This window comes from Mycolicibacterium chitae (genome assembly GCF_900637205.1).
In the GTDB taxonomy this organism is placed as follows: domain Bacteria; phylum Actinomycetota; class Actinomycetes; order Mycobacteriales; family Mycobacteriaceae; genus Mycobacterium; species Mycobacterium chitae.
The window spans coordinates 2,737,879-2,795,364 of record NZ_LR134355.1 but is presented as its reverse complement, the minus strand read 5'-3'; the positions used below and the strand labels follow the sequence as shown (position 1 = coordinate 2,795,364).

54 protein-coding genes (2 of these 54 cut by a window edge) are annotated in these 57,486 nt (G+C 68.7%); 35 read left to right on the top strand and 19 right to left on the bottom strand.

All coding sequences use genetic code 11. The features are described 5' to 3' along the window. The 3 genes from yvcK to EL338_RS13170 form a co-directional block, all read left to right on the top strand. Positions 1-520, top strand: partial view of a uridine diphosphate-N-acetylglucosamine-binding protein YvcK gene (yvcK, locus tag EL338_RS13180; RefSeq protein ID WP_126334165.1) — the 3' portion only. Its footprint begins 530 nt before the window's first position; 520 of the gene's 1,050 nt are visible here — the last part of the coding sequence; the start codon falls outside the window, past its left edge; the stop codon is at positions 518-520. Continuing rightward, positions 517-1,494 (top strand): DNA-binding protein WhiA, encoded by a 978-nt coding sequence (gene whiA, locus EL338_RS13175; RefSeq protein ID WP_126336843.1) that lies wholly within the window; start codon positions 517-519, stop codon positions 1,492-1,494. The genes yvcK and whiA overlap by 4 nt, the downstream gene beginning before the upstream one ends. A 193-nt stretch (positions 1,495-1,687) precedes the next feature. Continuing rightward, the gene (locus EL338_RS13170) at positions 1,688-2,098 is read left to right on the top strand and encodes an SRPBCC family protein (protein WP_309474061.1); all 411 of its coding nucleotides are present in this window, start codon (positions 1,688-1,690) and stop codon (positions 2,096-2,098) included. Here EL338_RS13170 and EL338_RS13165 read toward each other — a convergent pair. Then, positions 2,033-3,703, bottom strand: a complete 1,671-nt coding sequence (locus EL338_RS13165; RefSeq protein WP_309474051.1) for a DUF222 domain-containing protein — start codon at positions 3,701-3,703, stop codon at positions 2,033-2,035. The two genes, EL338_RS13170 and EL338_RS13165, sit on opposite strands and share 66 nt — an antisense overlap. 318 nt (positions 3,704-4,021) lie before the next feature. On the opposite strand from EL338_RS13165, the gene gap reads away from it, so the two are divergent. From gap to secG, 4 genes are read left to right on the top strand one after another with little or no spacing between them, the layout of a single operon-like run. Next, complete coding sequence (gene gap / locus EL338_RS13160; protein ID WP_126334163.1) at positions 4,022-5,044, top strand: type I glyceraldehyde-3-phosphate dehydrogenase; 1,023 nt, start codon at positions 4,022-4,024, stop codon at positions 5,042-5,044. 13 nt (positions 5,045-5,057) lie between these two features. Beyond that, positions 5,058-6,284 (top strand): phosphoglycerate kinase, encoded by a 1,227-nt coding sequence (locus EL338_RS26550; protein ID WP_126334162.1) that lies wholly within the window; start codon positions 5,058-5,060, stop codon positions 6,282-6,284. Positions 6,285-6,314: 30 nt separating this feature from the next. Then, a complete protein-coding gene (gene tpiA, locus EL338_RS26545; RefSeq protein WP_126334161.1) occupies positions 6,315-7,100 on the top strand; it encodes a triose-phosphate isomerase in 786 nt (261 codons plus the stop codon). Positions 7,101-7,125: 25 nt separating this feature from the next. Continuing rightward, a complete protein-coding gene (gene secG / locus EL338_RS13145; RefSeq protein WP_126334160.1) occupies positions 7,126-7,362 on the top strand; it encodes a preprotein translocase subunit SecG in 237 nt (78 codons plus the stop codon). Positions 7,363-7,365: 3 nt separating this feature from the next. Here the strand turns inward: secG and EL338_RS13140 are convergent, their stop codons facing one another. Continuing rightward, on the bottom strand, positions 7,366-7,764 hold the full coding sequence (locus EL338_RS13140; RefSeq protein ID WP_126334159.1) for a hypothetical protein: 399 nt from the start codon (positions 7,762-7,764) through the stop codon (positions 7,366-7,368). 98 nt (positions 7,765-7,862) lie between these two features. Here EL338_RS13140 and ppc point away from each other — a divergent pair, with 98 nt between their 5' ends. Continuing rightward, a complete protein-coding gene (gene ppc / locus EL338_RS13135; protein WP_126334158.1) occupies positions 7,863-10,652 on the top strand; it encodes a phosphoenolpyruvate carboxylase in 2,790 nt (929 codons plus the stop codon). Between the two features lie 26 nt (positions 10,653-10,678). After that, complete coding sequence (locus EL338_RS13130) at positions 10,679-11,272, top strand: TetR/AcrR family transcriptional regulator (RefSeq protein WP_126334157.1); 594 nt, start codon at positions 10,679-10,681, stop codon at positions 11,270-11,272. Here the strand turns inward: EL338_RS13130 and EL338_RS13125 are convergent. Then, complete coding sequence (locus tag EL338_RS13125) at positions 11,265-12,413, bottom strand: DUF1214 domain-containing protein (protein WP_126334156.1); 1,149 nt, start codon at positions 12,411-12,413, stop codon at positions 11,265-11,267. The two genes, EL338_RS13130 and EL338_RS13125, sit on opposite strands and share 8 nt — an antisense overlap. Positions 12,414-12,488: 75 nt before the next feature. Here EL338_RS13125 and EL338_RS13120 point away from each other — a divergent pair, with 75 nt between their 5' ends. Beyond that, entirely contained in the window at positions 12,489-13,754 is a 1,266-nt protein-coding gene (locus EL338_RS13120) for a sulfotransferase family protein (protein ID WP_235666130.1), read from the top strand. A 20-nt stretch (positions 13,755-13,774) separates the two neighbouring features. On the opposite strand, the gene EL338_RS13115 is transcribed toward EL338_RS13120, so the two are convergent. Then, on the bottom strand, positions 13,775-14,164 hold the full coding sequence (locus EL338_RS13115; protein ID WP_126334155.1) for an ATPase: 390 nt from the start codon (positions 14,162-14,164) through the stop codon (positions 13,775-13,777). Positions 14,165-14,308: 144 nt separating this feature from the next. On the opposite strand from EL338_RS13115, the gene EL338_RS13110 reads away from it, so the two are divergent. From EL338_RS13110 to EL338_RS13100, 3 genes are read left to right on the top strand one after another with little or no spacing between them, the layout of a single operon-like run. Next, entirely contained in the window at positions 14,309-15,010 is a 702-nt protein-coding gene (locus EL338_RS13110) for a (Fe-S)-binding protein (RefSeq protein WP_235666516.1), read from the top strand. Beyond that, complete coding sequence (locus tag EL338_RS13105) at positions 15,007-16,530, top strand: lactate utilization protein B (protein WP_126334153.1); 1,524 nt, start codon at positions 15,007-15,009, stop codon at positions 16,528-16,530. The genes EL338_RS13110 and EL338_RS13105 overlap by 4 nt, the downstream gene beginning before the upstream one ends. Continuing rightward, a complete protein-coding gene (locus tag EL338_RS13100; protein WP_126334152.1) occupies positions 16,527-17,174 on the top strand; it encodes a LutC/YkgG family protein in 648 nt (215 codons plus the stop codon). The genes EL338_RS13105 and EL338_RS13100 overlap by 4 nt, the downstream gene beginning before the upstream one ends. Here the strand turns inward: EL338_RS13100 and pgl are convergent. From pgl to tkt, 5 genes are read right to left on the bottom strand one after another with little or no spacing between them, the layout of a single operon-like run. Beyond that, a complete protein-coding gene (gene pgl, locus EL338_RS13095; RefSeq protein WP_126334151.1) occupies positions 17,171-17,923 on the bottom strand; it encodes a 6-phosphogluconolactonase in 753 nt (250 codons plus the stop codon). The two genes, EL338_RS13100 and pgl, sit on opposite strands and share 4 nt — an antisense overlap. Continuing rightward, positions 17,920-18,831, bottom strand: coding sequence for a glucose-6-phosphate dehydrogenase assembly protein OpcA (gene opcA, locus EL338_RS13090; protein WP_126334150.1), 912 nt, complete (start codon positions 18,829-18,831; stop codon positions 17,920-17,922). The genes pgl and opcA overlap by 4 nt, the downstream gene beginning before the upstream one ends. Next, positions 18,828-20,381: a glucose-6-phosphate dehydrogenase gene (gene zwf, locus EL338_RS13085; RefSeq protein WP_126334149.1), complete on the bottom strand. Its 1,554-nt coding sequence runs from the start codon at positions 20,379-20,381 to the stop codon at positions 18,828-18,830. Before zwf ends, opcA begins: the two co-directional genes overlap by 4 nt. Beyond that, complete coding sequence (tal, locus tag EL338_RS13080; RefSeq protein ID WP_126334148.1) at positions 20,378-21,517, bottom strand: transaldolase; 1,140 nt, start codon at positions 21,515-21,517, stop codon at positions 20,378-20,380. Before tal ends, zwf begins: the two co-directional genes overlap by 4 nt. Positions 21,518-21,527: 10 nt before the next feature. Next, on the bottom strand, positions 21,528-23,627 hold the full coding sequence (gene tkt / locus EL338_RS13075; RefSeq protein WP_126334147.1) for a transketolase: 2,100 nt from the start codon (positions 23,625-23,627) through the stop codon (positions 21,528-21,530). Positions 23,628-23,828: 201 nt separating this feature from the next. On the opposite strand from tkt, the gene EL338_RS13070 reads away from it, so the two are divergent. Beyond that, positions 23,829-24,749, top strand: coding sequence for a heme o synthase (locus EL338_RS13070; RefSeq protein ID WP_126334146.1), 921 nt, complete (start codon positions 23,829-23,831; stop codon positions 24,747-24,749). Between the two features lie 25 nt (positions 24,750-24,774). Here the strand turns inward: EL338_RS13070 and EL338_RS13065 are convergent, their stop codons facing one another. Further along, on the bottom strand, positions 24,775-25,749 hold the full coding sequence (locus tag EL338_RS13065; RefSeq protein WP_163792145.1) for a quinone oxidoreductase family protein: 975 nt from the start codon (positions 25,747-25,749) through the stop codon (positions 24,775-24,777). A 30-nt stretch (positions 25,750-25,779) separates the two neighbouring features. On the opposite strand from EL338_RS13065, the gene EL338_RS13060 reads away from it, so the two are divergent. Then, positions 25,780-26,715: an ATP-grasp domain-containing protein gene (locus tag EL338_RS13060; RefSeq protein WP_126334144.1), complete on the top strand. Its 936-nt coding sequence runs from the start codon at positions 25,780-25,782 to the stop codon at positions 26,713-26,715. On the opposite strand, the gene EL338_RS13055 is transcribed toward EL338_RS13060, so the two are convergent. From EL338_RS13055 to mptB, 4 genes are read right to left on the bottom strand one after another with little or no spacing between them, the layout of a single operon-like run. Further along, on the bottom strand, positions 26,665-27,609 hold the full coding sequence (locus EL338_RS13055) for a COX15/CtaA family protein (RefSeq protein ID WP_126334143.1): 945 nt from the start codon (positions 27,607-27,609) through the stop codon (positions 26,665-26,667). The two genes, EL338_RS13060 and EL338_RS13055, sit on opposite strands and share 51 nt — an antisense overlap. A 47-nt stretch (positions 27,610-27,656) precedes the next feature. Then, complete coding sequence (locus EL338_RS13050) at positions 27,657-28,433, bottom strand: ABC transporter permease (protein WP_126334142.1); 777 nt, start codon at positions 28,431-28,433, stop codon at positions 27,657-27,659. After that, positions 28,430-29,371: an ABC transporter ATP-binding protein gene (locus tag EL338_RS13045; protein ID WP_235666129.1), complete on the bottom strand. Its 942-nt coding sequence runs from the start codon at positions 29,369-29,371 to the stop codon at positions 28,430-28,432. Before EL338_RS13045 ends, EL338_RS13050 begins: the two co-directional genes overlap by 4 nt. Continuing rightward, on the bottom strand, positions 29,368-31,035 hold the full coding sequence (mptB, locus tag EL338_RS13040; protein ID WP_126334141.1) for a polyprenol phosphomannose-dependent alpha 1,6 mannosyltransferase MptB: 1,668 nt from the start codon (positions 31,033-31,035) through the stop codon (positions 29,368-29,370). Before mptB ends, EL338_RS13045 begins: the two co-directional genes overlap by 4 nt. A 153-nt stretch (positions 31,036-31,188) precedes the next feature. Between mptB and EL338_RS13035 the strand changes: the two genes are divergently transcribed. The 7 genes from EL338_RS13035 (at position 31,189) to EL338_RS13005 (ending at position 37,449) form a co-directional block, all read left to right on the top strand. Further along, entirely contained in the window at positions 31,189-31,893 is a 705-nt protein-coding gene (locus EL338_RS13035) for a helix-turn-helix transcriptional regulator (protein ID WP_435404904.1), read from the top strand. A gap of 73 nt (positions 31,894-31,966) precedes the next feature. Then, on the top strand, positions 31,967-33,412 hold the full coding sequence (sufB, locus tag EL338_RS13030; protein ID WP_126334139.1) for a Fe-S cluster assembly protein SufB: 1,446 nt from the start codon (positions 31,967-31,969) through the stop codon (positions 33,410-33,412). Next, entirely contained in the window at positions 33,412-34,605 is a 1,194-nt protein-coding gene (gene sufD / locus EL338_RS13025) for a Fe-S cluster assembly protein SufD (RefSeq protein ID WP_126334138.1), read from the top strand. The genes sufB and sufD overlap by 1 nt, the downstream gene beginning before the upstream one ends. Then, positions 34,602-35,375: a Fe-S cluster assembly ATPase SufC gene (sufC, locus tag EL338_RS13020; protein WP_126334137.1), complete on the top strand. Its 774-nt coding sequence runs from the start codon at positions 34,602-34,604 to the stop codon at positions 35,373-35,375. Before sufD ends, sufC begins: the two co-directional genes overlap by 4 nt. A 12-nt stretch (positions 35,376-35,387) precedes the next feature. After that, positions 35,388-36,659, top strand: a complete 1,272-nt coding sequence (locus tag EL338_RS13015) for a cysteine desulfurase (protein ID WP_126334136.1) — start codon at positions 35,388-35,390, stop codon at positions 36,657-36,659. Continuing rightward, on the top strand, positions 36,659-37,111 hold the full coding sequence (gene sufU, locus EL338_RS13010; protein WP_126334135.1) for a Fe-S cluster assembly sulfur transfer protein SufU: 453 nt from the start codon (positions 36,659-36,661) through the stop codon (positions 37,109-37,111). Before EL338_RS13015 ends, sufU begins: the two co-directional genes overlap by 1 nt. Beyond that, positions 37,108-37,449 (top strand): metal-sulfur cluster assembly factor, encoded by a 342-nt coding sequence (locus tag EL338_RS13005; protein ID WP_126334134.1) that lies wholly within the window; start codon positions 37,108-37,110, stop codon positions 37,447-37,449. Before sufU ends, EL338_RS13005 begins: the two co-directional genes overlap by 4 nt. Here EL338_RS13005 and EL338_RS13000 read toward each other — a convergent pair. Genes EL338_RS13000 through EL338_RS26535 form a run of 3 tightly spaced genes read right to left on the bottom strand, consistent with a single transcriptional unit; the run spans position 37,439 to position 39,263 of the window. Next, positions 37,439-37,996, bottom strand: a complete 558-nt coding sequence (locus EL338_RS13000) for a TetR/AcrR family transcriptional regulator (RefSeq protein ID WP_126334133.1) — start codon at positions 37,994-37,996, stop codon at positions 37,439-37,441. The two genes, EL338_RS13005 and EL338_RS13000, sit on opposite strands and share 11 nt — an antisense overlap. A gap of 11 nt (positions 37,997-38,007) precedes the next feature. Continuing rightward, complete coding sequence (locus tag EL338_RS26540) at positions 38,008-38,661, bottom strand: cytochrome P450 (protein WP_235666128.1); 654 nt, start codon at positions 38,659-38,661, stop codon at positions 38,008-38,010. Next, positions 38,634-39,263, bottom strand: a complete 630-nt coding sequence (locus EL338_RS26535) for a cytochrome P450 family protein (RefSeq protein ID WP_235666127.1) — start codon at positions 39,261-39,263, stop codon at positions 38,634-38,636. Before EL338_RS26535 ends, EL338_RS26540 begins: the two co-directional genes overlap by 28 nt. 144 nt (positions 39,264-39,407) lie before the next feature. On the opposite strand from EL338_RS26535, the gene EL338_RS12990 reads away from it, so the two are divergent. The 8 genes from EL338_RS12990 (at position 39,408) to EL338_RS12955 (ending at position 48,829) form a co-directional block, all read left to right on the top strand. Further along, positions 39,408-40,883 carry an aldehyde dehydrogenase gene (locus EL338_RS12990; RefSeq protein ID WP_126334132.1) on the top strand — a complete coding sequence of 492 codons (1,476 nt, stop codon included), beginning with the start codon at positions 39,408-39,410 and terminating at the stop codon, positions 40,881-40,883. Further along, complete coding sequence (locus tag EL338_RS12985) at positions 40,880-41,977, top strand: NAD(P)-dependent alcohol dehydrogenase (RefSeq protein ID WP_126334131.1); 1,098 nt, start codon at positions 40,880-40,882, stop codon at positions 41,975-41,977. The genes EL338_RS12990 and EL338_RS12985 overlap by 4 nt, the downstream gene beginning before the upstream one ends. A gap of 10 nt (positions 41,978-41,987) precedes the next feature. After that, complete coding sequence (locus EL338_RS12980; protein WP_126334130.1) at positions 41,988-43,529, top strand: acyl-CoA synthetase; 1,542 nt, start codon at positions 41,988-41,990, stop codon at positions 43,527-43,529. Between the two features lie 396 nt (positions 43,530-43,925). After that, entirely contained in the window at positions 43,926-45,593 is a 1,668-nt protein-coding gene (locus EL338_RS26530) for a glycoside hydrolase family 16 protein (protein WP_235666126.1), read from the top strand. A gap of 47 nt (positions 45,594-45,640) precedes the next feature. Next, on the top strand, positions 45,641-46,006 hold the full coding sequence (trxA, locus tag EL338_RS12970; RefSeq protein WP_126334129.1) for a thioredoxin: 366 nt from the start codon (positions 45,641-45,643) through the stop codon (positions 46,004-46,006). A gap of 43 nt (positions 46,007-46,049) precedes the next feature. Beyond that, a complete protein-coding gene (locus EL338_RS12965) occupies positions 46,050-46,877 on the top strand; it encodes an enoyl-CoA hydratase (RefSeq protein ID WP_126334128.1) in 828 nt (275 codons plus the stop codon). Positions 46,878-46,899: 22 nt separating this feature from the next. Further along, a complete protein-coding gene (locus EL338_RS12960) occupies positions 46,900-48,528 on the top strand; it encodes an ABC-F family ATP-binding cassette domain-containing protein (protein ID WP_126334127.1) in 1,629 nt (542 codons plus the stop codon). A 106-nt stretch (positions 48,529-48,634) separates the two neighbouring features. Continuing rightward, on the top strand, positions 48,635-48,829 hold the full coding sequence (locus tag EL338_RS12955; RefSeq protein ID WP_126334126.1) for a helix-turn-helix domain-containing protein: 195 nt from the start codon (positions 48,635-48,637) through the stop codon (positions 48,827-48,829). 12 nt (positions 48,830-48,841) lie between these two features. On the opposite strand, the gene EL338_RS12950 is transcribed toward EL338_RS12955, so the two are convergent. Together EL338_RS12950 and EL338_RS12945 are read right to left on the bottom strand one after the other, a co-directional pair. Further along, positions 48,842-49,408 (bottom strand): TetR/AcrR family transcriptional regulator, encoded by a 567-nt coding sequence (locus EL338_RS12950; protein WP_126334125.1) that lies wholly within the window; start codon positions 49,406-49,408, stop codon positions 48,842-48,844. Positions 49,409-49,439: 31 nt separating this feature from the next. Beyond that, positions 49,440-52,253 carry an aconitate hydratase gene (locus EL338_RS12945; RefSeq protein ID WP_126334124.1) on the bottom strand — a complete coding sequence of 938 codons (2,814 nt, stop codon included), beginning with the start codon at positions 52,251-52,253 and terminating at the stop codon, positions 49,440-49,442. A 188-nt stretch (positions 52,254-52,441) separates the two neighbouring features. Between EL338_RS12945 and EL338_RS12940 the strand changes: the two genes are divergently transcribed. The 5 genes from EL338_RS12940 to EL338_RS12920 all read left to right on the top strand — a co-directional run. Beyond that, positions 52,442-52,981 (top strand): Rv1476 family membrane protein, encoded by a 540-nt coding sequence (locus EL338_RS12940; RefSeq protein ID WP_126334123.1) that lies wholly within the window; start codon positions 52,442-52,444, stop codon positions 52,979-52,981. A gap of 189 nt (positions 52,982-53,170) precedes the next feature. Further along, positions 53,171-54,628 (top strand): NlpC/P60 family peptidoglycan endopeptidase RipA, encoded by a 1,458-nt coding sequence (gene ripA, locus EL338_RS12935; protein ID WP_235666125.1) that lies wholly within the window; start codon positions 53,171-53,173, stop codon positions 54,626-54,628. Positions 54,629-54,644: 16 nt separating this feature from the next. After that, positions 54,645-55,343, top strand: coding sequence for an NlpC/P60 family peptidoglycan endopeptidase RipB (ripB, locus tag EL338_RS12930; protein WP_126334121.1), 699 nt, complete (start codon positions 54,645-54,647; stop codon positions 55,341-55,343). A gap of 115 nt (positions 55,344-55,458) precedes the next feature. Continuing rightward, a complete protein-coding gene (moxR1, locus tag EL338_RS12925; protein WP_126334120.1) occupies positions 55,459-56,580 on the top strand; it encodes a chaperone MoxR1 in 1,122 nt (373 codons plus the stop codon). Further along, positions 56,577-57,486: the 5' portion of a DUF58 domain-containing protein gene (locus EL338_RS12920; protein ID WP_126334119.1), read on the top strand. The gene runs 35 nt beyond the window's last position; the window shows 910 of its 945 coding nt (coding positions 1-910); its start codon is at positions 56,577-56,579; the stop codon falls past the right edge of the window. Before moxR1 ends, EL338_RS12920 begins: the two co-directional genes overlap by 4 nt.

The following is a 57,486-nucleotide window of genomic DNA, read 5'->3' as shown; positions in this document are numbered from 1 at the left end:
CACCCGCCAGGCCGTCGACGCGATCATGGACGCCGACCTGGTGGTGCTGGGCCCGGGTTCGTGGTTCACCAGCGTCATCCCGCATTTGCTGGTGCCGGGGTTGGCGGCCGCGCTGCGGGCGACCACCGCCCGTCGGGCGCTGGTGCTCAACCTCGCCGACCAACCCGGCGAAACCGCGGGCTTCTCGGCCGAACGGCACCTGCATGTGCTTGCTCAGCACGCTCCCGAGTTCACCGTGCACGACATCGTCGTGGACGCGACCAGGGTCGCCGGCGAGCGCGAACGCGAACAACTGCGCCGCACGGCCGGCGTCTTGGACGCCCGGGTACAGTTTGCTGACGTGTCTCGACCTGGTACCCCATTACATGACCCGGCAAAGCTGGCGTCGGCCCTGGAAGCGGTGTGCCGCCCGGGGGAGATGCCGACCGTACCCACGACGGCTACGGTGCCGACGATGGCTCCTGGCGAACCGGATGGAACGCGGCCCAATGGACCGAGAGGTGACGACCCGTGGCGATGACGGCTGAGGTGAAGGACGAACTGAGCCGACTGGTGGTTAATTCCGTCAGCGCGCGGCGCGCCGAGGTGGCGTCGCTGCTGCGGTTCGCCGGGGGACTGCACATCGTGGCCGGTCGCGTGGTGGTCGAGGCCGAGGTCGACCTGGGCATCATCGCCCGGCGGCTGCGCAAGGACATCTTCGATCTGTACGGCTACAACGCCATCGTGCACGTGCTCTCGGCCAGCGGTATCCGCAAGAACACCCGGTATGTCGTGCGGGTGGCCAAGGACGGCGAGGCGCTGGCCCGCCAGACCGGGCTGCTGGACCTGCGCGGCCGTCCCGTGCGGGGGCTCCCGGCCCAGGTGGTCGGCGGCAACGTCGGCGACGCCGAGGCAGCCTGGCGCGGCGCGTTTTTGGCGCACGGTTCGCTGACCGAACCGGGCCGCTCCTCGGCGCTGGAGGTCAGCTGCCCCGGGCCGGAGGCGGCGCTGGCGCTCGTCGGCGCGGCCCGGCGACTCGGCGTCAGCGCCAAGGCCCGCGAGGTCCGCGGCGCGGACCGGGTGGTGGTGCGCGACGGTGAGGCCATCGGCGCGCTGCTGACCCGGATGGGCGCCCAGGACACCCGGCTGACCTGGGAGGAGCGGCGCATGCGCCGCGAGGTCCGGGCCACCGCCAACCGGCTGGCCAACTTCGATGACGCCAACCTGCGCCGCTCGGCGCGGGCCGCGGTCGCCGCGGCCGCCCGGGTGGAACGCGCCCTGGCCATCCTCGGCGACACCGTGCCGGACCACCTTGCCGCCGCCGGAAAGCTCCGGGTCGAACACCGGCAGGCCTCACTCGAGGAACTCGGCCGCCTGGCCGATCCGCCGATGACGAAAGACGCTGTGGCCGGCCGTATTCGGCGGTTGCTGTCGATGGCCGACCGCAAGGCCAAGCAAGACGGGATCCCCGACACCGAGTCCGCGGTCACCCCGGAACTGCTCGAGGACGCCTGACCGGATCGGTTTGTGCTGAATGGCTTCCGCTTAGAACGGTGGGGTTAGCGCATTTGGACGTGTGGCTGAGATCGCTTGTCTGACCGGAACGTTTTGACGGATGGCCACTACGAGCCTGCCGCCAGGACTAACATTCCGCGTAGGGACATTCAGATGATGGGGGAGACGCGTGGTCGCCATACAGGTGGAGCGCATGATCGGGGCGTCTCCGGAACGCGTCTTCTCCTGGCTTGCAGACCCCGCCAATTTGGTCGCCGCACCGCTGATTCTCAGAGCCCGGTGGGCGTCGGATTCACAGGAGCCCGGTGTCGGCGCTATTCGAGAAGCTGCGGCTGTCGGTATATGGCTTCGTGAGGAAATCACCGCATACGACCCGCCGCGAAGTTACTCATATCGGATCATCCGTTCCATTCCGGTGCTCAACCATGAGGGTGGAAGCTTGAGATTCACTCCGGCTGATGGCGGCACACGGGTCAGTTGGGACACAACGTACACCCACCCCTTGATGTCGGGTGGAAAAGTGCTGGAGGCGGTCACTTCACGCGTGTTCCCATGGAACTTCCGAGCCGTTCTTGACAGTTGCGCACGCGAACTCGAGGACTAGTTTTCGGTACAGCTTCCGTCCTCGAGACGGGCGGCCGTAAACCGGTACGCGCGGAGGCCCGGCCAGTTCGTTTAGAACGGTGGGGGTTTGGTGCGTTCGGCGACGTGGGCGTCGTTGAGTGCGCGTTCGGTTTTGATGCGGTATTCGCGGGCTTTGGCGCGGGTTTGTGTGCGGCGCGGCATTTTCAGGGTCCGGCCGGGTGCGTCTTGCGGCGGCGGCGGTTGAGTGCCGGGGCCGGTGGGTGGTGCGGGGGTGTGGGTGTTCCAGTCGGGGAACAGCAGTGCGGCACCGGGTTTGGACCGGTAGGTGTGGCCGGTGGGGGTGGTGATGACGATGGTGCCGTCGGGCAGTTGTTCGTCGTGCCAGCCGGGCCAGAAAGTCTTGGCCAGGTGATGTTTTCGGCAGTAGCAGCCGAGGTTGGCGGGGTGGGTGGGGCCGTGTGGGTAGGGGGCGGGTGTGGTCGATGTCGGTGGCGAAGGCCGGCCGTGGGCAGCCGGGGAACCGACAGGTCAGGTCGCGCAGGCGCACGAAGGTGGCCAGCGCGGCCGAGGGCCGGTAGCGGGGTTCGGCCGCGGTCGGGGTGGGCACGGGGCGCACGCGGGCGCCGCGGGCGATCAGGTCCTGGAGCAGCGGGGCGGGGATGATGCCGCCGCGGCCTTCGACGAGCAGGGCCGGCTTGGGCCGCGGCCCCGAGGGTGCCGGCCCGTCCGGGCCCGGGGAGGGCGGGGCCGCAGGGTCGGGTTTGGGTTCCTCGCCGTGCAGGCTTTCCTCGGTGTCGGCCGGGGTGGTGAGGGTGGCGTGTTCGGCGACGACGTGGACGATCACGTTGGTGGCGCGGCCGTCGTCGGCGGTGGCGGGGCAGTCGGGGGACCCGCACAGGCAGGCGAGGTGGTCGGCGTTGTTGCCCAGGGCGCCGAGGGCATCGGCGCGGCGTTGGGCCACGGTGCGGGGGTCGCCGGTGCAGACGGCGGTGGCCATGGCGGTCAGGCGTTTGTCGAGGGCGGCGGCGTCGGTGGCCAGCAGCCGTCCCCATAGGGCGGTGGTGCCGCTTTGTTCGTCGGGGTCGGCGATGGTGATGTCGCGGTTGCGGGCGTTGCCGGCTGCGCGGCGGACCGCGCCGGGGTCGATCTCGTCGACGAGCACGTCGAGGGATTGGATGAGTTTGTAGTCCGACAGTGGGCCCCAGGTGTGGGCTTGTTCGGCGATGCGGGCATCGAGGGTGGCGATGGCTTCGGGGTTGAAGACCAGGTAGGTGCGGTCGGCGATGAGTTGGGCGGTGTGGGCGGTGATGGTGCCGGCCAGGACCAGGGCGCCGACTTTGGGGAAGCGTTCGCGCAGGGTGATGGCCAGGTTCATCAGGGTGGTGGCGCGCCCGTGGCTGATGTTTAAGGCGGCGGCGATCTCGGCGGCGGTGGCGTCCCAGTCGTCGCAGGCCCAGTCGGGGTGCTCGTCGGTGCAGCGGCGGGTGACGAATTCGGCGACCGCGGCCAGTCGTCGTCCTTCGGCGGCCGCCGCAGCGGTCGACCATCCGCAGATGGCGTCGATCAACCCGGCATCGGGACACGCGCGCAGCGCCCCAGGCTCCGGCAACGACCCATCGAACATATGTGCAATGTTATTTGCCCATCCGGACGTCGGGCCCGGCCCGACAACGCGCCTGTGGATCAAGTCCGAACTGTGGATAGACCGCTCACACTCGTCGACGATGCCGCATTGCTGATCTTCACCCGCCGGCATACGGCCGAATAACCCGGGTCCCCAAGACCTTCGACACACCGGTACCCAGCGGTGGGGCACGCAGCGCCGATTCGGCATCTCCGCGGGAGCCGCCGAGGAATGGCAACCAACCTGCGCGTCGGGAAAAGCACACCATTAGGCTGATCGGGAGTACTTCATCGAAGCCGGACCAAAGAGGAGAGACAAGTGACCATCCGGGTTGGCGTAAACGGCTTCGGCCGCATCGGCCGTAACTTCTACCGTGCGCTCGCGGCGCAGAAGGCGCTGGGCCAGAACACCGACATCGAGATCGTTGCCGTCAACGACCTCACCGACAACGCCAGCCTGGCGCACCTGCTGAAGTTCGACTCCATCCTGGGCCGGCTGCCCGAGGACGTCAGCCTCGAGGGCGAGGACACCATCGTCATCGGCGACACCAAGATCAAGGCGCTCGAGGTCAAAGAAGGGCCCGCGGCGCTGCCGTGGGGTGACCTCGGTGTCGACGTCGTCGTCGAGTCCACCGGTATCTTCACCGCCCGCGCCAAGGCTCAAGGCCACCTCGACGCCGGCGCCAAGAAGGTCATCATCTCCGCGCCGGCCAGCGACGAGGACATCACCATCGTGCTCGGCGTCAACGACGACAAGTACGACGGCAGCCAGAACATCATCTCCAACGCCTCGTGCACCACGAACTGCCTGGGCCCGCTGGCCAAGGTCCTCAACGACGAGTTCGGCATCGTCAAGGGCCTGATGACCACCATCCACGCCTACACCCAGGACCAGAACCTGCAGGACGGCCCGCACAAGGATCTGCGTCGCGCCCGCGCCGCCGCGATCAACATCGTGCCGACCTCCACCGGTGCGGCCAAGGCCATCGGCCTGGTCCTGCCCGAGCTCAAGGGCAAGCTCGACGGCTACGCGCTGCGGGTGCCGATCCCCACCGGCTCGGTCACCGACCTGACCGCCGAGCTGGCCAAGCCCGGCAGCGTCGAGGACATCAACGCCGCCATGAAGGCCGCCGCCGACGGACCGCTCAAGGGCATCCTCAAGTACTACGACGCGCCGATCGTCTCCAGCGACATCGTCACCGACCCGCACAGCTCGCTGTATGACGCAGGCCTCACCAAGGTGATCGACAATCAGGCCAAGGTGGTCTCCTGGTACGACAACGAGTGGGGTTACTCGAACCGTCTGGTCGACCTCATCGCACTGGTCGGCAAGTCGCTCTAATCGGACCGGACCGATGAGCGTCAAGACACTCGATGATCTTCTGGCGGAGGGTGTTTCGGGTCGGGGCGTGCTCGTACGCTCCGATCTGAACGTCCCGCTGGACGACGACGGCAATATTTCGGACCCGGGGCGGATCATCGCCTCGCTGCCCACGCTGCGGGCGCTGGTCGAGGCCGGGGCCAAAGTGGTGGTGACCGCTCACCTCGGCCGACCCAAAGGGGAGCCGGACCCGAAGTTCTCGCTGGCCCCGGTGGCCAAGGAGCTCGGCGAGCGGCTCGGGCGCCATGTGCAACTCGCCGGCGACGTGGTGGGCACCGACGCGCTCGCCCGCGCCGAGGGGCTCACCGACGGCGACGTGCTGCTGCTGGAGAACATCCGCTTCGATCCGCGCGAGACCAGTAAGGACGAGGCCGAGCGCACCGCGCTGGCCAAGGCCCTGATCGAGCTCGTCGACACCCCCGGCGGGCCGACCCCGGCCTTCGTCTCCGACGGCTTCGGCGTGGTGCATCGCAAGCAGGCCTCGGTCTACGACGTCGCCAAGCTGCTCCCGCACTTCGCGGGCAACCTGGTGGCCACCGAGGTCAAGGTGCTGCAGCAGTTGACCGAATCCTCCGATCGCCCCTACGCCGTGGTGCTGGGCGGATCGAAGGTCTCGGACAAGCTGGCGGTCATCGAGAACCTGGCCACCAAAGCCGACAGTCTGATCATCGGCGGCGGCATGTGCTTCACTTTCCTTGCCGCCCAAGGCTTCTCGGTCGGTTCCTCGCTGCTGCAGGAGGAGATGGTCGACACCTGCCGCAAGTTGCTGGCGGACTACGGCGACGTGATCCACCTGCCGGTGGACATCGTGGTGGCCGAGAAGTTCGCCGCCGATTCCCCGCCGGAGACCGTGGCCGCCGACCGCATCCCGGACGGCAAGATGGGCCTCGACATCGGCCCGGAGTCCGTCAAGCGCTTCACCACCCTGCTGTCCAACGCCAAGACGGTGTTCTGGAACGGCCCGATGGGCGTCTTCGAGTTCCCGGCGTTCTCGGCGGGCACCAAGGGCCTCGCCGAGGCCATCATCGGGGCCACCGAAAAGGGTGGCTTCAGCGTGGTGGGCGGCGGCGACTCCGCCGCGGCGGTGCGCCAGCTCGGCCTGCCCGAGGACGGCTTCTCCCACATCTCCACCGGGGGCGGCGCGTCGTTGGAGTACCTCGAGGGCAAGGAACTGCCCGGCATCTCGGTCCTGCAGAACTGAACAGATCGCACAGATCGCTAGGAGAACCACGTGTCCCGTAAGCCGCTGATCGCCGGCAACTGGAAGATGAACCTCAATCACTTCGAGGCCATCGCCCTGGTGCAGAAGATCGCCTTCTCGTTGCCAGACAAGTACTTCGACAAGGTCGACGTCACCGTCATCCCGCCGTTCACCGATCTGCGCAGCGTGCAGACCCTGGTCGACGGGGACAAGCTGCGGCTGACCTACGGCGCCCAGGATCTCTCCCAGCACGACTCCGGCGCCTACACCGGCGAGATCAGCGGCGCCTTCCTGGCCAAGCTCGGCTGCACGTTCGTCGTCGTCGGCCATTCGGAGCGCCGCACCTACCACCACGAGGACAACGCGTTGGTCGCCGCCAAGGCGGCCGCCGCGCTCAAGCACGAGCTGACCCCCATCGTCTGCATCGGTGAGGGCCTCGAGGTCCGCGAGGCCGGCGAGCACGTCGCCTACAACGTCACCCAGCTCAAGGAGTCGCTGGCGGGGTTGTCTCCCGAGCAGATCGGCACGCTGGTGATCGCCTACGAGCCGGTCTGGGCCATCGGCACCGGCCGGGTGGCCAGCGCCGCCGACGCGCAGGAGGTCTGCGCGGCGATTCGCGCCGAACTCGCCGAGCTGGCCGGCGCGGAGATCGCCAACACCGTCCGGGTGCTCTACGGCGGGTCGGTCAACGCCAAGAACGTCGGCGAGATCGTCGCACAGAAAGATGTCGACGGCGCGCTGGTCGGCGGGGCTTCGCTGGACGGCGAACAGTTCGCGATGCTCTCGGCGATCGCCGCCGGCGGTCCGCTGCCCTGAATCACCCCCGTGTAAGGTGTCTGCCATGGAATTGGCTCTGCAGATCCTCTTGGTGATCACCAGCCTGCTGGTGATTTTGTTGGTGCTGTTGCACCGCGCCAAGGGCGGCGGCCTGTCCACGTTGTTCGGCGGCGGCGTGCAATCGAGCCTGTCGGGATCGACCGTGGTGGAGAAGAACCTCGACCGGTTGACGCTGTTCGTCACCGGCATCTGGGTGGTCACCATCGTCGGCATCGGCCTGCAGATCAAGTACGGCGCGTAGACCTCACCCGGTAGCGGGCCCGATCGGGACCGTCGGTCCCACCACTTCTGGCGGGGCCTGACCCGGGTCGAGCTGGACCTCCGGCGCATCGTCGATGATTCTCGGCGGGACGGTCCGCGGACCCTGCGGCGCGACCTGAACCTCGGCCGGCGGTGCCGTGCATCCGTGCGGGTCCGCCGGGAGTGTCGGCACGCCCCCGGAGTCGATGCAACACTGCACCGACGGCTTTGTGGTGTTCTGCATGCAGTCGTCGTATTCCTCGATGTCCCAGGTGTTGTCGATGGGGGCCGCCAGCGCGGTCGCCGGCGCGCCGAGCGCCAGGGCGACAGCCCAGCCGACGACCGCCAGGCGGGCGGGAAACTTGGCGTGGGATACGGAATCGGAAATCGTGTCGGTGTTCATGGTGGGTTCCTCCTATCCGTGCGTATAAGCGTGCGCCGATAACGGTCTGGAGGTGGCGTTTTGCCGAATCGGCCCGGGCTCTGTCGATACTGGTAGCCATGGCCCAAAATTCCGAAGTCCTCGCACCGATCGGCGCCGTGCACCGCACGCAGGTGGGCCGGGAGGCCACCGAACCGATGCGCGAGGACATTCGGCTGCTCGGCGCGATCCTGGGCGACACCATTCGGGAGCAGCATGGCGAGACGGTCTTCGATCTGGTCGAACGTGCCCGGGTGGAATCGTTTCGGGTGCGGCGTTCCGAGATCGACCGCGCCGAACTGGCCGAGCTGTTCCGCGGCATCGACTCCCGCGATGCCATCCCGGTCATCCGGGCGTTCACCCAATTCGCGCTGCTGGCCAACGTGGCCGAGGACATCCACCGGGAACGCCGCCGGGCCATCCACGTCGCCGCCGGCGAACCGCCGCAGGACTCCAGCCTGGCCGCCACCTACGCGAAGCTGGACGCGGCTGACCTGGACGTCGACAGTGTTGCCGAGGCCCTGGCCGGAGCCCTGGTGTCGCCGGTGATCACGGCCCACCCGACCGAGACCCGGCGTCGCACGGTGTTCGACACCCAGCACCGCATCACCGAACTGATGCGGCAGCGCGCCACCGGCGACGGTTCCGCCGAGATCGAATCGGAGTTGCGGCGCCAGATCCTGACCATGTGGCAGACCGCGCTGATCCGGTTGTCCCGGTTGAAGATCTCCGACGAGATCGAGACCGGTCTGCGGTATTACCAGGCGGCGTTCCTCGAGGTCATCCCGCAGGTGAACGCCGAGGTGCGCGCGGCGTTGCAACACCGCTGGCCGGACGCCGATCTGCTGGCGCGGCCCATCCTGCGGCCCGGTTCGTGGATCGGCGGGGACCGCGACGGCAACCCGAACGTCACCGCCGCGATCGTCCGGATGGCCACCGGCAACGCCGCCGAGGTCGCGTTCGCGCACTACTTCGTCGAACTGACGGCCCTGGAACGGGAGCTGTCGATGTCGGCCCGGTTGGTGCGCATCACCGACGAGGTCGCCGCGCTGGGCCAGGACTGCCACGACGCGGCCCGCGCCGACGAACCGTACCGGCGTGCGGTGCGCGTCATTCACGCCCGCCTGACGGCCACCGCCGTCGAGATCCTGGATCGGCGGCCCGACCACGGTCTGGATCTCGGGCTGCCGCGCTACGAGACACCCGCGCAGTTGTTGGCCGACCTCGACGCCGTGGACGTGTCCCTGCGCGGGCACGGTAGCGCGCCGCTGGCCGACGATCGTCTGGCCCGGTTGCGAGAGGCGTTGCGGGTCTTCGGTTTTCATCTCAGTGGCCTGGACATGCGGCAGAACTCCGATGTGCACGAGGAGGTGGTCGCCGAGCTGTTCGCCTGGGCCGGCGTACACCCCGATTACGCGGGCCTGGCCGAGGCGGAGCGGGTCGAACTGCTGCTCGGCGAGTTGGCCACCCGTCGCCCGTTGACGGGCGGCGGTGCCGGGCTGTCCGAGTTGGCCGTCAAGGAACTCGACATCGTGCGCGCGGCGGCGCGCGCGGTCCGGGTGTTCGGCCCCGACGCGGTGCCCAACTACGTCATCTCGATGTGCCGGTCGGTCTCGGACCTGCTCGAGGCCGCGGTCCTGCTCAAGGAGGCCGGCCTGCTCGACGCCGCCGACGAGCGGCCGTACTGTCCGGTCGGCATCGTGCCGCTGTTCGAGACCATCGAGGATCTGCAGCGGGGTGCGTCGGTGATGCGGGACGCCCTGGCGTTGCCGCTCTATCGCGCGCTGGTGCGGGCGCGCGGCGACAGCCAGGAGGTGATGCTGGGTTATTCGGACTCCAACAAGGACGGCGGATACCTGGCCGCCAACTGGGCGTTGTACCGGGCCGAGTTGGATCTGGTCGAGATGGCGCGGCAGACCCGGATCCGGTTGCGACTCTTCCACGGTCGCGGCGGCACGGTCGGTCGCGGCGGCGGGCCGAGCTACGACGCGATCCTGGCCCAACCGCCCGGCGCGGTGCGCGGCTCGCTGCGCCTGACCGAGCAGGGCGAGGTGATCGCCGCCAAGTACGCCGAGCCCCGGCTGGCCCGGCGCAACCTGGAGACGTTGGTGGCAGCCACCCTCGAGTCGACGCTGCTGGACACCGAAGGACTCGGGGAGTTCGCCGACACCGCGTATCAGGTACTCGATGATCTCGCGGGGCGCGCGCAACGCGCCTACGCCGAACTCGTCCACCAGACACCGGGTTTCGTCGACTACTTCGAGGCTTCCACGCCGGTCAGTGAGATCGGCGCCCTCAACATCGGCAGCCGGCCCACCTCCCGCAAGCCCACCACCGACATCTCCGATCTGCGGGCCATCCCGTGGGTGTTGGCCTGGAGTCAGTCCCGGGTGATGCTGCCGGGCTGGTACGGCACCGGTTCGGCGTTCGAGCAGTTCATCGCCGACGGCCCGAACCCCGCCGAAGGGGTCGAGGTGTTGCGCGAGCTGTACCGACGCTGGCCGTTCTTCGCCACCGTGCTCTCGAATATGGCTCAGGTGCTGGCGAAGTCGGACCTGGGGCTGGCGGCGCGGTATGCGGAGTTGGTCGAGGACGTCGCGCTGCGCGAACTGGTCTTCGGCAAAATCCAGGACGAGCACCGACGCACCATTGTCATGCACGAACTGATCACCGGGCAGGATGACCTGCTGGCCGACAACCCGGCGCTGGCCCGGTCGGTGTTCAATCGATTCCCCTACCTGGAACCGCTGAACCATCTGCAGGTGGAGTTGCTGCGCCGCTACCGTTCCGGCGACGACGACGAGCGGGTCCAACGCGGCATCCTGCTGACCATGAGCGGGCTGGCCTCCGCGCTGCGCAACAGCGGCTGAGCGCGACACCGATAGACTCGCCCGGTATGGGACGCAGGGGATGGCGGGGTCAGCCGCCCGGCGACGACACGGAGGCGCGCAAGCGCATCGTGGACTCCGCGCTGCGCATGCTCGAGCGGCACGGGCCGCGGCGCACCACCGTCTCCCTGGTGGCCGACGATCTCGGGATCACCCGGCCCACCGTCTACCGGCACTTCGCCACCACCGAGGAACTGCTGGGGGCCGCCGCCGAGGTCGCACTCGCCGGGTGGACCGCCCGCATCGGGGAGTTGACCGCCGGTATGACCGATCCGAAAGAACTGTTGGTCGAGGCGGTGGCGCATCTGGCCGAACGGCTGCCGCAGGAGCCACTGCTGGCGCAACTGCTCGACACCGACCGGGCCCGGTCCGTCGGTCAGGCGATGGTCTCACCGGAGGCCATCGCGCGCTCGCGGGTCATGTTGGAGCACAGCCGGATCGACTGGGAAGCGCTCGGGTTCACCGGCAAGGCGTTCGACGACCTGGTCGAGTACCTGTTGCGGCTGATCCAGTCGATGGTGATCGCGCCGTCGAATCCGCCGCGGTCGGGAGCACAGTTGCGCGCCTACCTCGCGCGCTGGATCGCGCCGGTGCTCAACTGAGTTCGCGCGGCGCCTCGGCAACGGGGACGACGGCCGTCGTCGGCTGCTCGGGCAGATCGTCGGCATGGAACCACCGGAACGACATCAAGCCTTCCGGGTGGTCCTTGGTCGAGATGGCGTTCGGGTGCTCGAGCAGCTCGCGGCTGACGACGATCGTGACGGTGCCATCGCTGTTGGGGACCGCGGTGCCGGAGTTGATCCCGGCGCGGCCGTAGTCGACGTCGAGGGCGGCCATGTACTGATTCCACAACGTGAAGTTCCAGAACCGGGCCTTCGGATGGCGCGAGGTGATCACCAACGCCTCACCGGGTTCCAGCGCGAACCCGCCGAGGCCGTAGCAGGCGTCCTGCATGGAGTAGCCGTGGGTGGCGCCGCCGGCCCGGTAGGGCGGGGCGATGGTGTTGGTGGTCAGCGCCTGCCCGTCGGCGAGCTCGATCGGTGTGCGTTCCATCAGGATCAGCGGAATCAGCGCGTACATGTCCTGGGCGAAGCGCAGCGCCGAGCGCAGCGAATTCGCCACCGCAGCATCGGTTTTGGCAGGCTTGACCGGCAGCCCCGCGTGGTCGAGCACCGAGATCTCCCAATCGACGCGCCGGCCGGTCTCGGGGTGCTCGTGGTAGTCGCGAGTGATGATCCCGTGGGCATCGGGGGACAGTTCGATGAACGGTCCGTCGTAACCGTCGGGCCGGGCGGGGCCCAGCACGCAGGAGAACCGGCCGTCGTCGTCGAGGGGCATGTCGGTGTCGTAGAGCAACCCCACGGTCCGGTTGGGCCACGCGCCGGGTTCGGGTTCGTTGTAGACCGTCACCGAATACATGGCGCTGTCACCCGGTGCACCGCTGACCCGGTAGGTGCGCCGCGGGTCGACCATCGCGTAGCTGTAGTAGCAGTCGGTGTTGTCCCCGCCCCAGCGTCGGTCGGGGCGAAACGGGGTCAGCGTGTCGATGAACCGCGGCGCCACCGGATCGGCGAACAGGCTCATGTCCAGCGTCAACGCCAACATGGTGGCCAGGTTGTGGTAGCCCTCGGCCACGGCGACCTCGCCGCGCACCGCCTTGGGACCGCTGAGGAACTGTTGGTCGAATTCGGCGAAGGCACTGAGCAACTCGCGCCATGCGGCGGCGCTCTCCGGGGCGGTCATGCCCGTCATCCTAACAACATACAATGCAACGAAAACTGTAAAAACTGTAACGGATGTGGGTTAGTGTCCGTACCCGTGAACACTCCCGCTGCTTCCGCTTCGGCGACACCCGGGGCCATCCGGATCACGGATCTGGCCCGGCCCACCTTCACCTCCGAGGCGCAGGCCATCATCGACGGGATGGCGGCCATGGCCGACTACTGTCCGCTCACCGCCGATGCGCTGCACGAGCAGGCCACCGCGCAGACCGGCCTGAGCGACTTCGGGTCCCAGGATTACCGCGAACGCATGGACGTGCTCCTGCAGGCGTTCGGTGAGCTGCCCAACTTCACCGCGTTCGGCCGCACCTACGCGTTCTCACTGATGCTCACCTTCCTCAAGGGACGGCTGCGGGTCATCGACCACCTCCACCGTCATCCGGAGATCTTCGACATCCAGATCGCCGCCCCGATGGTCATCGCGGGACTGCCGCGCACCGGTACCACCCATCTGCACAGCCTGCTGGCCGCCGATCCGGCGCTGCGCTCACTGCCGTACTGGGAGGCCCAGGAACCGCTGCCCGCGCCCGGGGAGGAGGGCAGCATCGAGCCGCGCCGGCAGCGCACCGGCGATGCCCTCAACATCTCGAACACGTTGATGCCGTACTTCCAGCTGATGCACGAGATGACCATCGACCACATCCACGAGGACATCGGTCTGATGGTGCAGGACTTCGCCAGCGGTTTCTTCACCACGCTGACCCACCTGCCGCGCTGGTCGGACTACCTGCGCGACCACGACCAGACCCCGGGCTACCAGTTTCTGCGGATGATGCTGCAGGTGTTGCAACATCAGGACGGCCGCGACCGGCGCTGGGTACTCAAGAGTCCGCAGCACCTCGAGCAGTTCGTGCCGATCATGAAGGTGTTCCCCGATGCGACATTCATTGTCACCCACCGGGATCCGGTCGACGTCGCGGTGTCGATGGCGACCATGATGACCTACACCATGCGGATGAGCGTGGACAAGGTCGACGTGCCCACCGTCGCCAACTACTGGATCGGCCGGATCGACGAGATGCTCAGCGCGTGCCTGCGCGACCACGCCAAACTGCCGGCCGAGCGGACCATCGACGTGCGCTTCGACGAATTCATGGCCGACGATCTGGCGATGGTGCAACGGGTCTGGGACGTCGCGGGCTACCAACCCGACGACCAATCCCGCGCCGCGGTGGCCGCATACCTCGCCGGACACACCCGCGGCCGGTTGGGCCGGGTGGACTACCGGCCCGAGGACCTGGGGCTGGACCGTGGCGACCTGCGCCGGCGGTTCGCGCCGTACGTCGAACGCTTCGTGCGGTAGTGCGCTTCGTGGGATAGCGCTCAGAGCCCGGCGCGGTGGCGCACGGCGCTGATGGCCCCGCGCACCGCGTGTTCGGTGGCGGCGATCGGCGACACCACCGCCTCGCCCACGCCGACAATGCGCTCCACCCGATCCACGATGGCCTCGAGCCGGTCGACCATGCCGATCAACCGAGGCGCCAACTCGTCGATGCGGGTGATGGTGGCGTTGAACCGTTCCATCGTGTCGTCGAGCGTCGCGGTGGAGGTGTTCAGTTCACCGAGCGTCTCGGACAGATCCTGCAGGAGCGTGTCGACCTGCCCCACGGTGACGTCGGCGTTCAGCGCCGCCTGGGCCAGGGTCCTGATCCGCTGCTGAGCCGGGCGGGTCCGGCCGGATGGCCGCTCGGTGCTGACGTCTTTGTCTGCCATGTCCGCAAGTATGACGGCTGAGCGGCCTCAGGCCATAGGGTGGAGGCGCACGGTAATCCTGACAGCCCCTGGAGACCCATGTACCCCGGCAGTGCCGCACGCTCCCCGTCGGTGGCCTTGTTCGCCACCTGTTTCAACGACGTGATGTGGCCCGACACGCTCAAGGCCACGGTCCGACTGCTGCGCCGCCTCGGGTGTGAGCCGGACTTTCCCGCCGCGCAGACCTGCTGCGGGCAGATGTTCACCAACACCGGATATGCCCAGGAGGCGATCCCGACCGTGCGCCGTTTCGTGGAGGCGTTCGCCGGGTACGACGCCGTCGTCGCGCCGTCGGGATCGTGCGTGGCCTCGGTGCGCCATCAGCACCGCGGGATCGCCGACCGCGCCGGGGACACCACGCTGCGCGCCGCAGTGGACGAGATCACCCCGCGGGTCTTCGAGCTGTCCGAGTTCCTCGTCGACGTCCTCGGCGTCACCGACGTCGGCGCGTACTTCCCGCACCGCGTCACCTACCACCCCACCTGCCATTCGTTGCGCATGCTGCGAGTGGGGGAGCGCCCGCTGCGACTGCTGCGCGCCGTCGGCGGTATCGACCTCGTCGAACTTGGTGCGGCCGACCAATGTTGCGGCTTCGGCGGCACTTTCGCGCTGAAGAACGCCGACACCTCGGCGGCGATGGGGGCCGACAAGGTGCGCCACATCCGCGACACGCACGCCGAGGTCGTCGTGGCCAGCGACAATTCGTGCCTGGCGCAGATCGGCGGGGTGCTGTCCCGCCGGGACGCCGGGGTGCGCACCATGCACCTGGCCGAGGTGCTGGCCGCGACGGCGGAGGGAGCGCGATGAGCGCCCCGGGACATCCGCACGTCGGCGTCACCCAGGCCTTCCTCGGCATGCCCGACGCGCTGCCGAAGTTCCAGGACGCGGCCAAGACCGCGCTGGCCGACCCGGTGCTGCGCCGAAACCTCGCGCACGCCACGAGCACCATCCGCGCCAAACGGGCCGCGGTCGTCGGCGAACTCGACAACTGGGAGGACCTGCGCCTGGCCGCCGAGGCCATCAAGGACCGCGCGCTGCAGTCGCTGGACCAGCACCTGGAGAGCTTCGAGGCCAACGCCACCGCGGCCGGGACCACCGTGCACTGGGCCCGCGACGCCGAGGAGGCCAACCGGATCGTGGTGGATCTGGTCGAGGCCGCGCTGGAACCGGGGGACCGGCGCGAGGTGGTCAAGGTGAAATCGATGCTCACCCAAGAAATCGAGCTCAACGAGGCCCTGGCCGCGGCCGGGATCGACGCCTGGGAGACCGACCTGGCCGAGCTCATCGTGCAACTGGGTAAGGACTGGCCGAGTCACATCCTGGTGCCCGCGATCCACCGCAACCGCGCCGAGGTGCGCGAGATCTTCCTGGAGGAGATGGCGGCCGTGGGCCGGCCCGCGCCCGACGACCTGACCGATGAGCCGCGCCGGCTGGCCGAGGCCGCGCGGCTGCACCTGCGGGAGAAGTTCCTGCGCGCCAAGGTGGCCATCTCCGGGGCCAACTTCGCCGTGGCGGAGACCGGCAGCCTGGTGGTGGTCGAATCCGAGGGCAACGGCCGGATGTGCCTGACGCTGCCGGAGACGTTGATCTCGGTGGTGGGCATCGAGAAGATCCTGCCGTCGTGGCGCGATCTCGAGGTGTTCCTGCAGGTGCTGCCCCGCAGCAGCACCGGGGAGCGGGAGAACCCCTACACGTCGATCTGGACGGGGCCGGCCGCCGGCGACGGACCGCGGCGCATGCACGTGGTGCTGGTGGACAACGGCCGCACCGACGCGCTGGCCGACCCGGTGGGCCGCGCCGCGTTGCGCTGCATCCGCTGCTCGGCCTGCCTGAACGTGTGCCCGGTTTACGAACGCGCGGGCGGACATTCGTACGGTTCGATCTATCCGGGGCCCATCGGCGCGGTGCTCACCCCGCAGTTGCGCGGCACCGTGAGCGCGGTGGACAGGTCGCTGCCGTACGCGTCGAGTCTGTGCGGCGCCTGCTTCGACGTGTGCCCGGTGCGCATCGACATCCCGTCGCTGCTGGTGCACCTGCGCACGAAGGTCGTCGACGACCGCCGCGGCGGGGTGCCGGGTCCGGAGGCCGTCGCCATGCGCTCGGCGAGCTGGGTCCTGGCCGACCCACGGCGGTTTCGCACTGCAGCGCGGGTCGCAGCTGCCGGCGGAAAAACCTTGCGCAGTAAGCTGTTCGGCGCCAGACCGATGTTGCGTCGGCTGCCGTGGCCCGCCGCGGCCTGGTCGCGCACCCGCGACGTGCCGGTCCCGCCCACCGAGACGTTCCGGCAGTGGTGGGAGCGCACCGACGGCGGGCGGGACGAGCCGTGACCGATACCGCCGCGCGCGCGGAGATCCTGCGCCGGGTCCGCACCGCCCTGGCCGACCGGGGCGGGTCCGGTGACGCCGAGGTGCCTTGGCGCTACGGCGAACCCGTCGGCACCGGCGGCCACGACCTGATCGAACGCTTCATCGAACGCACCGCGGATTACCGGGCCGTCGTGGTCCGGGTGGGGCCCGACGAGGTGGGCGCGGCGATCGCCGACGCCCTGTCGACGACGGGGGCGCGCACCGTGATTGCCGATTCGGTGGTGCGCGACCGGTGGTCGGACGCGACGGCCGCCGACTGGCGCGACGACGACGGGCTGTCGGCCACCGATCTCGACGGCGTCGACGCGGTGGTCACCACCGCCACCGTCGGCATCGCGAACACCGGGACGCTGGTGCTCGACCACGGCCCCGGGCAGGGGCGCCGCGCGATCAGCCTGGTACCCGATGTGCACATCTGCGTGGTGGACAGCGAGCAGATTGTCAGCGATGTCCCCGAAGCCGTTGCCCGGCTGCTGGATTCGGGCTCAAACACCAGACCGTTGACCTGGATCAGCGGGCCCAGCGCCACCAGCGACATCGAACTCGACCGGGTCGAGGGCGTGCACGGCCCGCGGACCCTGCACGTGATCGTCGTGGACCGCTAGCGGGGTAGGTCGGCCGCCGCCGCGGTGTCCAGCAACCACACCGTCTTGTCCCGCCCGCGGGCCCCCGCGGCCGGGATGTCGACGGGGTCGGCACCGCCGACGGCGGCGGCCACCGCCTCGGCCTTGGCGGCGCCCGACACCACCAGCCACACCTCGCGGGCACGCCGGATCGCGGGCAGCGTCAACGTGATCCGCTGCGGCGGCGGCTTCGGCGAATCCGTCACGGCCACCACCAGCCGGGTCTGCTCGCGCACCGCGGCGGTGTCGGGGAACAACGAGTTGATGTGCCCCTCGCCGCCCATCCCGAGCAGATGGACGTCGAACACGGGGGCGGGTTCGCCCGCGGGGGCGTTGGCGGCCAGCACCTGCTCGTAGGACAGCGCGGCGGCCTCGATGTCGGAACCGAACTCGGCGTCGGCGGCCGGCATCGGGTGGACGTTGCGGGCCGGGATCTCGATCCGCTCGAGCAGCGCCTCGCGCGCCTGCTTGGCGTTGCGCTCGTCGTCGCTGTCGGGCAGGTAGCGCTCGTCGCCCCAATACAGATGCACCGCAGACCAATCGATGTCCACGCCATGTTCGGCGACGTGGCGCAGCAGCGCGATGCCGGTACCCCCGCCGGTCAGAACGATGTGCGCCTGCCCCCGGGCGGTGATCGCCGAGGTGATCGCACCGACCAGCCGCGCACCGGCGGCCGCGGCCAATTGGTCAGTGTCGGCATAGGTTTCGATGACGGTCTGGGAGTCGCTCATGCGTAAATCACCTGGGCCAGGCCCTGTAGGGCGCCGTGATAGATCTCGTCCGGGTCGAGTCGGCGCAGGTCCTCGGCCAGACAGTCGCGGGTTGCGCGCCGCGCCAACGGTAGCAGCGCATCGGGGTGCCCGGTGCGCTGCAGCGTCGCGGTGGTGCCGTCCTGGGGACGCCGCAGCGTGATGGTCTCGGAGTCCCGGGTCAGCTCGACCTTCAGTTCACCGGTGGCACGCGTCACGGTCCCCTCGATGCGGGTGGCCAGCCAGCCGGCCAGGATGTCGAGCGCGGGCTCGCCGGCCAGCCCCGACACTACCGCCGAGCGGACCGGCTCGTGCGGGGCCAGGTCGATGGCCGCGGCCAACAGCGCGCGCCAGTAGGTGATGCGGCTCCAGGACAGATCGGTGTCGCCGGCGCGGTAACCCTCGAGTCGGCTCTTGATCGCGGCCAGTGGTTCGGCGCCGTGCGAGGCGTCGGTGATGCGACGAATGGCCAACTTGCCCAACGGATCCTCGGCGGGCGCCGCGGGTGCGTCATCGGGCCACCAGGCCACCACCGGCGTATCGGGCAGCAAAAACGGGATCACCACGTTGCCGGCGTGTCCGGCCAGCGCGCCCGACAGGCGTAGCACCACGACCTCGCCGGCGCCGGCGTCGGCGCCCACCCGGATCTGCGCATCCAGCCGCGGCTGCTCGGCGTTCACGTCGCCGGGGGCCACCACGATGATCCGGCACGGATGCTCGCGGGATGCGTAATTGGCGGCCTCGATCGACTCCTCGAGCACCGCCTCGGTATCGGGGGCGATCACCAGCGTGAGCACCCGGCCCATGGTGACCGCGCCGCCCTCCTCGCGCAGTGCGATGATCTTCTTGTTGATGTCGTTGGTCGTGGTGTTCGCCAGGTCGATGATCACGGCCGCCGCCATTCCCTGCCCACGCGGTGCAGCATCTCGAACGCGGAATCCGGACCCCAGCTACCCGCGGCGTACGGCTCCGGTCCGCCGCCCTCGGCGTCGAGAGCGGCCCAGTGCTCCAACGCGGGATCGAGGATCTGCCAAGCCAATTCGACCTCCGCGTTCACCGGGAACAGCGACGGCTCGCCGAGTAGCACGTCGAGGATCAGGCGCTCGTAGGCCTCCGGTGATTCCTCGGCGAACGCCGAACCGTAGGAGAAGTCCATGTTGACGTCGCGGACCTCCATCCGGTTGCCCGGCACCTTCGACCCGAACCGCAGCGTGATGCCCTCGTCCGGTTGCACGCGGATGACCAGGGCGTTGTGACCCAGTTCCTCGGTCATGGTGGCATCGAACGGCAGGTGCGGGGCCCGCTTGAAGACCAGTGCGATCTCGGTGACCCTGCGGCCCAACCGTTTTCCCGAGCGCAAATAGAACGGCACCCCGGCCCAGCGGCGGGTGTCCACGTCGAGCGTGATCGCGGCGTAGGTCTCGGTGGTGGAGGTCTTCGCGAAGCCCTCCTCGTCGAGCAGGCCGACGACCTGCTGGCTGCCCTGCCAGCCCGCGGCGTACTGACCGCGCGCCGTCGTCTGGTCCAGCGGCTGGGCCAGTCGGGTGGCGGAGAGCACCTTGATCTTCTCCGCCTGCAACTCGGCGGGGGAGAAGTTCACGGGTTCTTCCATCGCGGTCAGCGCCAACAGCTGCAGCAGGTGGTTCTGGATGACATCGCGGGCGGCGCCGATGCCGTCGTAATAGCCTGCGCGGCCGCCCAACCCGATGTCCTCGGCCATGGTGATCTGGACGTGGTCGACGTAGTGGGCGTTCCAGATCGGTTCGAACATGGTGTTGGCGAAGCGCAACGCCAGCAGGTTCTGGACGGTCTCCTTGCCCAGGTAGTGGTCGATGCGGAACACCGAGGACTCCGGGAACACCGTGTTGACCACCGCGTTGAGCGACTCGGCGCTGGCCAGATCGTGCCCGAACGGTTTCTCGATGACCACCCGGTTCCAGCAGCCGTCGGTCTCGCGGGCCAACCCGAACTGGGCCAGCTTCTCGCACACCAGGGGAAACGCCTTGGGCGGGATCGACAGGTAGAACGCGTGATTGCCGCCGGTGCCGCGTTCCGTGTCGAGACTGTGCAGCGTGTCCGCGAGCCGCTGGAACGCCGCGTCGTCGCTGAAATCGCCCTGGACGAACCGGATTCCCTCCGACAGCCGGTCCCAGACCTCCTGGTGGAACGGCGTGCGCGCGTGCTGCTGGACCGCTTCGTAGACCTCCTTGCCGAAGTCCTCGTGGGCCCATTCCCGCCGGGCGAACCCGACCAGCGCGAACTGCGGCGGCAGCAGCCCGCGGTTGGCCAGGTCGTAGATCGCCGGCATCAGCTTCTTGCGCGCCAGATCACCGGTGACCCCGAAGATCACCACCGCGCACGGCCCCGCGATGCGGGGCATCCGCTTGTCGCGCTTGTCGCGCAGCGGATTGACCCACTCGGAGCCGGCGGGTGCGCTCATTTGCCGGCTTGGGTTTTCTCGTCCAGTTGGGCCTGGGTGGCGTCGAGGAGTTCCTGCCAGGATTTCTCGAACTTCTCGACGCCCTCGTCCTCGAGCAGCTTGAACACGTCGGGTAGGTCGACCCCGAGCGCGGCCAGTTTGTCGAAGACGATGTGGGCGGTCTCGGCCGTGCCGGTGACGGTGTCGCCGGTGATGTTGCCGTGCTCGGCGACGGCCTCGAGGGTCTTCTCCGGCATGGTGTTCACCGTGTTGGGTGCGACGAGTTCGGTGACGTAGAGGGTGTCCGGGTAATCGGGATTCTTCACCCCGGTCGATGCCCACAGCGGCCGTTGCACCCGCGCGCCTTCGGCGGCCAGCGCCTTGAACCGGTCGCCCTGTTCGAAGATCTCCTGATAGGCGGCGTAGGCCAGCCGGGCGTTGGCCACCCCGGCCTTGCCCGCGGCGTCCAGGGCGCCCTGGCGGCCGGTGTCGGCGGCGATCTTCTCGAGCCGCTTGTCGATCTCGGTGTCGACCCGGGAGACGAAGAACGAGGCCACCGAGTGGATCTTGGACAGGTCGTGCCCGGCCTCCTTGGCCTTCTCCAGGCCGGCGAGGTAGGCGTCCATCACGGCCCGGTGCCGTTCGACCGAGAAGATCAGCGTCACGTTGACGGAGATGCCCTCGGCGATCACCGCGGTGATCGCCGGCAGGCCGGCCAGGGTGGCCGGGATCTTGATCAGCAGGTTGGGCCGGTCGACGATCTTCCACAGCTCGATGGCCTGCAGGATCGTCTTGTCGGTGTCGTGGGCCAGCCGGGGATCGACCTCGATGGAGACCCGGCCGTCGACCCCGTCGGTTGCCTCGTGGACCTTGGCCAGCAGGTCGCAGGCGTTGCGGACGTCGTCGGTGGTGACGGTGCGGATGGTCGCGTCGACGTCGGCGCCGCGCTCGGCGAGTTCGGCCACCTGCGCGTCGTAGGCGTTACCGGCCGACAGCGCGGCCTGGAAGATCGACGGGTTGGTGGTGACGCCGACGACGCTGCGGGTGTCGATGAGTTCCTGCAGGTTGCCGGTCTGCAGGCGCTCCCGCGACAGGTCGTCGAGCCATACGGAGACCCCGGCGGCGCTCAGGGCCGCGAGGTTCGAATTCTGAGTCATTGGGTGCTCCCTAGTTATCCAGTGCGCGTTCGGCCGCCGCGACCACGGCCTCCGGGGTGAAGCCGAACTCGCGGAACAGCGTCTTGTCGTCGGCCGACTCGCCGTAGTGCTCGATCGAGACGATCTCGCCGGTGTCGCCGACCCATCGGTGCCATGGCATGGCTATACCCGCTTCGACCGCGACTCGCGCAGACACGGTCGGCGGCAGCACCGAGTCCTGGTACTCGCGCGGCTGCTTCTCGAACCATTCGACACACGGCATCGAGACCACCTGGGCCTTGACGTCCTTGGCGGCGAGCAGCTTCTGGGCCTCGACCGCGATCTGCACCTCGGAGCCGGTGGCGATGATGATCACGTCGGCGTCGCGGACCTCGTCGGCCGACGGGTTGCCGAGTACGTAGCCGCCCTTGGCGACGCCGTCGGCGTCGGTGCCCTCGAGCACCGGGACGCCCTGCCGGGTCAGGATGAAGCCGACCGGCCCGCTGCCGTTGCCGCGCGCGATGATGCTGCGCCACGCGTGGGCGGTCTCGTTCGGGTCGGCGGGACGCACGACGGCCAGCTGCGGGATCGCCCGCAGCGCCGCGAGGTGCTCGATGGGCTGGTGGGTCGGTCCGTCCTCGCCCAGCCCGATCGAGTCGTGGGTCCAGATGTAGATGGTGTCGATGTCCATCAGGGCGGCCAGGCGCACCGCCGGCCGCATGTAGTCGGAGAACTGCAGGAACGTGCCGCCGAACGCGCGGGTGGGGCCGTGCAGCACGATGCCGGACAGGATCGAGCCCATGGCGTGCTCGCGCACACCGAAGTGCAACACCCGGCCGTGCCAGTCGGCGGTGAAGTCGGCGGTCGAGATCGACGGCGGGCCAAACGATTTCGCACCCTTGATGGTGGTGTTGTTGCTGCCGGCAAGGTCCGCCGAGCCGCCCCAGAGTTCGGGCAGCTTCGGCGCGGTGTCGTTGAGCACCTGCCCGAACGCCGCGCGGGTGGCGACCGCCTTGGAGCCGGGCTCCCAATGCGTGATGTCGGCGTCCCAGCCGTCGGGCAACTCGTTGGCCAGCAGCCGGTCCAGCAGCTTCTTGCGCTCGGGTTCGCGCTCGGCCCAGGCCGCGTAGTCCTTCTCCCAGGTGTCGCGGACCTGCTTGCCGCGGTCGACCAGACCCCGGGTGTGGGCGATGACCTCGTCGCTGACCTCGAAGGTCTTCTCCGGGTCGAAGCCGAGGATCTTCTTGACCGCGGCGACCTCCTCGTCACCCAGGGCCGAGCCGTGGATGCCGCCGGTGTTCATCTTGTTCGGCGCGGGATAGCCGATGATGGTCCGCAGCGAAATCAGCGACGGCTTGTCGGTGACCTTCTTGGCCTCGGCGATGGCCTCCTCGATCCCGACGACGTTCTCGCCGCCCACCACGTCCTGCACGTGCCAGCCGTAGGCGCGGTAGCGGGCGCTGACGTCCTCGGACAGCGCGATGTCGGTGTCGTGCTCGATCGAGATGTGGTTCTTGTCGTAGAACACGATCAGGTTGCCGAGCTGCTGGGTACCGGCCAGCGAGGACGCCTCGCTGGTGACGCCCTCCTCGATGTCGCCGTCGGAGGCGATCACGTAGATGTAGTGGTCGAACGGGCTCTGTCCGGCCGGAGTCTCCGGATCGAACAGGCCGCGCTCGTAGCGGGCGGCCATCGCCATGCCGACCGCCGAGGCCAGGCCCTGGCCCAGCGGGCCGGTGGTGATCTCCACGCCCTTGGTGTGCCGGAACTCGGGGTGGCCCGGGGTCTTGGACTTGAAGGTGCGCAGCGCCTCGATGTCTTCGAGCTCGAGTCCGAAGCCGCCCAGGTACAGCTGCAGGTAGATCGTCAGGCTGGAGTGCCCGCAGGACAGGATGAAGCGGTCGCGGCCCAACCAGTGGGTGTCGGACGGATCGTGGCGCATTTGCCGCTGGAACAGGGTGTACGCCAGCGGCGCCAGGCTCATCGCCGTGCCGGGGTGACCGTTGCCGACTTTCTGCACCGCATCCGCGGCCAGCACCCGCACGGTGTCGACCGCCCGTGAATCCACGTCGGACCAGTCGTCCGGATGGTTCGGGACGGTGAGGTCGGCGATCTCTTCGGCTGTGGTCACAAGCGAGCTCCTTGCGGTGCAGGACGTGGCAGGTCATGGCGAACTTGGCGCCTCCCCAACCCTAGTGCGAGACGGCAAACGGGCGCAGGGCGGCTGGGGAATCGACCCGCAGGCCACCGACTCGGCGCAGCGGTCTACCATCGTCGGTAGTAGAAGCTGCGAGGCTGCCGCGACAATCGCCTGTGATGAGGAGTTAACTGCGTGAGCATCCGCGAGCGCGTCGCGCCGAGCCAAATCCGCACCACGGTGCTGGCCTATGTTGCGCTGACCAAGCCGCGGGTCATCGAGCTGCTGCTGGTCACGGCCATTCCAGCCATGCTGCTGGCCGACCGCGGCACGGTGAACCCGTTGTTGATCTTCAACACCTTGGTCGGCGGAATGATGGCCGCGGCCGGCGCCAACACGCTGAACTGTGTGGCCGACGCCGACATCGACAAGGTGATGAAGCGGACGGCGCTGCGGCCGTTGGCCCGCGCGACGGTACCGACCCGCAACGCGCTGATCTTCGGCCTGTTGCTGTCCATCGGGTCGTTCTTCTGGCTGTGGTGGACCACCAACCTGCTCTCCGGCGTGCTGGCCGTGGTCACCATCGCCTTCTACGTCTTCATCTACACGCTGCTGCTCAAGCGCCGCACCGCGCAGAACGTGGTGTGGGGCGGCGCGGCTGGCTGCATGCCGGTGATGATCGGCTGGTCGGCGGTCACGGGCACCATCGAATGGCCGGCGCTGGTGATGTTCCTGATCATCTTCTTCTGGACGCCGCCGCACACCTGGGCGCTGGCCATGCGCTACAAGGACGACTACAAGGCCGCCGGGGTACCGATGCTGCCCGCGGTCGCCACCGAGAAGCAGGTGACCCGGCAGATCCTGGTCTACACCTGGCTGACCGTGCTGACCACCGTGGCGTTGGCGCCGGCGGCGGGCTGGCTGTACGCCGCGGTCGCGCTGCTGGCCGGCGCCTGGTTCCTGATCATGGCGCATCAGCTCTACGCGGGCGTGCGCCGCGGTCAGCCGGTCAAACCGCTGCGGCTGTTCCTGCAGTCGAACAACTATCTGGCGGCCGTGTTCTGCGCGCTGGCCGTGGACTCGGCGCTGGCGCTGCCCACGCTGCTGAACCTCTGAGCGCTGAACCTCTGAGGGCGGCCCGTCAGGGCACCAAGACGACGGACCCGACGGTCTTGCGGCCCTGCAGATCGCGGTGGGCCTGCTCGGCCTCGGCCAGCGGATAGCGCGCGCTGACGTTGACCGTGATGGCCCCGGAGGCCATCGCGTCCATCAGCTCGCCGGCGCGCCAGGCGAATTCGTCGGCGGTCCGGGTGAAGTGCACCAGGTTGGGCCGGGTCAGGAACACCGAGCCGGCCGCATTGAGCCGCTGCGGATCCACCGGCGGGACCGGGCCGCTGGCCGCCCCGAACAGCGCCAGCGTGCCGCGCACCGCCAGGCTGGCCAAGCTGGCGTCGAACGTGCTCTGGCCCACCCCGTCGTAGACGGCCTGGACGCCGCGGCCGTCGGTGAGCTCACGCACCTGGGCGGCGAAGGTCTGCGGATCCTCCGGATAGTCGAGCACCTCGATGGCACCCGCCCCGCGGGACAGTTCGGCCTTCTCCGGCGTGGACGCCGTGGTGATCACCTTGGTCCCGATGCTGGTGGCCCACTGGGTCAGGATCAGCCCCACGCCACCGGCGCCGGCGTGCACCAGCACCGTGTCCGAGGGCTGGATCTCGTAGACCGACTTGATCAGGTAGTGCGCGGTCATGCCCTTCAACAGCGCCGAGGCGATCGCGTCGGAGGCGACGGCCGCCGGCACATAGGCCACGAAATCGGCCGGCGCGGTGCAGTATCCGGCGTAGGCGCCATCGGCGTTGGCCGTCACCACTCGGTCGCCGACCGTCAGCGCGGCGACGTCGTCACCGACGGCCGTGATGGTGCCGCAGACCTCGCTGCCGACCACGAACGGCAGCTCGCGTGGGTACAGCCCGGACCGGAAGTAGGTGTCGATGAAGTTCACCCCGATCGCGTCGGCCTTGATCACCACCTCGCCGGGGCCGGGCGTGGGCTCCGGCTTCTCGACGAGGGTCAGTACTTCCGGTCCACCCGTTTCGGCAACTTCGATCGCGTCCATGCTGACTATCATCCTTGACGTGAGGACCGCATGAAACTGGCCCGTCCCGATGTCTTTCATCCGAAGATCGTCCTGGCCGGCTGCACCAAGCTGGTGGAGGGCGACGGCGACGACGACGGGCTGGTCGCGGCGTTGGCTTCGCAGGGCCTCACGGCGCGGTGGAGGGCCTGGGACGACCCGGAGACCCTGCGCGCGGACCTGGTGATCCTGCGGGCCACCTGGGACTACACCGAGCGCCTCGACGAGTTCCTGGACTGGACCCGGCGGGTGCCGAACCTGCTCAATGCGCCGGACGTGGTGGCCTGGAACAGCGACAAGATCTACCTGCAGGACCTGGCCGTGGCGGGCGTCCCGGTGTGCGAGAGCGAGTTCTACGGGCCCGGAGAGATGATCCACCTGCCGGCGGGGGAAGTGGTCGTCAAACCCGCCGTCGGCGCGGGATCGGTTGGGGTGCAACGGTTCACCGACCACAATGCGGCGCGTGACCACGCCGCCACGCTGCAGGAGTCCGGGATCTCGGTGCTGGTACAACCCTACGATCGGCGCATCGAGGACGGCGAGACCGCGTTGGTGTTCATCGGCGGCGAGCAATCGCACGCCTTCACCAAGGGCCTCATCCTGCCGGCCCCCGGACACCGGCCGGACTTCGACGACTCCGGTATCTTCGCCGCCGAGTCGCTGACGCCGGCCGATCCCGACTTCGAGCTGTGGGAGGTCGGGCACGCCGCGTTGGCCGCGGCCGCGACGCAGCTGGGCATGGCCCCGTCGGAGTTCCTCTACGCCCGCGTCGATCTCATCGGCCGACGCGATCCGACGCTGCTCGAGCTCGAGCTGGTGGAACCTGCGCTGGGGTGGCGACAGCTCGACGCCGCCACCCGGCAGCGGCGGCAGCGCCGGTTCGCGCTGGCGGTCGGTTCAGCCCTGGACCGGCTCGGTCTCGGTCCGTTCTCGCATCGACGCCCATAGGGCCGCGGTGGCCGCGGTGCAGATCGCCGCGCCGGCCACGTGCAGGGCGACCAGGGCCGGCGGAATGCCGGCGAAGAACTGCACGGCGCCGACCAGTCCCTGCAGCACCACCAGCACCACCAACACCGCCAGGCGTTTGAGCACGGGCCGCGGCGCGTGCATCGCGACCAGGCCGAAGGCGAGGCCGATCAGCAGGGCCAGGTAGGCGACCAGCAGCGACGAGTGCGCGTGCACCAGGGTGAGGATCTCGATCTGCAGCCGGGCCACGGGACGTTCGATGCTCTTGTCGCCGGCGTGCGGGCCCGCGGCGGTGACCAGGGTGCCGGTCACCAGAACCGCCGCCAGGGTGACGCCGCTCAGCGCGGTGAGCTGGCGCAGTGGCTTGGCCACCACGTGGCGGGTCACGCCGACATCCGGTTCGCCGATCTTCACGTAGAGCAGCACGGCCAGCCAGACCATGGCCATCGAGGCCAGCAGATGGATGGCGACGGTCCACCACAGCAGCCCGGTGAGCACGGTGACGCCGCCGATGATGGCCTGCACCACCGTGGAGGCGGGCATCAGCCAGGCGTAGAACAGCACTTCGCGGCGGCGGCGGGCCCGCAGCACCGCCAGCACCGCGGCGATGGCGGTCAGCACCACCGCGAAGGTGATCAGCCGGTTGCCGAACTCGACCATCTGATGCACCCGCGCCACCTCGGGGTGCGGAACGGGGGTGAAGCTGCCGGGAAAACACTGCGGCCAGGTGGGACAGCCGAGCCCGGAGGCGGTGACTCGCACGATCGCGCCCGTGACGGCGATGCCGCCCTGGGTCAGGATGACCAGCGCCGCGATGATGCGCTGAGCGCGCAGGCTCGGCTCGGGTAGCAGGTCAACCAGCCGACGGAAGAACACCGCCCAAGAGTAGAGGATGCCAACTACAGGCTGTAGTACGGGCTGGTTCAGGTGAAGCGGAACCAGCGCACCGCGCACGCCGCGGCCACCGCGCCCCAGACGGCCAGCACCGCGATGCCGAACCAGTCGACCGAGACCGTCATGGCCTGGGTCAGCGATTCGGTGAGCGCGCCGGCCGGGGTCAGCCGCGCGAGGCAGTGCAGCGCCGTGGGCACCGCCTCGGTCTCCAGGGTCAGGGCGCCGAAGCCGGCGAAGACGAACCACAGCAGGTTGGCCAGCGCCAACACGATCTCGGCCCGCAGGGTGCCGCCCAACAGCAGGCCCAACGCGGCGAAGCAGACGGTGCCCAGCGCGATGATCACCGCGCCCAGCAGCAGGCCCACCGGATTCGGCCGCCAGCCCAGCGCCAGGCCGATCCCGCCCAGGAGCAGGGCCTGCAGGAACACCACGGCGACCACGGCCATCGATTTGCCGGCGATGATGCCCCACACCGGCAGCGCCGTCGCGCCGAGTCGCTTGAGGGCGCCGTAGCGCCGGTCGAACGCCACCGCGATCGCCTGCCCGGTGAAGGCGGTCGAAATCAGCGCCAGCGCCATGATCGCCGGCACGAACACGCCCGGCCGATCCTCGCCGAAGGAACCCAGCGGCAGCAGGATCAGCCCCACCAGCAGGGTGATCGGGATGAACATCGTCAACAGCAGCTGCTCGCCGTTGCGCAGCAGCAGCTTGAGTTCCAGGCCGAACTGCGCCCGCAGCATGTTGGCCACGGTGTTGGGCCGCGGATCCGGGGTGAACGTCCCCGCGGGGAACAGGCCTTCGCTCATGACCGCAGCTCCCGTCCGGTGAGATCCAGGAAGACGTCCTCGAGGCTGCGCTGTTCGACGCGCATGTCGGTGGCCAGGACGTCGAGCCGCGCGCACCACGCGGTGACCGTCGCCAGCACCTGCGGATCGATGGGCCCCTCCACCAGATACTCACCGGCGGCGACCTCGGCGGCGCGGTAGTTCTCCGGCAACGCCGAAATCAGCAGCGCCAGATCGAGTTTGTGCGGCGCGCGGAAGCGCAGCTGCCCCTCGGCCCCGGAGCGCATCAACTCGGCCGGGGTGCCCGCGGCCACCTGCCGACCGTGATCGACGATGACGATCCGGTCCGCGAGTTCCTCGGCCTCCTTGAGGTGGTGGGTGGTCAGCACGATGGTGACGCCGTCGCGGCGCAGCGCGGCGATCAGCTCCCACACGACCAGGCGGGCGTGGGCGTCCATGCCGGCGGTCGGTTCGTCGAGGAAGACCAGTTCCGGGCGGCCGACCAGCGCGCAGGCCAGGGCCAGCCGCTGCTGTTGACCGCCGGAGAGCCGACGATAGGTGGTCCGGGCCGCGTCGGTCAGGCCGAGGGTCTCCAACAGCCACGCCGGGTCGAGGGGATTGGCGGCATAGGCCGCGACCAGGTTGAGCATCTCGCCGGCCCGCGCCGCCGGATAGCCGCCCCCGCCCTGCAGCATGACCCCGATGCGGGCGCGCAACTGCGCGTTGTCGGTGTGCGGGTCGAGGCCCAGCACCTCGATCGTCCCGGCGTCGGGGCGCAGGAAGCCCTCGCACATCTCCACGGTCGTGGTCTTGCCGGCGCCGTTGGGGCCGAGCAGCGCAAGCACCTCGGCGCGGTGCACGTCGAGGTCGAGCCCCGACACCGCCGTGGTGGCTCCGTAGCTTTTGGTGACCCCGCGCAGGCGCAATGGGAGCGGCGCGGTGGTGCCAGTCGCACTCACGGAGACTCAGCGTAGGCGTCGGTGGGACCGTTGCGTGAATTCGCCGGCGTGGACGACGTCGCACCGTGCGGCAACGCGCGCCAGGGCAGCCGGTGGTAGGTGATCGCGATCAGCAGCAGCACGATCACCGTGCTGGCCAGGGTGGCGTCGATGATCTGGAACAGCGCGAAGCGATCGCCGTTGGCGGTGGGACCGAAGATGCCGACGACGAGGGTGCCGCCGATGGCGGCGATCCGGAACCCGGGCCGGGTGGCCCAGGCCGCCAGCGGGATGATCGCCCACAGCAGATACCAGGGCTGCACGACGGGGAACAGCAGCACCGTGGCGCCCAGCGCCACACCGAGCCCGCCGACGGGATGCAGCCGGCCGCGAAACACCGCCAGCAGCAGCCACGTGACGACCACCATGATGATCAGCACGCCGATGCTGCGCGTCAGCGACAGCACCGCGGTGGTGTGATCACCGAGGCCGAGCAGGATGCCGACCTGCCCGGTGCCCAGCGCCAGCAACGTCGGCGGCGACATCCAGCTGCGCACCACGTTGGCCGTGCCCAGCGTGGACAGCCAGCCGAAACCGAGGCCGCTTGCCCAGCCGATCACGGCCATGACGCCGAGCGACAGCAGCCCAAGCCCGCCGCTGGCCAGGAAGAACGCCTTGACCGTGCTGCCCCAGCGATGGCCCAGCGCCATCGCCACGAAACCCAGCGCCAGCAGCGACGGCAGCTTCACCTGGGAGGACATCGTGATCAGCACGGCACCCAGGACCAGCATCGCCGCCGGCCCCCAGCGCGCGCCCAGCGGTAGCAACGGGCGGGGGAGCAGCCGTCGGGAGGAGTCGATGCCGCGCAGCGCGAATTCGACGCCTGCCAGCATCAGGCCGAGCATCAGCGCCTCGTTGTGGATCCCGGCCACCAGGTGCATGACCAGCAGCGGGTTGGCCGCGCCCAGCCACAGCGCGCTGACCTCGGCGACGCCGCAGCGGCGGGCCAGCCGCGGGGTGGCCCACACGATCAGCGCGACGCCGAGGAGCACCAGCAGCCGGTGACACAGCACCGCGGCGACGATGTTCTCGCCGGTCAACTCGGAGATACCCGAGCCGATCCAGAGGAACAGCGGACCGTAGGGGGCGGGGGTCTCGCGCCACAGGCTGGGTACCGACAGCGTGAAGACGTGGTCGAGGCCGAGGCCCGGCGCGGGACCCACCCGGTAGGGGTCCTGGCCATTGTGAGCAATCTGACTCTGCGCCAGGTAGGAGTAGACGTCCTTGCTGTACATCGGCGGCGCGACCAGCAGCGGAAGGATCCACAGCACCAGCGTGCGGTCGAGTTGGCTGCGGGTCATCCGGCGCTCGCCGAGCGCGAAGCGGCCCAGCATCAGCCAGGCCAGCGCCATCATCACGGCCCCGGTGGTGGTCATCGTCAGCGACACGGTCTGGATGCGGGACGGCAGGTTGAGCAGTCGCACGCCGAAGGTGGGGTCCTGCACCACCGGCCGGGCACCGGCGCCGAGGGCCCCGATGGCCATCAGCACGGTGCCGGTGGCCCCGAAGAGCCTGGTCCGGCGCAGGGCGACGAGTTCGGCGTCGCCGAGCGGGGTGCCCACGGTGCGCTCGTCGCCGTGCCAACCGGCAATCGAGGTGCTGAGCGAACGTAGGCGGGCTGCCACGTGGGCAGCTTAGTCGGCGCCCGGATGCGGGCCCGGATGGTGAGCCTGGTTGGATATTCCCAGGCCGCGGTGTGACTATTCCGACAGCGCGTGGGCGGCGGGATAAGGGTGCCCTTGCTAGACCCGTCCGCCGAATTGCGTCACACTGGTGTTGTGAAAATACGTCCGACGGTTCAGCGCGCCCCCGATGCGCCGCTGCATGCCCAGGACGGTCACACCCGCAGTGCCATCGTTCGGCTGCTGCTGGAGTCCGGTCCGGTCACCGCCAGCCACGTCGGTGAACAGCTCGGAATCTCCGCGGCGGGGGTCCGTCGGCACCTCGATGCCCTCATCGAGGCCGGGGACGCCCAGGCCAACGCGGCAGCGGCCTGGCAGCAAGCGGGGCGTGGCCGTCCCGCCAAGCGCTACCAGCTCACCGCGGCCGGCCGAGCCAAACTCGAGCACACCTACGACGACCTGGCCTCGGCGGCCATGCGTCAACTCCGGGAGATCGGCGGCGACGCCGCGATCCACGCTTTCGCCCGACGTCGGATCGACACCATCCTCGCGGATGTGGAACCGGCACCGAGCGACAGCGACGAGGACGTGGAGGCGGCCGCCGACCGGATCGCCGAGGCGCTCACCCAGGCCGGGTACGCCACCACCACCTCGCGGGTGAAGGGACCGATCGAGGGCGTGCAGATCTGCCAGCACCACTGTCCGGTGTCGCACGTCGCCGAGCAGTTCCCGGAACTGTGCGATGCCGAGCAGGAGGCGATGTCCGAGGTACTGGGCACCCATGTGCAGCTCCTCGCGACCATCGTCAACGGCGACTGCGCCTGTACCACCCACGTCCCGCTCAGCCCGGCCCGGGCATGAGCACCAGCTCCGGTCCGCAGCCCAGTGTCCGGAGCACACGAGAGAACCGACAGAGCAAAAGGAGTGTGTCGCGATGACACTCACACCGGAAGCCGGAGCCGCACCGGAGACCCTCACCCAGGAAGAGACCATTGCCGCCCTGGGCAAGTACGGCTACGGCTGGTCCGACTCCGACGTCGCGGGTGCCAGCGCGCAGCGCGGACTGTCCGAAGAGGTGGTCCGCGACATCTCGGCGAAGAAGAGCGAGCCCGACTGGATGCTCGACATCCGGCTCAAGGCGCTGCGCACCTTCGACAAGAAGCCGATGCCCAAGTGGGGTTCGGATCTCGACGGCATCGACTTCGACAACATCAAGTACTTCGTGCGCTCCAGCGAGAAGCAGGCCGCCACCTGGGACGACCTGCCCGCGGACATCAAGAACACCTATGACCGCCTGGGCATCCCGGAGGCGGAGAAGCAGCGCCTGGTCTCCGGCGTCGCGGCGCAGTACGAGTCCGAGGTCGTCTACCACTCGATCCGCGAGGATCTCGAGGCCCAGGGCGTCATCTTCCTGGACACCGACACCGCGCTCAAGGAACATCCCGAGATCTTCAAGCAGTACTTCGGCACCGTCATCCCGGCCGGTGACAACAAGTTCTCCGCGCTGAACACCGCGGTCTGGTCGGGCGGCTCCTTCATCTACGTGCCGCCGGGCGTGCACGTCGACATCCCGCTGCAGGCCTACTTCCGGATCAACACTGAGAACATGGGTCAGTTCGAGCGCACCCTGATCATCGTCGACGAGGGTGCCTACGTGCACTACGTCGAGGGCTGCACCGCACCGATCTACAAGAGCGACTCGCTGCACAGCGCCGTCGTCGAGATCATCGTCAAGTCCGGTGGCCGCTGCCGCTACACGACCATCCAGAACTGGTCGAACAACGTCTACAACCTGGTGACCAAGCGGGCGCGCGCCGAGGCGGGCGCTACCATGGAGTGGGTCGACGGCAACATCGGCTCCAAGGTCACCATGAAGTACCCGGCGGTCTGGATGACCGGCGAGCACGCCAAGGGCGAGGTGCTCTCGGTGGCGTTCGCCGGCGAGGGGCAGCACCAGGACACCGGTGCCAAGATGCTGCACCTGGCGCCGCACACGTCGAGCAACATCGTGTCCAAGTCGGTGGCCCGCGGCGGTGGCCGCGCGTCCTACCGCGGCCTGGTGCAGATCAACAAGGGCGCCAAGGGATCCCGTTCCAACGTGGAATGCGATGCGCTGCTGGTCGATACCATCAGCCGCTCCGACACCTACCCCTATGTCGACGTCCGCGAGGACGACGTCACGATGGGCCACGAAGCCACCGTGTCGAAGGTCAGCGAGGATCAGCTCTTCTACCTGATGAGCCGAGGCCTGACCGAGGAGGAGGCGATGGCGATGGTGGTGCGCGGCTTCGTCGAGCCCATCGCCAAGGAACTCCCCATGGAGTACGCACTGGAGCTCAACCGCTTGATCGAGCTGCAGATGGAAGGCGCGGTCGGCTAGTGAGCGAACTGAACACGGCCACCGAAACCACACCCGCGGGTTCGGCGCTCAACAAGGGCGAGATCTTCACCTCGTTCGACGTCGACGCGTTCGAGGTGCCCGGCGGTCGCGACGAGATCTGGCGGTTCACCCCGCTGCGCCGGTTGCGCGGCCTGCACGACGGGTCGGCGGGGAAGGCCACCGGCAGCGCGCTGATCGAGGTCACCGAACGTCCCGGCGTCACCATCGAGACGGTGCGCCGTGGCGACGCGCGACTCGGGCAGGGCGGGGTTCCTGCCGACCGGGTTGCCGCCCAGGCGTTTTCCTCGTTCGACGAGGCCACGGTAATCACCGTGGGTAGGGACACCCGGATCGACGAGCCGATCGAGATCACGATCAACGGTCCTGGCGCCGGTGCCACCGCCTATGGCCATCTGCAGATCCGGGTCGAAGAACTCGCCGACGCGGTGGTCGTCCTCGACCAGCGGGGCAGCGGAATTTACGCCGACAACATCGAATTCATCGTCGGCGACAGCGCCACGCTGAAGGTGGTGTCGATCGCCGACTGGGCCGATGACGCGGTCAACGTCAGCATGCACCACGCCGCGCTGGGTAAGGACTCGGTGCTGCGGCACGCGACGGTACAACTCGGCGGCGAGATCGTCCGGATGACGGGCCGGGTGCGCTACGACGCGCCCGGCGGTGATGCCGAACTGGTCGGGCTGTACTTCGCCGACGACGGTCAGCATCTGGAATCGCGGCTCTTGATCGACCACGCCCAACCGCACTGCCGGTCCAATGTCGTCTACAAGGGTGCGCTGCAAGGGGATCCGGAGTCCAAGCTGGCCGACACCCGCACCGTGTGGATCGGCGACGTGCTGATCCGGGCGGCGGCCACCGGCACCGACACCTACGAGATCAACCGCAACCTGGTGCTCACCGACGGCGCCCGCGCCGACTCCGTACCCAACCTCGAGATCGAGACCGGCGAGATCGTGGGCGCCGGGCACGCCAGCGCCACGGGCCGTTTCGACGACGAGCAGGTGTTCTACCTGCAGGCCCGCGGCATTCCCGAAGACCAGGCGCGCAGGCTCATCGTGCGGGGCTTCTTCGGCGAGATCATCCAGAAGATCACCGTGCCCGCCGTGCGTGACCGCCTGACCGAAGCCATCGAACACGAACTAGCTCTCACCGAAGGGAAGCCTTCCCAATGACCACACTGGAAATCAAGGACCTGCACGTCAGCGTCACGGCGCCCGACACCGGCGACGACATTCCGATCCTCAAGGGCGTCGATCTCACCGTCAAGTCCGGCGAGACCCATGCGTTGATGGGCCCCAATGGATCCGGAAAGTCGACGCTGTCCTACGCGATCGCCGGACATCCCAAGTACACCGTCACCTCGGGGTCGGTCACCCTCGGCGGTCAGGATGTGCTCGAGATGAGCATCGACGAGCGTGCCCGCGCGGGTCTGTTCCTGGCGATGCAGTACCCGATCGAGGTGCCCGGGGTTTCGATGTCGAACTTCCTGCGTACCGCGGCCACCGCGGTCCGCGGCGAGGCGCCCAAGCTGCGGCACTGGGTCAAAGAGGTCAAGCAGGCCATGCAGGACCTCGAGATCGACCCGTCGTTCGGTGAGCGCAGCGTCAACGAGGGCTTCTCCGGCGGTGAGAAGAAGCGCCACGAGATCCTGCAGCTCAGCCTGCTGAAGCCGAAGATCGCGATCCTCGACGAGACCGACTCGGGTCTGGACGTCGACGCGCTGCGGGTGGTCAGCAACGGGGTCAACACCTCCGCCAAGGAGAACAACGCCGGCGTTTTGCTGATCACGCACTACACCCGCATCCTGCGCTACATCCAGCCGCAGTTCGTGCACGTCTTCGTCGACGGGCGCATCGTCGAATCGGGCGGTCCGGAACTGGCCGACGAACTCGAGGCCAACGGCTACGAGCGCTTCACTCAGGCCGCCGCAGCCGGGGCATAGGGGGGAGGGGCGATGACAGCCTCAGTAGCTCTGGATGCCGCGAAGCTGGCCGGGATCAGGGCCGATTTCCCGATCCTGAACCGGGTGATGCGCAGCGGTAACCCGTTGGCGTACCTGGATTCCGGGGCCACCTCGCAGAAGCCGCTGCAGGTGCTCGACGCCGAGCGGGAGTTCCTGCTGACCTCCAACGGCGCCGTGCACCGCGGTGCGCATCAGCTGATGGAGGAGGCCACCGACGCCTACGAGCACGGCCGCGCGGACATCGCGGCGTTCGTGGGCGCCGACTCCGACGAGTTGGTGTTCACCAAGAACGCCACCGAAGCGCTGAACCTGGTCTCGTATGTGCTGGGCGACAGCCGCTTCGAGCGCGCGCTACGCCCGGGCGACATCATCGTCACCACCGAGGCCGAGCACCACGCGAACCTGATTCCGTGGCAGGAACTGGCGCGGCGCACCGGTGCCGAACTGGCCTGGTACTCGGTGGTCACGGACGGACCGGACGCCGGCCGGCTGGACCTGGACTCCCTCGAGCTCGACGAGCGGGTGAAAGTCGTTGCCTTCACCCACCATTCGAACGTCACGGGCGCCATCACCCCGGTGGCCGAACTGGTACACCGGGCCAAGGCCGTCGGCGCGCTGACGGTGCTGGATGCCTGCCAGTCGGTGCCGCACCAGCCTGTGGACTTTCGCGCACTCGACGTCGACTTCGCGGCCTTCTCGGGTCACAAGATGTTGGGGCCCACGGGGATCGGGGTGCTTTACGGGCGCCGCGAGTTGCTGAATGCGCTGCCGCCGTTCCTGACCGGCGGTTCGATGATCGAGACGGTCACCATGGAGCAGACCACCTACGCCCCGGCGCCGCAGCGGTTCGAGGCGGGCTCACCGATGACCTCCCAGGTGGTGGGGTTGGCCGCCGCGGCACGCTATCTGACGGCGCTCGGGATGGACGCCGTAGCGGCCCACGAGCACGAACTGGTGGCGGCTGCGCTGGCCGGGCTGGCCGAGGTGCCCGAAGTGCGCATCATCGGCCCGACCACCCTGGGTGACCGCGGTTCGCCGGTGGCGTTCGTGGTCGACGGGGTGCACGCCCACGACGTGGGGCAGGTGCTCGACGACGAGGGTGTGGCGGTGCGGGTCGGCCACCACTGCGCGTGGCCGTTGCACCGCAAGTTCGGTATCGCCGCTACGGCGCGGGCCTCGTTCGCGGTGTACAACACTCTCGACGAGGTGGACCGACTGGTCGCCGGGGTCCGGCGGGCCGTGGATTTCTTCGGCGGTCGCTGATGCGGATGGAGCAGATGTACCAGGAGGTGATCCTGGACCATTACAAGCATCCGCACCATCGCGGTCTCCGCGAACCGTTCGCCGCCGAGGTTTTTCACGTGAACCCGACCTGCGGGGACGAGGTGCGACTGCGGGTCTCGCTGTCCGAGGACGGCGAGACGGTGACCGATGTGTCCTACGACGGCCAGGGCTGCTCGATCAGCCAGGCCGCGACTTCGGTGCTCACCGACCAGGTGATCGGGCAGACTGTGGGTGACGCGCTGAAGACGGTGGCCTCGTTCACGGAGATGATTTCGTCGCGGGGCAACGTTGTAGGCGATGAGGATGTGTTGGGTGACGGCATCGCCTTCGCGGGTGTGGCCAAGTATCCGGCGCGGGTCAAGTGCGCGCTGCTGGGTTGGATGGCCTTCAAGGATGCGGTGACCCAAGCGAGCGAAAAGGGAGCATCATGAGCGAGACCACCAGTGACAATGTGATCGCCGATCTTGAGGAGGCCATGCACGACGTGGTCGACCCCGAACTGGGCATCAACGTCGTCGACCTCGGCCTGGTGTACGGGCTGAACCTGGAGGAGGGCGAGACCGGTCCGGTGGCGTTGATCGACATGACGCTGACCTCCCCGGCATGCCCGCTGACCGACGTCATCGAGGATCAGTCCCGACAGGCGCTGGTGGGCTCCGGCCTGGTCAACGAGATCAAGATCAACTGGGTCTGGAACCCGCCGTGGGGTCCGGACAAGATCACCGAGGACGGCCGCGAGCAGCTGCGCGCCCTCGGCTTCACGGTCTGACAGCCGCCCGCGGCGCCAGCAGCTCGGTGAGCACCAGGTTCAGCGAGCGGCGCAGGTGCTCGACGCCGGGCAGCGGTTGCGTCTGCTGATAGCCGTTGAGGGTGAAGATCGCCATCCGGGCCAGCATTTCCGCATCGGCATCGTTGTCGAGAAGTAGCTGCAGCGTCTCGTAGGTGACGCGGTAGCGCTGCTCGTCGACGGTGGCCTGGACCTGGCGGACCTCCTGGTCGCTGTGTGACCACGCCCGGATGGCTGCTTCGGCGCTGTGCGGGAAGCCACACGCGAAGTCGATCAGCGCCTCGAGTGTGCGCTGCGGATCGCCCTGGCGGCGGGCCGCTTCGGCAAGTTCCAGGGTGCGATCCTGCAGCCAGAACTCGAGCAGTTCGGTCTTGAACCGGGCCCAACTACCGAAGTAGTGGTAGAAGGACCCGGTCGTGACCTCGAGGCGCCGGCACAGCGGGGTCAGCTTCAGGCCGCCGTGGTCGGCCTCGGCGAGGATGTCGATGGCGGCCGAGAAGTAGTCCTGCCGGTCGACGATTTTGTGCATGCTCTATATCTTTACGCACCCCGGCGCGGTCCCGGCGTGAACGCCACGGGCAGCTTCGACAGGCCGTACGCCCAGTGCGACGGCACCAGTTCGGCCGCACCGTCGGAACGCAGGTCCTTCATCCGGTCCAGCACTTCCTCGAAGATGACGCGCAGTTCCAGCCGGGCCAGGCTGGCGCCGAGGCAAAAGTGCCTGCCGCCGTCGCCGAACGCCATGTGGTCGGGTTTGGGCCGGTGGATGTCGAAGGTGGCGGCGTCGTCGAAGACGGCCTCGTCCCGAGATCCGCTGCCGTACCACATGACGAGTTTGTCGCCGGCCCGGATCTGTCGGCCGCCCAGCTCCACGTCGCGGGTGGCGGTGCGGGCGAACCACTGGACCACCGACGTCCAGCGCAGGATCTCCTCGATGGCGCCGGGGATGAGCGCCGGCTCCTCGTAGAGTTCGCGCAACGCCTCGGGATGCTCGAGCAGGGTGCGTAGGCCAGTGGCGGCGGTGTTGCGGGTGGTGTCGTTGCCGGCGAAGGTGAGCAGGCCGAAGAACATCACGATCTCCAGGTCGGTCAGCTCCTCCCCGTCGACCTCGGCGCGCCGCAACCGCATCACCAGCGAGTCCTCGACGGCCGCCTCGGACTGGGCGATCACCTGTTGGGCGAGGTAGGCGCCCATCTCGCCGAAAACCTGTTCGGCGGCATTGGATTCGGTCGAACGGATGGATTGTTCGATGCGCTCGGTCCAGTCGTAGAACTCGGGCAGATCCTTCTCCGGGCCCCCATGAGTTCCATCAGGATCAGCAGGGGGATCGGCACGGCGATGTCCTCCACGAAGTCCGCGCGGCCGGCCTCGATGACCTTGTCGATGATCGAGGTGACGCGGGCGCGGATGCCGGCCTCCATTCGGGCGACCGCGGCCGGGGTGAACACCCGGGCCAGGATCTTGCGGTACCGGGTGTGCGTCGGCGGGTCCATGTAGAGCAGCTGGTTGCCGATCACGTCCAGGTTCAGCACCTGATCGGGGTTGACGAACACGCCGCCGCGCCGGCTGGAGAAGGTCTCGGAGTCGTGGCTGACCGTGGTGATCTCGGCGTGGCCGAACAGCGACCAGCACCCGGCGCCGTCGCCGAGCGGGTTCCAGTGCACGGGGGCCTCGCGGCGCATCCGGGCGAACAGATCGTGCGGCGGGCCGTCGACCCACCAGTGCGGATCGAACACGTTGACGTCGGCGACTCCCGTGGGGACCGCGGTGTCGTCGGTGATCAGACCTGTCGTCATGGCTGCACTCCTTATGCTCGCCGGTGAACCAAACATAAACTATGTTACAATGATGGGCGTCACAGCGCAGGACCGAGTGTGCTGCGGCTATCGTCGACGCGACGTGGCCGGCGCACGCCGTAGGACCTCACTGCAGGCGGAACGATGACCGTCACCGAACCGATCACCGAATCCCGGGGCTTCTGGATCGACGGCACCTGGGCCGCGCCCTCGGGGGCCCAACGCATCGAGATCAACAACGCGAGCACCGGGGCCGCGGTCGCGACGGTCCCGGCCGCCGAGCGCCCCGATGTGGACGCCGCCGTCGCCGCGGCGCGCCGCGCCTTCGACGAATCCGACTGGGCCACCCGGGGCGCGGCGGCGCGCGCCGCCGCGATCACCTCGCTGGCCACCGCGCTGCTGGCCCGCTCGAACGAAACCGCCGCCGCGGTCAGCACGCAGAACGGCATGCCGATCTCGATCGCCTCGGCCACCGAGGCCGTCATGCCGGCGACGTTGCTGAACTACTACGCGAACCTCGCCGCCGAACAGCCCGCCGAGGAGCGGCGGAGCGCCTTCGGCGGGGGCACCACCGTGGTGCGGCGCGAACCGATCGGCGTGGTCGCGGCGATCGTGCCGTGGAACTTCCCCCAGACGTTGACCTTCTTCAAGCTCGCGCCGCTGCTGGCGGCGGGTTGCACGGTGGTGGTCAAACCCTCGCCGGAGACCGTGCTCGACTCCTATCTGCTCGCCGAGGCCATCGCGGAGTCCGACATTCCGGCCGGGGTGATCAACATCGTGCCCGGCGGCCGCGAGGTCGGCGCTTACCTCGTCGAGCACCCCGGTGTCGACAAGGTCGCGTTCACCGGTTCCACCGCCGCGGGCCGGGCCATCGGGGAGGCCTGCGGCCGGTTGATCCGGCCGGTGACGCTGGAACTCGGCGGCAAATCGGCCGCGATCGTCCTCGACGACGCCGACCTGCCGTCGCTGCTGTCGCAGTTCTTCACCGCGACCCTGATGAACAACGGACAGACCTGCTATCTGGGCACCCGGGTGCTGGCCCCCCAGGCGCGCTACCGCGAAACCGTGGACCTGCTCACCGATTTCGCCCGTGCCCTCAACGTCGGCGACGCGCTGGACCCGGCCACCCAGATCGGGCCGCTGGCGACCGCCAACCAGCAGCGACGCGTGCAGGACTACATCGCCAAGGGAGTGGCCGACGGCGGCCGCGTCACCACCGGCGGCGACCGGCCCGACGGTCTGGACGCCGGCTGGTTCGTCGCGCCCACCATCTTCGACAACGTGGACAACTCCCACACCATCGCCCGGGAGGAGATCTTCGGACCCGTGCTGGCCGTGATCCCGTACGGCGACGTCGACGACGCCGTGGCCATCGCCAACGACTCCGACTTCGGCCTGGGTGGCAGCGTGTGGACCGGGGACCAGGACCGCGGCCTCGCGGTGGCTCGCCGGGTCCAGACCGGCAGCATCGGCGTCAACGATTACGCTCTGGATCTGCACGCCCCGTTCGGCGGCGTCAAGGCCAGCGGCCTGGGGCGTGAGCTGGGCCCCGAGGGCCTGGCCGCCTATCAACAGGTCAAGTCGATCTTCCTGCCCGCGAAAGAGGTAGCGCCGCAATGAGAATCCAGGCCGCCGTGCTGCGCGGCGAAGCATCGCCGTTCACCATCGAAGAGCTGGAACTGGCCGACCCGGGGGCGCATCAGGTGCGGGTGCGGATCGTCGGCGCCGGACACTGCCACACCGATGTGTTGCCGCGCGCGGGCGCGGGCTTCGGGCCGCCGCCGATTGTGCTGGGGCACGAGGGGGCCGGCGTCGTGGAGGCCGTGGGTGAGGCGGTGCAGACCGTCGCGGTGGGCGACCACGTGGTGCTCAGCTTCGATTCGTGCGGCCACTGCGTCAACTGCCGCGCGGCCCATCCGGCCTACTGTGACACGTTTTTGGAACGCAACCTCGTCGGTCAGGGTGTCGGGGGAGCCGCACCGCTGACCGACTCGGCGGGAGCACCGGTGGCGGGCCGGTGGTTCGGCCAGTCCTCGTTCGCCTCGCACGCGGTGGTCGATGCGCGCAATGCCGTCGTGGTCGACAAGGAACTGCCGTTGGAACTGCTCGGGCCGCTCGGCTGCGGCGTGCAGACCGGCGCCGGTGCGGTGCTCGAGGTGTTGCGGATCCGGCCGGGGGAGCACATCGTCATCACCGGCACCGGTGCCGTCGGACTCTCGGCCGTGATGGCCGCGAAGGTGGCCGGCGCGGGCCGGATCATCGCCGTTGACCTCAACCCCGAACGGCTGGCGCTGGCCCGGGAACTGGGCGCCACCGACACCATCACCGCCGGCCAGGGCGACCTGACCGCACAGATCCGCGAGATCGTCCCGGCCGGGCCGCAGTACGGCCTGGACACCACGGGACTGCCGACGGTCATCGCGGCCGCCCTGGAGTCCCTGGCCGCGCGCGGCACCCTGGGCACCGTCGGGGTCCAGCAGGGGGATCTGGCGATCGGTCCGCTCACCCTCACCGTTGGCCGCACCATCACCGGCATCCTGGAGGGCGACGCGGACCCGCGGACGTTCATCCCGACCCTGATCGAACTGTGGCGCAGCGGTCGATTCCCGTTCGACCGGCTCGTCGAGACCTTCCCGCTGTCGGAGATCAACACCGCCGAACAGCGCGCGCTGGCCGGTGAGATCATCAAACCCGTGCTGCTGCCGGGAAGCTGAGAGGGAATCCATGTATCCGGGCACCTATGCGCAGAGCGCCCCCGACAAGCCGGCGATCATCATGGCCGACACCGGCGACACCGTCACCTATCGTGAGCTCGACACCCGATCGCTGCGGTTCGCGCGACACCTCTACGACCAGGGGGTCCGGTCCGGTGAGCACGTCGCGATCCTGACCGACAACCAGCCGCGTGCGCTGGAGATCTACTGGGCCGCAATGCGATCCGGACTCTACATCACATTCGTCAACTCGCAGCTCAGCGCCGACGAGGTCGCCTACATCGTCAACGACTGCGGCGCCCAGACCCTCGTCGTCGCGCAGCGCTACGCCGCGATCGCGCCCGCGGTGGTGGCACAGACCCCGGGCGTTCAGCGCAGGGTTGCACTGGCCGGCCCCGACGGCACCGGGGGCATCGACGGGTTCGAGGATTACGAGGCGATCATCGCCGCGGCGTCCTCGCAGCCGCTGCCCGCGCAGCCGTGCGGGGTGGACATGCTCTACTCGTCGGGGACCACCGGTTTCCCGAAGGGCATCAAGGTTCCGCTGCCCGACCGCGCCGTGGACGAGGCGGGCGATGCGGTGACCGCGCTGTTCGGCCCGGCCATCGGGCTCGACGCCGAGTCGGTGTACCTGTCGCCGGCGCCGGTCTACCACGCCGCGCCGCTGCGCTTCATGGCGATGGCCCACCGCACCGGTGCCACCGTCGTGATGATGCGCAAATTCGATGCCGAGGATGCGCTCCGCCAGATCGAGCGGCACCGTGCCACCCACAGCCAGTGGGTGCCAACGATGTTCGTGCGGATGCTCAAGCTCGACGCGTCGGTGCGCGCCTCCTATGACGTGTCCTCGCTGCGGTCGGCCGTGCACGCCGCGGCGCCCTGCCCGGTGGACGTCAAGCGCGCGATGATCGACTGGTGGGGACCGATCCTGCTGGAGTACTACTCCGCCACCGAGATGAACGGCGTCACGATGATCGACAGCGATCAGTGGCTGGAACGTCCGGGCTCGGTGGGGCAGTCACGGCTTGGCGTCGTGCGGGTCTGTGACGACGATGGCCGGGAGTTGGCGACGGGGGAGATCGGAACGGTCTACTTCGAGCGGGACACCGCGCCGTTCGAGTATCACAACGATCCCGGCCGCACGTCGGACACCCGGCATCCCGAGCATCCGAACTGGACCACCAACGGCGACATCGGCTATCTGGACGGGGACGGTTTCCTGTTCCTGACCGACCGCAAGTCATTCACGATCATCTCCGGCGGGGTCAACATCTATCCGCAGGAGATCGAGAACGCGCTGGCGCTGCACCCGTCCGTCTTCGACGTCGCGGTGATCGGCGTGCCCGATGCGGAGATGGGCGAATCCGTTGTGGCGGTGGTGCACCCGGTCGAGGGTGCCGAACCGGACCTGGCCGCAACGCTGGACGGATTCCTGCGCGAGCGCATCGCGCACTACAAGTTGCCGCGGCGCTACGAGTTCGACACCGACCTGCCCCGCACCCCGACCGGCAAATTGGTGAAGGGCCGGCTGCGGGATCGTTACCGAAGCTGACGATCGGGGCGGCCCGATGCGGGCTGCCAGCACGAAAACCGGTGACGCGGTGCGCGGCGGAATCGCGTCCGGTGGCCAATGTGTTCCGAGAGCGCAATTCTGGCAAATTGTCGGCACAGTGCGACGGAATTACCATTCCTGATATATAGCGCCATTATCGCGCATTCCGAATGCGCTGTCGGTGACTGTCGGTTACAGTCCTGCGCAGGAGCTCGTCACGCCGTCGAAAGGGCAGAAGCCTTGTAGCAGAGCGACTTCGGATGTTTTCGCAATCCGTCCGTTGATTAGTTTGAATTCAAATTACCCATGAATTCACACAGCTGCAGCTGATTCGGCAATACCCATTTTGTGCTTTTGATTTACCTCAGCAGCCCGAGGAAATTGGAGGAACGGTAGATGGTCAGTCGTGCGCAAATTCAGAAGAAGCATCGAGCGGTGCACAAGGACGCCTATCGGTACTGGCTCGGCGTCGGCCTGTTGGCGGGCGGCCTCAGTGCCGCCATCACCGTCGGCGCGGGCGTGGCCGCGGCCGAGTCGGAATCCTCCACCGGTGCACGTTCGGACTCGTCGTCGGCGCGGCCGAGCAAGGCCGACCGCGCGGTCAAATCCGAGTCCCGCCAGTCGGCCCGCGAGCGTGGGCCGCGGGTGCGGACCGACCGTCGGGCCGGACGCGGGACCGAGGAACGACCCACCGAGCGGCTCCGGCAGAAGCTGTCGGCGGCGAAGGTCGACCGCGATGTGGCACGCGACATCGAACGCACTGCGCCGCGTCGGGAATCGCGCCGGCAGTGGGTCAACACCCGGGAGGTGGCCGCCGAGGCGCCGAACGAGGTGCCGAGATCGGTGCGTCCCCGCCAGGCCCGGGCGGTCGAGGCAAGGACTGTGGAGCCGAGGTCCGTCGAGCCGAGGTCCGTCGAGTCGCGGGCCATCGAAAAGGTCGACGTCGAGGCGGCAACGGCCACGGACCCGGCGGCGCCGACAAAGTTCGGGCAGGGGCTCCAGGAACGGGTCCAGGCCACGCTCAAGGACAAGGTTCAGGCCCAAGTGCAGGAGAGGGTCCGGGCCCAGCTGCAACCCCGTCCGGCCACGGTCCTGCAGAGCCGCCTGCAGGCCCAGCGCGTCCGACTGGGTGAGCAGTTGCGCGCACACCTGCTGAACTTGCGCGAGCGGTTGCGCGCGGGCATCTTCACCCCGGTGAAACCCGTGCCCGTGCCGCCCGTGGTGACGCCGCCGGTGTCCGCACCGCCGGTGTCCGCGCCGCCCGAGGTGGTCACACCGAAGCCGCCGACGCTGATCTGGGAGTCGAATTTCGACAACCTCGACGACGCCCAACGGCACTGGCGACTGCAGAGCGGCCGCTGGGGTGAGCCGGGTGGCGAGAATCAGTACTACACATCGGACGGCTCGAACGTCTGGGTCAACGAGGACGGCGTCCTGGTGATCGAGGCGCGCCGCGAGACGCCCCCGGACGGCCGCGGCGCCCCGGACGACTACACCTCGGCGCGGGTGGTGACCTACGAGAAGGTCTCCGTCGAGGCGAATTCGCGGATCGTGGCCCGCATCAAGATGCCCTACACCGAGGGCACGTTGCCGGCGTTCTGGATGGTCGGCGAGGAGCCGGGCCACCACTTCGACTGGCCGCGGCAGGGCGAGGTCGACATCGTCGAGGTGCCCGGACTCGGGACCGCGGAAGGCCGACGCATGTGGCACGGCAACATCCACGGCCCGGCGCAGACCGACAACACCACCGACATCCAGCTGCAGGGCGTCGAGCAGGATCTCGGCGTGGACCTGTCGGCGGACTTCCACGAGTACGGCATCGACTGGTATTCCGACAAGATCATCTGGCACGTCGACGGCGTGCAGACCGGGCAGATCACCCGCGCCGAATACGAGGCGATGGGCGGGGACTGGACGCCGTTCTCCGGCGCCTGGCCGCACTACCTGATCATGAACGTGGCGATCGGCAACCCGTGGACCGGCGACCCGGACCCCGACGAGCCGTTCGCCCCGCAGCAGATGCAGGTCGACTGGGTGCGGGTTTACCAGCTCGATGCGGTGTGACAGGGTCGGTGGGGAACATCGCCCGCCATGCCGACGTTAGGAGTCACGTGGCTACCACCGACCTCACCGCGGATCGCTTCAACGAAACGGTCACCGGCAACGACATCGTGTTGATCGACTTCTGGGCGTCGTGGTGTGGACCGTGTCGCGCCTTCGCGCCGACCTACGAGGCCTCCTCCGACCAGCACCCGGACGTGGTGTTCGCCAAGGTGGACACCGAGGCCGAGCAGGAACTCGCCGCGGCCGCCGAGATTCGCTCCATCCCCACGCTGATGGCCTTCAAGAAGGGCAAGCTGGTGTTCAACCAGGCGGGGGCGCTGCCGCCCGCGGCCCTGGAGCAGCTGATCCAGCAGGTCAAGGAGTTCGACGTGGACGCGGCCGTCCAGGAGCAGGCCGATACCAAGGAGGCCTGAGGACTTCGGCCTGTCCGACGACAGCACGCGATAGCGTGCTGTCGTGAGTGCTGACTTCGTCTCGGAATTCGTCCTCGTCGACCGCCCGCGCCCCGGGGTCGCGGTGATCACACTGAACCGGCCCGAGCGGATGAACTCGATGGCCTTCGACGTGATGGTCCCACTGCGTCGGGTCCTCGACGACGTCAAGCATGACAATGACGTCCGCGCGGTGATCCTCACGGGTGCGGGCAGCGGCTTCTCCTCCGGTGCCGACCACAAGTCCGCCGGCGCCGTACCGCATGTCGAGGGCCTGACCCGGCCCGCCTTCGGCCTGCGCTCGATGCAGCTGCTCGACGACGTCATCCTGGGACTGCGCCGGCTGCACCAGCCGGTGATCGCGGCGGTCAACGGCGCCGCCATCGGCGGCGGCCTGTGCCTGGCGCTGGCCTGCGACATCCGGGTGGCCGGCGCAGCGGCGTATTTCCGCGCGGCCGGGATCAACAACGGGCTGACCGCCAGCGAGCTGGGGCTGAGCTTCCTGCTGCCGCGCGCCATCGGCACGTCGCGGGCCTTCGAGATCATGCTCACCGGCCGCGATGTCGACGCCGTGGAGGCCGAGCGGATCGGCTTGGTGTCCCAGCAGGTCCCCGACGCCGACCTGCTGCCGACCTGTCTGGCGATGGCGCAGCGCATCGCGTCGTTCTCGCGGCCGGGAATCGAGTTGACGAAGCGCACGCTATGGAGTGGACTGGACGCCGCTACCCTGGAAGGGCACATGCAGGCCGAAGGGCTGGGGCAGCTCTATCTGCGCCTACTCACCGGAAATTTCGAAGAAGCGGTGGCCGCGCGCGCGGAGAACAGAGACCCCGTCTTCACCGACGACAAGTAGACGAGTAACAGGAGCGCAGTTCGTGATCACCGCAACGGACCTGGAGGTCCGCGCCGGGGCCCGCACGCTGCTCCTTGCCGACGGCCCCGCGCTGCGGGTCCAGCCCGGCGACCGCATCGGCCTGGTCGGGCGCAACGGCGCCGGCAAGACCACGACCATGCGCATCCTGGCCGGCGAGGGGGAGCCCTACGCCGGCGAGGTCACCCGCGCCGGCGAGATCGGCTACCTGCCCCAGGACCCCAAGGAGGGCGACCTCGACATCCTGGCGCGCGACCGGGTGCTGTCCGCCCGCGGCCTCGACACGCTGCTGGCCGATCTGGAGAAGCAGCAGGCGCTGATGGCCGAGGTCGTCGACGAGAAGGCCCGGGATCAGGCCGTGCGCCGCTACGGCCAACTCGAGGAGCGGTTCTCCGCGCTCGGGGGATACGCGGCCGAGAGCGAGGCCGGCCGGATCTGCGCGAGCCTGGGGCTGCCCGAGCGGGTGCTGACCCAGCCGCTGCGCACACTGTCGGGCGGTCAGCGACGCCGGGTGGAGCTGTCCCGGATCCTGTTCGCCGCCAGCGACAGCGGCTCGGGTTCGGCCACCACCTTGCTGCTCGACGAGCCGACCAACCACCTCGACGCGGACTCGATCGGCTGGCTGCGGGACTTCCTGAAGAACCACACCGGCGGGCTGGTGATGATCAGTCACAACGTCGAACTGCTCGCCGACGTGGTCAACCGGGTGTGGTTCCTCGACGCCGTGCGCGGCGAGGTCGACGTGTACAACATGGGGTGGCAGAAATACCTCGATGCCCGCGCGACCGATGAGCAGCGCCGGCGGCGTGAGCGCGCCAACGCCGAGCGCAAGGCGTCCGCGCTGCGTACCCAGGCCGCCAAGATGGGCGCTAAGGCCACCAAAGCCGTTGCGGCACAGAACATGTTGCGCCGTGCGGACCGGATGATGGCGGCGCTGGACGAGGAACGGGTCGCCGACAAGGTGGCCCGGATCAAGTTCCCGACGCCGGCCGCGTGTGGTCGCACCCCGCTGGTCGCCAAGGGCCTGACCAAGAACTACGGCTCGCTGGAGGTCTTCACCGGCGTGGACCTGGCCATCGACCGGGGCTCCCGCGTCGTGGTGCTCGGTCTCAACGGCGCGGGCAAGACCACCCTGCTGCGGCAGCTGGCCGGGGTGGAGACCCTCGACGCCGGCGCGATCGAACCGGGCCACGGGCTCAAGATCGGCTACTTCGCCCAGGAACACGACACCCTCGACGACCACGCCACCGTCTGGGAGAACATCCGCCACGCCGCGCCGGACACCGGCGAGCAGGACCTACGCGGGCTCCTCGGCGCGTTCATGTTCACCGGCGCCCAACTCGACCAGCCGGCCGGCACGCTGTCCGGCGGCGAGAAGACCCGCCTGGCGCTGGCCGGTCTGGTGGCCTCGACGGCCAACGTGCTGCTGCTCGACGAGCCCACCAACAACCTGGACCCGGCCTCGCGCGAGCAGGTTCTCGACGCGCTGCGCAGCTATCAGGGCGCGGTGGTGCTGGTGACCCACGACCCGGGTGCGGCCGAGGCCCTCGACCCGCAGCGGGTGGTTCTGCTGCCCGACGGCACCGAGGACTTCTGGTCCGACGAGTACCGGGATCTGATCGAGCTCGCCTGACGGGGCGTAGTTCCCGCGCAGCAGGTTTCACCGATTCCGGCCGAATTTGCCCGCGGCGGTTCTACCCTGGATGGTGCCGGGGATCGGTTAACTGCGGGAGGCCTCAATGAAGAAGCCGAACAAGGCACGCGATCAGCTGATCGAGGAACTGCGCCGGGCCTACGAGGGCGGCGCGAGCATCCGAACACTGGTCGCGAGCACGGGTCGCTCCTACGGGTCCATCCACTCGATGCTGCGCGAATCGGGCACCACGATGCGCAGCCGCGGCGGGCCCAACCATCGGACCCGCCGCGTCGGCTGATTCGCGCAGGCGTCAATTCGGTTGGCGCACCGAATCCTCGACCAGATCGAGGACCGCGCTGAGCTCGGTCGGGTCGTCGCCGGAGGCCAGCCGCGCCACCAACCCGTCGAGCACGAGATCCAGATAGGTCTGCAGCACCTCGCCGGGCACGTCGTCGCGTAGCCGGCCGGCCTGTTTCTGGCGGCGCAACCGCTCGCTGGTGGCCGCCGACAGTTCGGCCGACCGCTCCGCCCAACCCTGATGAAATACCGGGTCGTTGCGGAGCTTTCGGGCGATCTCCAGCCGGGTGGCCAGCCAGTCGAACTCCTCCGGCGCGGCCAGCATGTCCCGCATCACCTGGATCAGGCCCTCGCGGGAGGCGACATCGGCCATCCGCTCGGCGTCCTCGCGCGCGAGTTCGAAGAACAGTGAGTCCTTGTCGCGGAAGTGATGGAAGATCGCCCCCCGCGACAGGCCGATGGACTGCTCGAGGCGGCGCACCGTCGCTCTGTCGTAGCCGTGTTCGGCAAAGCAGCGACGGGCGCCGTCGAGAATCTGGCGGCGGCGAGCGGCCAGATGGTCCTCACTGACTTTGGGCATGGACGGTGGTCCCGACTACCCTCGGCCCCGCTCAGGCCTTCAGCATGTTCCGCAGGACGTACTGCAGGATGCCGCCGTTGCGGAAGTAGTCGGCCTCGCCCGGGGTGTCGATGCGGACCACCGCGTCGAACTCCACCTTCGAACCGTCCTCCTTGGTGGCCGTCACGTGCACGGTCTCCGGAGTGCGGCCGTTGTTGAGTTCCTCGATACCGGTGATGTCGTAGGTCTCGGTGCCGTCGAGCCCCAGCGATCCGGCCGACTCACCCGCGGGGAACTGCAGCGGGATGACGCCCATGCCAATGAGATTCGAGCGGTGGATGCGCTCGAAGGACTCGGTGATGACCGCGCGCACGCCCAGCAGGCTGGTGCCCTTGGCCGCCCAGTCCCGCGACGAGCCGGAGCCGTACTCCTTGCCGCCCAGGACCACCAGCGGGATGCCGGCCTGCTGGTAGTTCTGCGAGGCGTCGTAGATGAACGCCTGCGGCGCGCCCTCCTGGGTGAAGTCGCGGGTGTAGCCACCGGAGACGTCGTCGAGCAGCTGGTTGCGCAGCCGGATGTTGGCGAAGGTGCCGCGGATCATCACCTCGTGGTTGCCGCGCCGCGACCCGAACGAGTTGAAGTTCTTGCGCTCGACACCGTTGTCCACCAGGTACTGCGCCGCCGGCGTGCCCTCCTTGATGTTGCCCGCCGGGCTGATGTGGTCGGTGGTCACCGAATCACCCAGCAGCGCAAGGACTCTGGCGCCGGTGATGTCCGACACCGGGGTCGGCTCGGCCGGCATCCCGTCGAAGTACGGAGGCTTGCGCACGTAGGTCGACTGCGGATCCCACTCGAAGGTCTTGCCGTCCGGGGTGGGCAGGTTCTGCCAGCGCTCGTCGCCCTTGAAGACGTCTGCGTAGTTCTTGAGGAACATCTCCCGGCTGATCGACGAGGCGATGGTGTCGGAGATGTCCTGCTGCGTGGGCCAGATGTCCTTCAGGAAGACGTCGTTGCCGTCGGAGTCCTGACCCAGCGGGTCGGCCTCGAAGTCGAAGTCCATCGACCCGGCCAGCGCGTAGGCGATCACCAGCGGGGGCGAGGCCAGGTAGTTCATCTTGACGTCCGGGTTGATCCGGCCCTCGAAGTTGCGGTTGCCCGACAGCACGGCAGCCGCGGCGAGGTCGTTGTCGTTGATCGCCTTGGAGATCTCCTCCGGCAGCGGACCGCTGTTGCCGATGCAGGTGGTGCAGCCGTAACCCACCAGGAAGAAGCCCAGCTTCTCCAGGTACGGCCACAGGCCGGCCTTGTCGTAGTAGTCGCTGACGACCTGCGAGCCCGGGGCCATGGTGGTCTTCACCCAGGGCTTGGTGGCCAGGCCCTTCTCGACCGCGTTGCGGGCCAGCAGCGCCGCACCGAGCATGACCTCCGGGTTGGAGGTGTTGGTGCAGGAGGTGATGGCCGCGATCACCACGGCGCCGTGGTCGATCTCGAACTCGCCGAGTTCGCTGGACTTGACGGCCACGCGCTTGGACGGGCGACCGGCGCCGGCCGTGGCGTGGTGCTCCTCGTGGGCCGGCGGCTTCTTGTTGTTCAGGAACGAGGTGTTGCGCACCGGGTCGCTGGCCGGGAACGTCTCGTCGATGGCCTCGTCGAGCTTGGTGTATTCACCGTTGAACTCGCCGTCCTCGACGTAGTCGGCGATGTCGCGCCGCCAGGTGCTCTTCGCCTCGTCGAGCGCGATGCGGTCCTGCGGCCGCTTCGGGCCGGCGATCGAGGGCACCACGGTGGACAGGTCCAGTTCGATGTACTCGGAGTACTTGGGCTCGCGCGACGGGTCGTGCCACAGGCCCTGCTCCTTGGCGTAGGCCTCCACCAGCCCCAGCTGCTCCTCGCTGCGACCGGTGAACCGCAGATAGCTCAGCGTCTCGTCGTCGATCGGGAAAATCGCTGCGGTGGAACCGAATTCAGGGCTCATGTTGCCCAGCGTGGCGCGGTTGGCCAGGGGGATCTCGGCCACCCCCTCGCCGTAGAACTCGACGAACTTGCCGACCACGCCGTGCTGGCGCAGCATCTCGGTGGCGGTGAGCACGATGTCGGTGGCGGTCACGCCGGTCTGGCGCTCGCCGGTGAGCTTGAACCCGACGACGCGGGGGATGAGCATCGACACGGGCTGGCCGAGCATCGCGGCCTCGGCCTCGATGCCGCCGACGCCCCAGCCCAGCACGCCCAGGCCGTTGACCATGGTGGTGTGGCTGTCGGTGCCGACGCAGGTGTCCGGGTAGGCGACCCCCTCGCGCTGCATGACCACCGGTGCCAGGTATTCGATGTTGACCTGGTGGACGATGCCGGTGCCCGGGGGGACGACCTTGAAGTCGTCGAACGCGCCCTGACCCCAGCGCAGGAACTGGTAGCGCTCGCCGTTGCGCTCGTATTCGATCTCCACGTTGCGCTCGAACGCGTCGGCGCGACCGAACAGGTCGGCGATCACCGAGTGGTCGATCACCAGGTCGGCCGGCGCCAGCGGGTTGACCTTCTCGGGGTCGCCGCCGAGCGCACCGATCGCCTCACGCATGGTCGCCAGGTCCACGATGCACGGCACCCCGGTGAAGTCCTGCATGACCACGCGGGCGGGGGTGAACTGGATCTCGACGCTGGGTTCGGCACTGGGATCCCAGTTGGCGAGCGCCTCGACGTGCTCCTTGGTGATATTGGCGCCGTCCTCGGTGCGCAGCAGGTTCTCGGCGAGCACTTTGAGGCTGTAGGGAAGCTTTTCGGTGCCCGGGACCGCATCGAGGCGGTAGATCTCGTAGCTGTTGTCTCCGACGTTGAGCGTGGCGCGCGCTCCAAACGAATTCTTGCTGGTCACATCAACTCCCGGCGTTTAGTTGTCTCGCCGACGGGCTGTGCCGGCGATGTCCACTACTTTAACAGTACGCCCGTACTGCAAGAGCGGGGGTGCGGGTGCGTAGTACGCACCGGCCCCGACCCCAAGTCTTCCCCCTGCCGGGGCGCGGTGCCAACCCGGCACCGCACACGTCGCGTACCGTGCTTCCCATGCTTGGTCCTCAGACCCCGGTGTTCCCGGCCTATATTCCGGCCGACGTCGACATGGATGCGGTGCTCATCGAGGTTGCCGCCGACGGGGTCAGCGCGGATCCGGCCGACGAGGCCGGCCTGCAGCAGGTGGTCGCCGGCGCCCGGGAACAGGGGATCGACCTCAAGGTCGTGGTGATCGACAGCAATCCGCCGATCGACACCCCACTGCGCGATATCGCGACCGTGGTGGCGCAGTCCCACCCCGATGCCACCGTCCTGGTGTTGAGCCCGTCGTTCGCCGGGACCCACAGTCAGGCCTTCGACCGGGTCACCCTCGAGGCCGGCGAGGACCTTGCCAAGACCGGTAATCCGGTGCAGTCGGCGCAGAATTTCGTCGATCAGTTGAACACACCGGATTTCCCGTGGACCGGACTGACGATCGTGCTTACCGTCGGCGTATTACTGGCCGCCGTCGCCACTCGAATGCTGCAAGTCCGGGCAAAGTCGGTCGAGACGCCAAAGTCGCAGGCAGACACCGCTTCTGCCGCTCCGCATTGACCCGCCGGGGCCTTATTCGACAAATGGTGCAAGGTCACCATTTGGTTACATTCATTTAATTACAATCCTGTAATTTGTGACTAAAGTTTCTTTAGCGACACGCGTGACGTACGGTGCAAACTAAGCCTATTGATGTAGGTGTGCCTCCTGTGACTGCAGTGGGCGGGGGCCATCGGGTTGAGCGAAGCCATGAGGAGACCGAGTCGAATGAGACGCATGGTGCCCGTCCGGGCCATTTCTCAGGTTGCGGCGTTGGCGTTGCTCGCGGCGACACCAGGCTTCGTCAACGCGGGCGTCGCGGCCGCGGACCCAGAACCGAACCCCAACAGCGTCGCCGCGCTGATCGCCGATGTTGCCGAGGCCAATCAGCGCCTCGACGATCTCGGGGCGCAGATCCAGCTCCAGCAGGAGAGCGTCAACAAGGCCCTCGTCGAGGTGCAGACCGCGCGCGACAACGCCGAACTCGCCCAGCGCGAGGTCGAGGCCAGCGCCGGGGCGGTCGAGGCCGCCAATGCCGCGATCGCCGACGCGCAGCAGCGGTTCGACAAGTTCGCCGCGGCGACCTACATCGCGGGACCGTCCGGTTCCTACCTGTCGGCCGGCACGCCCGACGAGATCATCGCCACCGCCTCGGCCAGTAAGACCCTGTCGGTCAGCTCCGAACAGGTGATGACCAACCTCGAGCGCGCCCGCACCGAGCAGGTGAACAGGGAATCCATGGCGCGGTCGGCCAAGCAGAAGGCCGACCAGGCCGCGCACGACGCGCAGGCCAGCCAGGACGCCGCGGTCCAGGCGCTCCAGTCCGCCCAGCACACCTTCGGCGAGCAGCAGGCGCAGGTCGACGCGTTGGCCGCCGAGCGCGAGGCCGCCAAGGCCCGCCTGGCCGCGGCGCGACCGGCACCGGCCGCACCCTCCGGACCGCCCGCCCCGGCGGCCCAGGGCGCCCCGGCGGCACCGGCACCGGCCGGCGCGACGGATCCGGCGGGGGACTGGGACCGCAGCCCCGCCGCGGCCGCGGGTGCGGTGCCCTACGGCGACATCAGCCAATGGGACACCACCCTGCCGATGGTGCCGAGCGCGTTCATCTCCGGCGATCCGATTGCCATCGTCAACACCGTGCTGCAGATCTCGGCGACCTCCGCGCAGGTCACCGCCGACCTGGGCCGCAAGTTCCTGGAGAAGATCGGCATCCTCAAGCCCGCCGACAACGGGATCACCAACGGCGCGATCCCGCGGGTCTATGGCCGGCAGGCCGCCGAGTACGTCATCCGGCGCGGCATGTCGCAGATGGGTGTGCCGTACTCCTGGGGTGGCGGGAATGCCGCCGGCCCGAGCCGGGGTATCGACTCCGGGGCCAACACCGTGGGCTTCGACTGCTCGGGCCTGGTGCTCTACGCGTTCGCCGGTGTCGGCATCAAGCTGCCGCACTACTCCGGGTCGCAGTACAACATGGGCCGCAAGATCCCGTCGTCGCAGATGCGTCGGGGCGACGTCATCTTCTACGGCCCCGGCGGCAGCCAGCACGTCACGATCTACCTGGGTGACGGGCAGATGCTCGAGGCGCCCTACACCGGTTCTCACGTCAAGATCTCGCCGGTTCGCACCAGCGGCATGACCCCGCACGTCGTCCGCTACATCGAATACTGACGGAAGATGTAAATATATGCGTCACAAGCTGTTTCGGTACCAGCGCACCCTGTTGACCGCGTTGGTGTCGATCCTGCTGGCGATCGGGCTGGCCATCCCGGCCCACGCCGAACCCGACGGCGGGCAGTGGGATCCCACCCTGCCCCAGGTGCTCAGCGCCGGCGCCCCCGGCGACCCGCTGGCCATCGCCAACGCGTCGCTGGCCGCCACCGCGCAGGCCACCCAGGCGACCATGGACCTCGGTCGCAAGTTCCTGTCGAGCATCGGCATCGGCGGGGCGCCCGCCGGGGTCGCGCCCGGCCGGGTGCGCGGCCCGCAGGCCATCGAGTACGTCATCCGCCGCGGCGGTACGCAGATGGGCGTCCCGTACTCGTGGGGCGGGGGCAAACCCACCGGGCCGTCGACCGGCATCGAGTCCGGGGCGGGCACCGTGGGCTTCGACTGCTCGGGCTTCACCCAGTTCTCCTACGCCGGGGTCGGCGTGCTGATCCCCAAGTACTCCGGCGACCAGTACGACACCGGCCGCAAGGTCCCGGTCTCGCAGGCCAAGCGCGGGGATCTGTTGTTCTGGGGTCCCGGCGGCAGTCAACACGTGGCGATCTTCCTGGGTGCCGGACGCATGCTCGAGGCCTCCGGGAGCGCCGGCAAGGTGACGGTCAGCCAGGTGCGCACGGCCGGGCTGCAGCCCTACGTGGCCCGCATCATCGAGTCCTGAACCAACCCAGGCAATTCCTTCAGAGCCGGTGGGGCACGTCGACGGATTCCGAACTGCCTGGAATAGTTGAGTCTGGTAAACCCAGGAAAACGCAGGAGTCTGGAGGACGTAGTCGATGACATCACCAGGTGGGGCGCCCAACTACACGCCGGGATCCGGCGCTCACGCGGCCCCGCCGTCGACATCCGCTCCGGCGGGCGGGTCCAACGGCCTGGCCGCTGAGGTACACACCCTGGAGCGGGCGATCTTCGAGGTCAAGCGCATCATCGTCGGCCAGGACCAGCTGGTCGAGCGCATCCTGGTCGGGCTGCTCGCCAAGGGCCACGTGCTGCTCGAGGGCGTCCCGGGCGTCGCCAAGACGCTGGCCGTGGAGACCTTCGCCAAAGTCGTCGGCGGGACCTTCGCGCGCATCCAGTTCACCCCGGACCTCGTGCCCACCGACATCGTCGGCACCCGGATCTACCGCCAGGGCCGCGAGGAGTTCGACATCGAACTCGGCCCCGTGGTGGTCAACTTCCTGCTGGCCGACGAGATCAACCGGGCGCCGGCCAAGGTGCAGTCCGCACTGCTCGAGGTGATGGCCGAGCGCAAGATCTCCATCGGCGGCAAGACCTACCCGCTGCCCAAGCCGTTCCTGGTGATGGCCACCCAGAACCCGATCGAGAACGAGGGTGTCTACCCGCTGCCGGAAGCCCAGCGCGACCGCTTCCTGTTCAAGATCAACGTGGACTACCCGAGCCCCGAGGAAGAACGCGAGATCATCTACCGGATGGGCGTGACGCCCCCGGAGCCCAAGCAGATCCTCAACCCCGGCGATTTGCTGCGGTTGCAGGATCTGGCCGCCAACAACTTCGTCCACCACGCGCTGGTCGACTACGTGGTCCGGGTCATCACCGCGACCCGCCAGCCCGAGCAGTTCGGCCTCAACGACGTCAAGGCGTGGGTCGCCTTCGGCGCCTCGCCGCGCGCCTCGCTCGGCGTGATCGCCGCGGCCCGCGCGCTGGCGCTGGTGCGCGGTCGCGACTACGTGATCCCGCAGGACGTCATCGAGGTCATCCCGGACGTGCTGCGGCACCGGTTGGTGCTGACCTACGACGCGCTGGCCGACGACATCGCCGCAGAGACGGTGATCAACCGGGTGCTGCAGACGGTGGCGTTGCCGCAGGTCAATGCCGTTGCTCAGCAAGGCAATTCGGTACCCACCGGGGTGCCGGCTGCGGCGGCCAACGGTCGGTGAGTGACTCGCAGTCCGTCCATCCGCCGTCGTTCCAACGCGGCGAGATCGGCGATCCGAAACTGTCGGCGGCGCTGCGCACGCTGGAACTCACCGTCAAGCGCAAGCTCGACGGTGTCCTGCACGGCGATCACCTCGGTCTGATCCCCGGACCCGGCTCGGAACCCGGGGAGTCCCGGATGTATCAGCCCGGCGACGACGTCCGCCGGATGGACTGGTCGGTGACCGCGCGGACCACCCATCCGCACGTCCGGCAGATGATCGCCGACCGTGAGCTCGAGACCTGGTTGGTGGTCGACATGTCGGCGAGCCTCGATTTCGGCACCACCGGCTGCGAGAAGCGCGACCTCGCGGTGGCCGCGGCGGCGGCGATCACCTATCTGAACAGCGGCGGCGGGAACCGGCTCGGCGCCCTGATCGCCAATGGCGACAACATGATCCGCGTCCCGGCGCTCTCGGGTCGTCAGCACGAGCAGACCCTGCTGCGCACCATCGCCACCATGCCGCGCGCCCCGCAGGGGGTCCGCGGCAACCTGGCCGAGGCCATCGACGCGCTGCGCCGCCCCGAGCGCCGCCGCGGGATGGCGGTGGTGATCAGCGACTTCCTCGGGCCGATCAACTGGATGCGGCCGCTGCGCGCCATCTCCGCGCGCCACGAGGTGCTGGGCATCGAGGTGCTCGACCCCCGCGACGTGGAACTGCCCGACGTCGGCGATGTGGTGTTACAGGACACCGAATCCGGTGTCACCCGGGAATTCACCATCGACGCCCGCCTGCGCGACGACTTCGAGCAGGCCGCCGCCGCGCACCGCCAGGAGGTGGCCCGCACGCTGCGGCGGTGCGGCGCCCCGCTGCTGACGCTGCGCACCGACCGGGACTGGATCGCCGACATCGTGCGGTTCGTCGCGT

Coding starts and splice junctions, on each gene's coding strand:
- EL338_RS13065 (WP_163792145.1), bottom strand. CDS start 25,749: ATGGACGCGATCGAAGTTGCCGAAACGGGTGGACCGGAAGTACTGACC.
- EL338_RS13060 (WP_126334144.1), top strand. CDS start 25,780: ATGAAACTGGCCCGTCCCGATGTCTTTCATCCGAAGATCGTCCTGGCC.
- EL338_RS13015 (WP_126334136.1), top strand. CDS start 35,388: ATGACAGCCTCAGTAGCTCTGGATGCCGCGAAGCTGGCCGGGATCAGG.
- EL338_RS13125 (WP_126334156.1), bottom strand. CDS start 12,413: ATGACCGCCCCGGAGAGCGCCGCCGCATGGCGCGAGTTGCTCAGTGCC.
- zwf (WP_126334149.1), bottom strand. CDS start 20,381: ATGAGCGCACCCGCCGGCTCCGAGTGGGTCAATCCGCTGCGCGACAAG.
- whiA (WP_126336843.1), top strand. CDS start 517: ATGACGGCTGAGGTGAAGGACGAACTGAGCCGACTGGTGGTTAATTCC.
- EL338_RS13165 (WP_309474051.1), bottom strand. CDS start 3,703: ATGTTCGATGGGTCGTTGCCGGAGCCTGGGGCGCTGCGCGCGTGTCCC.
- sufC (WP_126334137.1), top strand. CDS start 34,602: ATGACCACACTGGAAATCAAGGACCTGCACGTCAGCGTCACGGCGCCC.
- EL338_RS13050 (WP_126334142.1), bottom strand. CDS start 28,433: ATGAGCGAAGGCCTGTTCCCCGCGGGGACGTTCACCCCGGATCCGCGG.
- EL338_RS13170 (WP_309474061.1), top strand. CDS start 1,688: ATGATCGGGGCGTCTCCGGAACGCGTCTTCTCCTGGCTTGCAGACCCC.
- EL338_RS12980 (WP_126334130.1), top strand. CDS start 41,988: ATGTATCCGGGCACCTATGCGCAGAGCGCCCCCGACAAGCCGGCGATC.
- sufB (WP_126334139.1), top strand. CDS start 31,967: ATGACACTCACACCGGAAGCCGGAGCCGCACCGGAGACCCTCACCCAG.
- EL338_RS13140 (WP_126334159.1), bottom strand. CDS start 7,764: ATGAACACCGACACGATTTCCGATTCCGTATCCCACGCCAAGTTTCCC.
- EL338_RS13005 (WP_126334134.1), top strand. CDS start 37,108: ATGAGCGAGACCACCAGTGACAATGTGATCGCCGATCTTGAGGAGGCC.
- sufU (WP_126334135.1), top strand. CDS start 36,659: ATGCGGATGGAGCAGATGTACCAGGAGGTGATCCTGGACCATTACAAG.
- EL338_RS12990 (WP_126334132.1), top strand. CDS start 39,408: ATGACCGTCACCGAACCGATCACCGAATCCCGGGGCTTCTGGATCGAC.
- EL338_RS26535 (WP_235666127.1), bottom strand. CDS start 39,263: ATGACGACAGGTCTGATCACCGACGACACCGCGGTCCCCACGGGAGTC.
- EL338_RS13115 (WP_126334155.1), bottom strand. CDS start 14,164: ATGGCAGACAAAGACGTCAGCACCGAGCGGCCATCCGGCCGGACCCGC.
- EL338_RS12950 (WP_126334125.1), bottom strand. CDS start 49,408: ATGCCCAAAGTCAGTGAGGACCATCTGGCCGCTCGCCGCCGCCAGATT.
- EL338_RS13000 (WP_126334133.1), bottom strand. CDS start 37,996: ATGCACAAAATCGTCGACCGGCAGGACTACTTCTCGGCCGCCATCGAC.
- EL338_RS13105 (WP_126334153.1), top strand. CDS start 15,007: ATGAGCGCCCCGGGACATCCGCACGTCGGCGTCACCCAGGCCTTCCTC.
- ripA (WP_235666125.1), top strand. CDS start 53,171: ATGAGGAGACCGAGTCGAATGAGACGCATGGTGCCCGTCCGGGCCATT.
- secG (WP_126334160.1), top strand. CDS start 7,126: ATGGAATTGGCTCTGCAGATCCTCTTGGTGATCACCAGCCTGCTGGTG.
- pgl (WP_126334151.1), bottom strand. CDS start 17,923: ATGAGCGACTCCCAGACCGTCATCGAAACCTATGCCGACACTGACCAA.
- EL338_RS12940 (WP_126334123.1), top strand. CDS start 52,442: ATGCTTGGTCCTCAGACCCCGGTGTTCCCGGCCTATATTCCGGCCGAC.
- EL338_RS26530 (WP_235666126.1), top strand. CDS start 43,926: ATGGTCAGTCGTGCGCAAATTCAGAAGAAGCATCGAGCGGTGCACAAG.
- EL338_RS26540 (WP_235666128.1), bottom strand. CDS start 38,661: ATGGGCGCCTACCTCGCCCAACAGGTGATCGCCCAGTCCGAGGCGGCC.
- EL338_RS26550 (WP_126334162.1), top strand. CDS start 5,058: ATGAGCGTCAAGACACTCGATGATCTTCTGGCGGAGGGTGTTTCGGGT.
- ripB (WP_126334121.1), top strand. CDS start 54,645: ATGCGTCACAAGCTGTTTCGGTACCAGCGCACCCTGTTGACCGCGTTG.
- EL338_RS13110 (WP_235666516.1), top strand. CDS start 14,309: ATGTGGCCCGACACGCTCAAGGCCACGGTCCGACTGCTGCGCCGCCTC.
- EL338_RS12955 (WP_126334126.1), top strand. CDS start 48,635: ATGAAGAAGCCGAACAAGGCACGCGATCAGCTGATCGAGGAACTGCGC.
- ppc (WP_126334158.1), top strand. CDS start 7,863: ATGGCCCAAAATTCCGAAGTCCTCGCACCGATCGGCGCCGTGCACCGC.
- moxR1 (WP_126334120.1), top strand. CDS start 55,459: ATGACATCACCAGGTGGGGCGCCCAACTACACGCCGGGATCCGGCGCT.
- EL338_RS13130 (WP_126334157.1), top strand. CDS start 10,679: ATGGGACGCAGGGGATGGCGGGGTCAGCCGCCCGGCGACGACACGGAG.
- tal (WP_126334148.1), bottom strand. CDS start 21,517: ATGACTCAGAATTCGAACCTCGCGGCCCTGAGCGCCGCCGGGGTCTCC.
- EL338_RS12985 (WP_126334131.1), top strand. CDS start 40,880: ATGAGAATCCAGGCCGCCGTGCTGCGCGGCGAAGCATCGCCGTTCACC.